At 67.6% G+C, this 56,732-nt stretch carries 47 protein-coding genes and 1 pseudogene (1 of these 48 cut by a window edge); 25 read left to right on the top strand and 23 right to left on the bottom strand.

Annotation, left to right across the window (positions count from 1 at the left end):
• Positions 1-178: 178 nt before the first annotated feature.
• The 3 genes from ACZ5V4_RS10930 to ACZ5V4_RS10920 are packed head-to-tail and all read left to right on the top strand — an operon-like array spanning position 179 to position 4,359.
• Positions 179-1,255, top strand: a complete 1,077-nt coding sequence (locus ACZ5V4_RS10930; RefSeq protein ID WP_464314888.1) for a glycosyltransferase family protein — start codon at positions 179-181, stop codon at positions 1,253-1,255.
• A 56-nt stretch (positions 1,256-1,311) separates the two neighbouring features.
• Positions 1,312-2,853 (top strand): radical SAM protein, encoded by a 1,542-nt coding sequence (locus tag ACZ5V4_RS10925; RefSeq protein WP_464314887.1) that lies wholly within the window; start codon positions 1,312-1,314, stop codon positions 2,851-2,853.
• Between the two features lie 57 nt (positions 2,854-2,910).
• Positions 2,911-4,359 carry an oligosaccharide flippase family protein gene (locus ACZ5V4_RS10920; RefSeq protein WP_464314886.1) on the top strand — a complete coding sequence of 483 codons (1,449 nt, stop codon included), beginning with the start codon at positions 2,911-2,913 and terminating at the stop codon, positions 4,357-4,359.
• A gap of 76 nt (positions 4,360-4,435) precedes the next feature.
• On the opposite strand, the gene ACZ5V4_RS10915 is transcribed toward ACZ5V4_RS10920, so the two are convergent.
• From ACZ5V4_RS10915 to ACZ5V4_RS10900, 4 genes are all read right to left on the bottom strand, one after another.
• The gene (locus tag ACZ5V4_RS10915; protein WP_464314885.1) at positions 4,436-5,608 is read right to left on the bottom strand and encodes a glycosyltransferase; all 1,173 of its coding nucleotides are present in this window, start codon (positions 5,606-5,608) and stop codon (positions 4,436-4,438) included.
• A gap of 33 nt (positions 5,609-5,641) precedes the next feature.
• Positions 5,642-6,058, bottom strand: a complete 417-nt coding sequence (locus ACZ5V4_RS10910; protein ID WP_464314884.1) for a hypothetical protein — start codon at positions 6,056-6,058, stop codon at positions 5,642-5,644.
• Between the two features lie 169 nt (positions 6,059-6,227).
• Positions 6,228-7,313 (bottom strand): glycosyltransferase, encoded by a 1,086-nt coding sequence (locus ACZ5V4_RS10905; RefSeq protein WP_464314883.1) that lies wholly within the window; start codon positions 7,311-7,313, stop codon positions 6,228-6,230.
• 139 nt (positions 7,314-7,452) lie between these two features.
• Positions 7,453-8,667 (bottom strand): radical SAM protein, encoded by a 1,215-nt coding sequence (locus tag ACZ5V4_RS10900; RefSeq protein WP_464314882.1) that lies wholly within the window; start codon positions 8,665-8,667, stop codon positions 7,453-7,455.
• 146 nt (positions 8,668-8,813) lie between these two features.
• Here ACZ5V4_RS10900 and ACZ5V4_RS10895 point away from each other — a divergent pair, with 146 nt between their 5' ends.
• From ACZ5V4_RS10895 to ACZ5V4_RS10880, 4 genes and pseudogenes are all read left to right on the top strand, one after another.
• Positions 8,814-10,019: a zinc-dependent alcohol dehydrogenase gene (locus ACZ5V4_RS10895; RefSeq protein ID WP_464314881.1), complete on the top strand. Its 1,206-nt coding sequence runs from the start codon at positions 8,814-8,816 to the stop codon at positions 10,017-10,019.
• Positions 10,020-10,630: 611 nt separating this feature from the next.
• Positions 10,631-10,954 (top strand): hypothetical protein, encoded by a 324-nt coding sequence (locus ACZ5V4_RS10890; RefSeq protein WP_464317857.1) that lies wholly within the window; start codon positions 10,631-10,633, stop codon positions 10,952-10,954.
• Positions 10,905-11,033: pseudogene (locus ACZ5V4_RS10885) on the top strand (helix-turn-helix domain-containing protein); the annotation flags it as partial. The gene ACZ5V4_RS10890 and the pseudogene ACZ5V4_RS10885, both read left to right, overlap by 50 nt.
• Before the next feature lie 78 nt (positions 11,034-11,111).
• A complete protein-coding gene (locus ACZ5V4_RS10880; RefSeq protein ID WP_464317856.1) occupies positions 11,112-11,351 on the top strand; it encodes a hypothetical protein in 240 nt (79 codons plus the stop codon).
• 48 nt (positions 11,352-11,399) lie between these two features.
• On the opposite strand, the gene ACZ5V4_RS10875 is transcribed toward ACZ5V4_RS10880, so the two are convergent.
• Positions 11,400-13,742, bottom strand: coding sequence for a methyl-accepting chemotaxis protein (locus tag ACZ5V4_RS10875; protein WP_464314880.1), 2,343 nt, complete (start codon positions 13,740-13,742; stop codon positions 11,400-11,402).
• 216 nt (positions 13,743-13,958) lie between these two features.
• Positions 13,959-14,765, bottom strand: a complete 807-nt coding sequence (locus ACZ5V4_RS10870) for a glycosyltransferase family 2 protein (RefSeq protein WP_464314879.1) — start codon at positions 14,763-14,765, stop codon at positions 13,959-13,961.
• A gap of 140 nt (positions 14,766-14,905) precedes the next feature.
• Between ACZ5V4_RS10870 and ACZ5V4_RS10865 the strand changes: the two genes are divergently transcribed.
• The 14 genes from ACZ5V4_RS10865 to asnB (ACZ5V4_RS10800) all read left to right on the top strand — a co-directional run bounded on the left by ACZ5V4_RS10865 (position 14,906) and on the right by asnB (ACZ5V4_RS10800) (position 32,093).
• Positions 14,906-16,519 (top strand): ArnT family glycosyltransferase, encoded by a 1,614-nt coding sequence (locus tag ACZ5V4_RS10865; protein ID WP_464314878.1) that lies wholly within the window; start codon positions 14,906-14,908, stop codon positions 16,517-16,519.
• Positions 16,509-16,961, top strand: coding sequence for a hypothetical protein (locus ACZ5V4_RS10860; RefSeq protein ID WP_464314877.1), 453 nt, complete (start codon positions 16,509-16,511; stop codon positions 16,959-16,961). The genes ACZ5V4_RS10865 and ACZ5V4_RS10860 overlap by 11 nt, the downstream gene beginning before the upstream one ends.
• The gene (locus tag ACZ5V4_RS10855; RefSeq protein ID WP_464314876.1) at positions 16,958-17,437 is read left to right on the top strand and encodes a hypothetical protein; all 480 of its coding nucleotides are present in this window, start codon (positions 16,958-16,960) and stop codon (positions 17,435-17,437) included. The genes ACZ5V4_RS10860 and ACZ5V4_RS10855 overlap by 4 nt, the downstream gene beginning before the upstream one ends.
• Positions 17,438-17,550: 113 nt before the next feature.
• Positions 17,551-18,840: an aminotransferase class I/II-fold pyridoxal phosphate-dependent enzyme gene (locus ACZ5V4_RS10850; protein ID WP_464314875.1), complete on the top strand. Its 1,290-nt coding sequence runs from the start codon at positions 17,551-17,553 to the stop codon at positions 18,838-18,840.
• A 58-nt stretch (positions 18,841-18,898) separates the two neighbouring features.
• Positions 18,899-20,149, top strand: a complete 1,251-nt coding sequence (locus tag ACZ5V4_RS10845) for an ABC transporter permease (protein WP_464314874.1) — start codon at positions 18,899-18,901, stop codon at positions 20,147-20,149.
• On the top strand, positions 20,142-20,828 hold the full coding sequence (locus ACZ5V4_RS10840) for an ABC transporter ATP-binding protein (RefSeq protein ID WP_464314873.1): 687 nt from the start codon (positions 20,142-20,144) through the stop codon (positions 20,826-20,828). The genes ACZ5V4_RS10845 and ACZ5V4_RS10840 overlap by 8 nt, the downstream gene beginning before the upstream one ends.
• Positions 20,829-20,840: 12 nt before the next feature.
• Positions 20,841-22,301 carry a TolC family protein gene (locus ACZ5V4_RS10835; protein WP_464314872.1) on the top strand — a complete coding sequence of 487 codons (1,461 nt, stop codon included), beginning with the start codon at positions 20,841-20,843 and terminating at the stop codon, positions 22,299-22,301.
• A gap of 4 nt (positions 22,302-22,305) precedes the next feature.
• Positions 22,306-23,247 (top strand): efflux RND transporter periplasmic adaptor subunit, encoded by a 942-nt coding sequence (locus tag ACZ5V4_RS10830; protein WP_464314871.1) that lies wholly within the window; start codon positions 22,306-22,308, stop codon positions 23,245-23,247.
• A gap of 1 nt (position 23,248) precedes the next feature.
• Positions 23,249-24,376: a hypothetical protein gene (locus tag ACZ5V4_RS10825; RefSeq protein ID WP_464314870.1), complete on the top strand. Its 1,128-nt coding sequence runs from the start codon at positions 23,249-23,251 to the stop codon at positions 24,374-24,376.
• On the top strand, positions 24,360-26,051 hold the full coding sequence (locus tag ACZ5V4_RS10820; protein WP_464314869.1) for a hypothetical protein: 1,692 nt from the start codon (positions 24,360-24,362) through the stop codon (positions 26,049-26,051). Before ACZ5V4_RS10825 ends, ACZ5V4_RS10820 begins: the two co-directional genes overlap by 17 nt.
• Before the next feature lie 66 nt (positions 26,052-26,117).
• Positions 26,118-27,086 (top strand): glycosyltransferase family 2 protein, encoded by a 969-nt coding sequence (locus tag ACZ5V4_RS10815; protein ID WP_464314868.1) that lies wholly within the window; start codon positions 26,118-26,120, stop codon positions 27,084-27,086.
• 7 nt (positions 27,087-27,093) lie between these two features.
• Positions 27,094-28,950 carry an asparagine synthase (glutamine-hydrolyzing) gene (gene asnB, locus ACZ5V4_RS10810; RefSeq protein ID WP_464314867.1) on the top strand — a complete coding sequence of 619 codons (1,857 nt, stop codon included), beginning with the start codon at positions 27,094-27,096 and terminating at the stop codon, positions 28,948-28,950.
• Complete coding sequence (locus ACZ5V4_RS10805; RefSeq protein ID WP_464317826.1) at positions 28,950-30,188, top strand: glycosyltransferase family 4 protein; 1,239 nt, start codon at positions 28,950-28,952, stop codon at positions 30,186-30,188. The genes asnB (ACZ5V4_RS10810) and ACZ5V4_RS10805 overlap by 1 nt, the downstream gene beginning before the upstream one ends.
• A 12-nt stretch (positions 30,189-30,200) precedes the next feature.
• Positions 30,201-32,093, top strand: a complete 1,893-nt coding sequence (gene asnB, locus ACZ5V4_RS10800; protein WP_464314866.1) for an asparagine synthase (glutamine-hydrolyzing) — start codon at positions 30,201-30,203, stop codon at positions 32,091-32,093.
• A gap of 60 nt (positions 32,094-32,153) precedes the next feature.
• Here the strand turns inward: asnB (ACZ5V4_RS10800) and ACZ5V4_RS10795 are convergent, their stop codons facing one another.
• Positions 32,154-32,930, bottom strand: coding sequence for a hypothetical protein (locus tag ACZ5V4_RS10795; RefSeq protein ID WP_464314865.1), 777 nt, complete (start codon positions 32,928-32,930; stop codon positions 32,154-32,156).
• Positions 32,931-33,079: 149 nt separating this feature from the next.
• Between ACZ5V4_RS10795 and ACZ5V4_RS10790 the strand changes: the two genes are divergently transcribed.
• Positions 33,080-35,428 carry an EAL domain-containing protein gene (locus ACZ5V4_RS10790; RefSeq protein WP_464314864.1) on the top strand — a complete coding sequence of 783 codons (2,349 nt, stop codon included), beginning with the start codon at positions 33,080-33,082 and terminating at the stop codon, positions 35,426-35,428.
• 33 nt (positions 35,429-35,461) lie between these two features.
• On the opposite strand, the gene ACZ5V4_RS10785 is transcribed toward ACZ5V4_RS10790, so the two are convergent.
• The 7 genes from ACZ5V4_RS10785 to ACZ5V4_RS10755 all read right to left on the bottom strand — a co-directional run bounded on the left by ACZ5V4_RS10785 (position 35,462) and on the right by ACZ5V4_RS10755 (position 42,482).
• Positions 35,462-36,655, bottom strand: coding sequence for a GAK system CofD-like protein (locus ACZ5V4_RS10785; RefSeq protein WP_464314863.1), 1,194 nt, complete (start codon positions 36,653-36,655; stop codon positions 35,462-35,464).
• A gap of 94 nt (positions 36,656-36,749) precedes the next feature.
• Positions 36,750-37,823, bottom strand: coding sequence for an HprK-related kinase B (locus tag ACZ5V4_RS10780; RefSeq protein WP_464314862.1), 1,074 nt, complete (start codon positions 37,821-37,823; stop codon positions 36,750-36,752).
• Entirely contained in the window at positions 37,820-38,695 is an 876-nt protein-coding gene (locus tag ACZ5V4_RS10775) for a GAK system ATP-grasp enzyme (protein ID WP_464314861.1), read from the bottom strand. The genes ACZ5V4_RS10780 and ACZ5V4_RS10775 overlap by 4 nt, the downstream gene beginning before the upstream one ends.
• A gap of 16 nt (positions 38,696-38,711) precedes the next feature.
• Positions 38,712-40,358 carry a PhoU domain-containing protein gene (locus ACZ5V4_RS10770; protein ID WP_464314860.1) on the bottom strand — a complete coding sequence of 549 codons (1,647 nt, stop codon included), beginning with the start codon at positions 40,356-40,358 and terminating at the stop codon, positions 38,712-38,714.
• A 3-nt stretch (positions 40,359-40,361) separates the two neighbouring features.
• Positions 40,362-40,673: an amphi-Trp domain-containing protein gene (locus tag ACZ5V4_RS10765; protein ID WP_464314859.1), complete on the bottom strand. Its 312-nt coding sequence runs from the start codon at positions 40,671-40,673 to the stop codon at positions 40,362-40,364.
• Between the two features lie 47 nt (positions 40,674-40,720).
• Positions 40,721-41,905: a hypothetical protein gene (locus tag ACZ5V4_RS10760; protein ID WP_464314858.1), complete on the bottom strand. Its 1,185-nt coding sequence runs from the start codon at positions 41,903-41,905 to the stop codon at positions 40,721-40,723.
• 10 nt (positions 41,906-41,915) lie between these two features.
• A complete protein-coding gene (locus ACZ5V4_RS10755) occupies positions 41,916-42,482 on the bottom strand; it encodes a GAK system XXXCH domain-containing protein (protein ID WP_464314857.1) in 567 nt (188 codons plus the stop codon).
• Between the two features lie 157 nt (positions 42,483-42,639).
• Between ACZ5V4_RS10755 and ACZ5V4_RS10750 the strand changes: the two genes are divergently transcribed.
• Positions 42,640-44,133: a GGDEF domain-containing protein gene (locus tag ACZ5V4_RS10750; protein ID WP_464314856.1), complete on the top strand. Its 1,494-nt coding sequence runs from the start codon at positions 42,640-42,642 to the stop codon at positions 44,131-44,133.
• Positions 44,134-44,247: 114 nt separating this feature from the next.
• Here ACZ5V4_RS10750 and ACZ5V4_RS10745 read toward each other — a convergent pair whose 3' ends face one another.
• On the bottom strand, positions 44,248-45,456 hold the full coding sequence (locus tag ACZ5V4_RS10745) for a PhoH family protein (protein WP_464314855.1): 1,209 nt from the start codon (positions 45,454-45,456) through the stop codon (positions 44,248-44,250).
• A 269-nt stretch (positions 45,457-45,725) separates the two neighbouring features.
• On the opposite strand from ACZ5V4_RS10745, the gene ACZ5V4_RS10740 reads away from it, so the two are divergent.
• Positions 45,726-48,242 carry a methyl-accepting chemotaxis protein gene (locus tag ACZ5V4_RS10740; protein WP_464314854.1) on the top strand — a complete coding sequence of 839 codons (2,517 nt, stop codon included), beginning with the start codon at positions 45,726-45,728 and terminating at the stop codon, positions 48,240-48,242.
• A gap of 151 nt (positions 48,243-48,393) precedes the next feature.
• Here ACZ5V4_RS10740 and pstA read toward each other — a convergent pair whose 3' ends face one another.
• The 5 genes from pstA to ACZ5V4_RS10715 all read right to left on the bottom strand — a co-directional run bounded on the left by pstA (position 48,394) and on the right by ACZ5V4_RS10715 (position 53,501).
• Positions 48,394-49,263, bottom strand: a complete 870-nt coding sequence (gene pstA / locus ACZ5V4_RS10735) for a phosphate ABC transporter permease PstA (protein ID WP_464314853.1) — start codon at positions 49,261-49,263, stop codon at positions 48,394-48,396.
• 12 nt (positions 49,264-49,275) lie between these two features.
• Complete coding sequence (gene pstC, locus ACZ5V4_RS10730; RefSeq protein WP_464314852.1) at positions 49,276-50,169, bottom strand: phosphate ABC transporter permease subunit PstC; 894 nt, start codon at positions 50,167-50,169, stop codon at positions 49,276-49,278.
• A gap of 61 nt (positions 50,170-50,230) precedes the next feature.
• Entirely contained in the window at positions 50,231-51,043 is an 813-nt protein-coding gene (locus ACZ5V4_RS10725) for a PstS family phosphate ABC transporter substrate-binding protein (RefSeq protein WP_464314851.1), read from the bottom strand.
• Between the two features lie 192 nt (positions 51,044-51,235).
• Complete coding sequence (gene gltA, locus ACZ5V4_RS10720) at positions 51,236-52,672, bottom strand: NADPH-dependent glutamate synthase (RefSeq protein WP_464314850.1); 1,437 nt, start codon at positions 52,670-52,672, stop codon at positions 51,236-51,238.
• Positions 52,656-53,501: a sulfide/dihydroorotate dehydrogenase-like FAD/NAD-binding protein gene (locus tag ACZ5V4_RS10715; RefSeq protein WP_464314849.1), complete on the bottom strand. Its 846-nt coding sequence runs from the start codon at positions 53,499-53,501 to the stop codon at positions 52,656-52,658. Before ACZ5V4_RS10715 ends, gltA begins: the two co-directional genes overlap by 17 nt.
• Positions 53,502-53,760: 259 nt before the next feature.
• Here ACZ5V4_RS10715 and ACZ5V4_RS10710 point away from each other — a divergent pair, with 259 nt between their 5' ends.
• Positions 53,761-54,156: a hypothetical protein gene (locus tag ACZ5V4_RS10710; RefSeq protein WP_464314848.1), complete on the top strand. Its 396-nt coding sequence runs from the start codon at positions 53,761-53,763 to the stop codon at positions 54,154-54,156.
• A 36-nt stretch (positions 54,157-54,192) separates the two neighbouring features.
• Here the strand turns inward: ACZ5V4_RS10710 and ACZ5V4_RS10705 are convergent, their stop codons facing one another.
• The 3 genes from ACZ5V4_RS10705 to ACZ5V4_RS10695 all read right to left on the bottom strand — a co-directional run.
• Entirely contained in the window at positions 54,193-55,026 is an 834-nt protein-coding gene (locus ACZ5V4_RS10705) for a radical SAM/SPASM domain-containing protein (RefSeq protein ID WP_464314847.1), read from the bottom strand.
• A 107-nt stretch (positions 55,027-55,133) separates the two neighbouring features.
• Entirely contained in the window at positions 55,134-56,417 is a 1,284-nt protein-coding gene (locus ACZ5V4_RS10700; protein WP_464314846.1) for an ABC transporter ATP-binding protein, read from the bottom strand.
• A gap of 1 nt (position 56,418) precedes the next feature.
• Positions 56,419-56,732 carry the end of an ABC transporter permease gene (locus ACZ5V4_RS10695; protein ID WP_464314845.1) on the bottom strand. It continues 490 nt past the right edge of the window, so the window shows 314 of its 804 coding nt (coding positions 491-804); its start codon lies off the right edge, out of view — the gene reads right to left on this strand; the stop codon is at positions 56,419-56,421.

Genomic DNA, 56,732 nt, shown 5'->3' with positions numbered 1-56,732 from the left:
TGCACCCGCCAGGGGGCGTGGCCCCCTGGACCCGCAAATGGGCTTCGCGTCGGTGACCGACGCGAAGCCATGGCGGGGTGCAGGGGGATCATCCCCCTGCCGGGTCAAGGGCGGAGCCCTTGCGGGGTGCGGGGCAGCGCCCCGCCGGACTCCCTTTTCCCTGGAGACGAAAAAGACCATGGCACGCATTCTCTACGGCGTTCACGGCTCCCAGCACGGCCACGCCATCCGCGCCCTCACGCTGGCCAGGCGCTTCCCCGAGCACGAGTTCCTCTTCGTCACCAGCGAGGAGGCCGCGGGCATCCTGCGCCGCCACTACCCGGTGGAGACCGCGCTCAACCCGGGCACGCGCTACAAGAACTACGCCCTGGACCTGCCCGCCACTGTGGCCCTGGCCGCGAAGACCTTCGCCAAGCGCGGCAGCGAACTTGCGCGCATGGGCAAGGTCATCGAGCGCTTCAAGCCCGACGTGTGCATCTCCGACTACGAGTATTTCGTGCCCATCGCGGCCAAACGCGCGGGCGTGCCCTGCCTGTCCATCGACCACCAGCACGTGATCACCCTCTGCGAGCACTCCCTGCCGCGCTCGGTCTGGTGGGACATGGCCTCCACGTCGTTCTCCGTGAACAACCTCTTCTCGGCCTCCTCGGCGCACCTGGTGATCAGCTTCTACCAGCCGCCCCTGAAGCCGGGGCACGGGCGGGCGATCTCCCCGCCCATCCACCGCGAAAAGGTCTTCGAGCACGAGGCCGAGGTGGGCGAACACATCCTGGTCTACCAGAGCTGCTCCATCTGCGACCGCTTCGTGCCCCTGCTCAAGACGCTCGGCAGGCCCGTCATCGTCTACGGCTACGGCCGCGACGCCGTGGACGGCAACCTGACCTTCAAGAGCTTCAGCGAGGACGGGTTGCTTGCCGACATGGCCTCCTGCAACTTCGTCATCTGCGGGGGCGGGCACACGCTCATGAGCGAGGCCCTGTACTACGGCAAGCCCATCATCTCCCTGCCCGTGAAGGGCGCGTTCGAACAGTGGCTGAACGCCTTCTACCTCCAGAAGCTGGGCTACGGCCTGCACCTGGACATGCACCACCTGGACGAGGCCGCCGTGGCCGGGTTCGAGTCCAAGGTGGAGGCCTGCCGGGAGCGCGTGCGCTCCGTGGACTTCCGGGGCAACGAGCACGCCTTCTCCCTGGTGAGCTCCTTCGTCGCCTCGGGCAGGCTGCCCGACGTTGCCAATGCGCACGGATTGCGCTAACACGCGCTCGATTGTTCCAGAATGACCCGTAATACCATCAGCACACGGACTCGCCAATGAACCCCAAGCGCCCGCTGACCCCCGAGTCGTACTACCGCCTCCCCTGGAACCTCGCGGACAACGCCATCACGTGGCTCGAGCCCACCACAAAGTGCAACCTCTACTGCGAGGGCTGCTACCGCGAGAACGACCCGAACGGACACCGGCCTCTGGAGGACGTGATCCGGGAGCTCGAGACCGTGCGCACCCTGCGCCGCACGGACGGCGTCTCCATCGCCGGAGGCGAGCCGCTCATCTACCCGCACATCGTGGAGCTGGTGCGCTACGTCTCCGCCCAAGGCTGGAAGCCCATCATCAACTCCAACGGCCACGCCCTGACCCCGGCGCTGGTGCGCGACCTGGCCAAGGCCGGGCTCGTGGGCTTCACCATGCACGTGGACTCCCACCAGAAGCGCCCCGGCTGGTCCGGCAAGACCGAGGCCGAGCTGTGCGAACTGCGCATGAAGCTCGCGGAGATGATCAAGGAGCACGGCGGCGGCAAGGTGGCCTGCGCCTTCAACGCCACCATCTACCGCGACACCCTGGACGACATCCCCATGCTCACGCGCTGGGCCCAGGAGAACATGGACAAGGTGCAGACCATGGTCTTCATCCTGTTCCGCTCCGTGAAGGCCCAGGCCGGGTTCGACGCCTACGTCCACGGCCGCAGGGTAGACACGCACGACCTAGTCTACCACCTGGACCACATGGAGGCCCACAAGGACATCGTGGCCCAGGAAGTGGCGGACAAGATCAGGGAGCTCGACCCCGAGTTCGAGCCCTGCGCCTTCCTGAACGGCACCGAGGACCCGCGCTCCATGAAGTGGCTGCTCACCCTCAAGGTGGGCTACCCGGACAAGACCCTGGGCTACCTGGACCCCAAGTTCGCGGAGATGGTCCAGAGCCTCCACCACCTCTTCTGGGACACCTACCTGGCCTACACCCGCCCGGGCGTGACCAGCACCGGCCAGGCCATGCTCCCCCTGGCCCTGGTGAACAAGAGCATCCGCAAGATCTTCTGGAAATGGCTCAAGGACCCGCAGCGCTGGACCGAGTGCCTGAACATCCAGTCCGTGATGATCATCCAGCCCTGCGACGTGTCCGAGGACGGCCGCCAGAACATGTGCGACGGCTGCCCGGACGCGATCCTGCACAAGGGCCGCATGGTCTGGAGTTGCCGCGTGGACGAACTGGAGAAGTACGGCACCTTCATCACCTGCGCCCCGCGCGGGGCCTGCTGCGGCGGGGGAGCCCCGGCGGGCGCGCCCGAAGCCCAGGCCGACCTGCCCGCCGAGGCTGCCGAGACCCTGCCTGCGCCCAAGCCCGAAGCGCCCCTGGCCGTGAAAGAGGCCGCCGCCGTCCCCGTGGTGAAAGAGGCCGCCCAGGCCCCCGCCGTAAAGGAGGCAGCCCCCGCCCCGGCACTCAAGCAGGAGGCGCCGGTGGCGGCGCCCGCGCCCGAGGCCAAGGCCCAGGCGCCGAAGGCGTCAGCGCCTACCGCCGCGAAGAAGCCCGCCGCCAAGGGCAAGTCGTCCAAGCCCAAGTCCAAGGGCAAGAAATAACCGAAGGGGCGGGCCTTGAGCCCGCCCCAACCTTTTACACGGGATGATCCCGCCCAGATGACCCAACCCACGACTTCCCCCCAGGCGGGCGCGGCCTCCCACGGCATCATCGGCAAGTTCCTGCACCTGGCGTCCGCCCAGACCATCCGGGACATCCTGCACACCTGCTTCTTCATCTACCTGGCCCGCATGGACCAGAGCCACTACGGCGAGTTCCAGCTGGCCTTCAACACGGCCATGATCGTCCTGTTCCTGGGCGAGTTCGGCCTGAACCAGCCGCTGGTCTCGGCGCTCTCCAAGAAGTACGGGCACAAGGGCGACGTGCTCATGCAGTACACCCTGATCAAGGGCATCATCCTGCTCACGGGGTGGCTCGGGGTCACGGCGTTCGTGTACCAGCAGGGCTACACCAGCGGGCTGACCAACCTGATCCAGGTGATCACCGCGGGCGTGGGCCTGGAGGCCCTCTCCAGCACGTTCTTCGTGGCCTGCCGAGTGCAGGGCCGCCAGGACCTGGAGGCGCGCATCAAGGCCCTGGGCGCGGTCTGCGGCTACGGCTGGGCCCTGGCCACGCTGGCCATGGGGCTCCAGCCGCACTGGATCGCGCTTTTCAAGCTCATCGAGAACGGCATCACCCTGGTGGGCGGGGCCTGGATCGCGGTGAACAAGACCGACGTCCAGGGGCTGACCTTCAAGGGCAAGGCCCTGGCGCGCACCTGGAACACGGCCAAGGGCGGGCTGGTGTTCGTGTTCATGGCCTTCTTCTCCATCCTCTACAACAAGGCCAACCTGTTCTTTTTGCAGAAGTTCTCCGGCCCTCACGCCGTGGCCCAGTACTCGGCCACCTGGGAGGTGGTGGACGCCATCCAGATACCCATCTCCAGCCTGCTGATGAAGAGCGTGCTCTTCCCGCTGTTCGTGGGCCTGTGGCGCCACGACAAGGAGGGCTTCGACCGGCTCAAGGACAACTCCGTGAAGTGGCTCCTGGGGGCCTCCATCCCGGTGATGTTCTTCCTCGCCGTGGAGTCCGACAGGATCATCGGGCTCATCTACGGCAAGGACTACCTGGGGGCCATGACGCTCCAGAAGTGGCTGGTGCCCGCCGTGGCCTTCAGCTTCATCCACAACCTGGCCGCCTACCTGATGATGAGCCAGCACCGCCAGAACGTGCTCTTCTGGATCTACGCGGGCGGCCTGGCCCTGAACGTCACCCTCTGCGCGGTGCTCATCCCGCGCGACCCGCTCATCGGCGCGGGCGTGGCCATCGTGGGCACCAAGGGCGTGGTGGCCCTGTGCTCCACGTTCTACTGCCAGCGCAGGATGCAGCTCATCAAGTGGCGGGCCGTGGCCCCGGTGCTCGCGGCCACGGCAGTGGGCGCGGCGCTCTATTTCGGGCTTCGCCTGACCGGGGTGCGCGAGCTGGCCGAGGCCGGGGGCCTCGCGCCGTTCGCCGCGCTCGGCTGGAAATGGTGGAAGGAGATGAAGGCCCAGGCCCGCCCGGCCTGACCCCGGAGCGCACCCCATCAACGAAAAAACCGCCGTTTCCGGCGGTTTTTTCGTTCGATCAAAAGGGCGATGCCCTTTAGCGGCGGATGATCTCGACCACGCGCCCGCCCCAAGTCACCCTGTAGGCGATGCCGCGCCAGCGCATGGTGAACGTGGTCCAGGTGCGCAGGTAGCACCAGCAGGTCATGAGCGGGGAGGCGAAGAAGCCCCTGGTCCAGTCCTTCACGGAGACGAACCTGGGCGACAGCGTGCGGAACACGAGCCCCACCCCGAAGAAAGCCCCGGCGTAGGCCGACGCGGCAACGATCCACCAGAACCCGGCTTGGCCGGTGAGCGCGCCCAGCACGCCAAGCCCCGCCATGACCGGCGGCGCGGCGAACAGGAAGGCCACCACCACGGCCCCGACCCACATCTCGGGCGTGCAGAACTTCAGATAGAGGAGCTGCCTGGTGAGCCAGTCCTCCCAGGAGGCCCAGGTGACGGCCTTGAGCGGCGTTTCCAGGCAGGCCTCGGCCACGGGCCAGGTGCGGATGCGCTTTTTCGCGAGAAGAGGCCCGAGGGAGAAGTCGTCCACGATGTTCGTCTCCCAGACCTTGGCCACCTCGTGCTCCTCGAAGGCCCGGCGCGTCACGGCCATGGCCCCGCCCCAGGGCTGGGTGATGGCCCGGATGGGCTGGAGGCTTTGCAGCACCAGGCAGACGTTCAGCATCCCCAGCGTGGGGACGCCGCCGTCCAGGGGCACGACGCGGTGGAACCCGCCGGAGATCACGGCCTTGCCCGAAGCCAGGGGCTCGACCAGAAGCCTGGCCAGGTCCGGCCTGGCCAGGTGCGTGGAGTCGCAGAACACGTACACGTCCGCCCAGTGGGCCACCGAGGCCACGCCGGCCAGCAGGTTGCGGTTCTTCTGCCCGCAGGCCACGGCCGAGCCGCCCAGCACGTGCGTGGCGTCCTCGCGCCCGGCCACCAGGGACCGGACCAGCTCCGTGGCCGGGTCGGATTCGTCTCGCGTGACCAGCACGTAGCGCAGGTTGGGGTAGTCCTGGGCGAGCAGGCTTTCGAGCCCCGCGCGCACGGCCGGGGTGTCGCCGGTGATGGGCACGATCATGGCCGCGCGCGGTTCGTTCTCGAGCCGCGCCGGGCCCCGGTAGGGGTTCTTGAGCCCGGCCAGCACGTGCCTGCGCCCGGCCAGGTGGAGGGCCAGCAGCATGAGGATCTCCCCCACGGCGGCCAGGATGAAAAGCGTCTTCACGAATGATCCTCTATGCGTCGCGCGGGCCCGGGCTCATTGCGACGGGGGAAAGCCGTCGGGCCACTTGAGCCCGCCCGGGGCCGTCTTGCCTTGGGCCACCCGTTCGGCCTGCATGGAGAACGAATGGCCCTTGTTCACGAAGTAGAACGTGCCGGAGACGGAATTCTCGCCAGTGAGCGTCCCGTCGAAATAGTTGCCGCTGCCGTGGGCGGCCCGGATGCGGCCGTCCTCCAGGACCACGCCGATCAGGTGGTAGGTGTTGCGCTCCCCCGAGGTGGTGGTCACGTAGGCCACCCCGTAGAGGTAGGTGCCGCGCTGCTCCAGGTGGCACTCCACCTTGTTGCCGAAGAAATCGGCGCGCCAGGCGCCGGTCATGTCCGAGTTGGCCAGGGCCGGCGAGGGGGCGAGCGCCGTGAGCGCCAGGAGGAGCGCCAGGGCGAAGGGTTTCATGTCTGCGGTACTCCGTCCGGAAGGGCAGGCCCGGCTGGGCCGCGCCCGTTTCGATGTCTGGCGCGCCGGGGCCGGACCGGCTGCGCGGTGAAGGGCTTATAGTACCTGTCGAATCGAAAGGGTAGTCTTTTCGGGGCGCTCTCCCCGGCCCGCCCCGGGCCCGGGGACTCTAGAAGCCGCGCTCCTCCAGGAGCCTTTCCAGAAGCTCCTCGTGGGCCGCGACCATGGCGTCCATGGAATAGACGTTCACGGCCCGCTCGCGCGCGGCCCCGGCCATGCGCAGCCGCTCGTCCTTGTCGGTCAGCAGCCGGACCAGACTCTCGGCCAGGGCGGGCGCGTCCCCGGCCGGGGTGAGGAGCCCGCTGCGGCCGTGCTCCACGGCCTCGGGAATGCCGCCCACGGCCGTGGCCGCCACGGGCGCGCCGCAGGCCATGCCCTCCAGGACCACGTTGGGCAGCCCCTCGCGCAGCGAGGACAGGGCCAACACCCTGGCCTGCCGGTAGAAGGGCAGCACGCTGGACCCGCCCGGGTAGACCCTGATGGAGCGCGCGCAGGCGAGCTTCCTGGCGGAGAACTCCACCCGGGCCTTGAGCGGGCCGTCGCCCACCAGCCACAGTTCCGCGTCCGGAACCTTGGGCAGGGCCAGGTCGAAGGCGCGCAAAAGCGTGGGGTGGTCCTTGTCCTGGGCGAAGCGGGCCACGCAGAGCACCACCTTGCGCACCGGGCCGAACCCGTCCGGGTCCGGGCTGAAGAAATCCGTGTCCACGCCGTTGGGGATCACCGTGACCTGGCCGTCCCGCCTGCCCAGACGCACAAGCGCGTCCTTCAAGGCGTGGGTGTTGGTCAGGTGGTGGTGGGCGAAACGGGCCAGGAAGCGCTCGTGCTGGCGGGCCACGTTGCCCCCGCCGCGCACCGTTGCCACCACCAGGGGGGCTCCGGCGAGTCTCGCGAACACCCGGCCCCAGATGTTGGGCACGGCGGTCAGCGGCATGACGATGTCCGGGCGCTCGGCCTTGAGCGCCGCGCGCAGGGCCAGGATGGCGGGCAGGCCCACCGACGGCTTGCCGGAAAGCCAGCGCATGGGGATGTCCGCCTCGCGGGCCTGGGGGGCGAAGTCCGCCCCGGAGGTGAGCATCCAGAACTCGGGCGCGAAGCGGGAGCGGTCGATGCGCCGGGCCAATTCCAGGGCGTGGCGCTGGGTGCCGCCGAAGAAGAGGTCCTGGAGGATCAGGACGAGGCGTCTTGGCTTTCGCATGAGGATCGAGTCTTGGCCGGGCCCGGGCGCGCGCCCCGGCAGTCCCGGGTCCGGTCTTGGAGCGGGCCGGGGGAGTCCGGGCCGCGGCGCGGCGGACACGAAAACGTCCGCCACGCATGGCCGCGCGCGGGCGCGCCCGTTAGTATCCCATCAGCCCGCAGCAGCGCGTGCACGCGGGCATGAGCCCCTTGGTGTTCAGGCTGGCGCGGAACTTCCTGTAGGCCTCGTTGTTCCAGATCTCCGTGATGGTCTGCTTCTTCACGTTGCCCACCACGTAGTCGTGGTAGTCGCGGCAGGGGGACATGTCGCCGTTGGAGTCGATCTCCACGGCCTGGTAGATGGAGATGCACTGGTTGTAGCCGTAGGTGGCGGAGTGGTCGGTGTAGTACTCGCGCAGGTTGTCCACGCCCGTGATGTTCGGAATGATGTTCACGGCCGGGGAGTTCCAGCCCTTGGAGCGCCTGAGCACTTCCTTGAGCTGCGAATCGAGCAGGGCGTGCTCCTTGATGGTCCAGTCGCCCACCCAGCCCCTGTGCAGCTTGGGCGCGAAACCGAAGCGGGACTGGAAGTCCTGCTCGTGGGCGTCCGCGCTTTTCTCGTCGATCCACCAGGAGAGGTAGAACACGAAGAGGTCCACCTTGTCCTTGAAGGTCTCGTAGATGTCCACCAGCCTGTGCACGTTGGCCTGGGAGATGGTGGTCAGCGAGGCGGTCAGGGGCAGCTTCTTGCCCTGGAGCTTCTTCTGCTCGTTCACGGCCTCCAGGGCGTCCAGGATGTCCTGGAAGTTGTTGCCCCCGCCGGCCGAGGGACGCGCGGCGTTGTGGGTGTCCGGGTCCGGGCCGTCGATGGACATCTGCAGGAGGAACATGGGCGCGGCCACCAGGCGCTCGGCGGCCTTGGCGATGCCCGTGGCGTTGGTGGCGATGGAGGTGGGCATGCGAAGCGCCGTGGCGTGCTCGATGATCTCCAGCCACCCTTTGTACATGGTGGGCTCGCCGCCCCAGAGGTAGACCGAGGGGAAATGGCCCTTGGAGGCCAGGTCGCCGAGCAGCAGGTGGTAGCGCTCGGGGCTCACCTCGGCCTTCTTGAGCTCCTTCAGGTCGGCGCAGTGCATGAAGCCCTGGTCGCCCCACTGGCCGCAGGTGTGGCAGCGCAGATTGCAGATGTCGGTGATGCGCACGGACACCTGCCTGATGGACCGGGCCACGCCCTCGTCCGCCTTGGGGTTCAGCCAGTTGAAGAGGAACTTCTCCTTCTCCAGGGCCACGAGCCGCGACGCGATCCAGGGATGGCGCGAAACGCGGGCGAAGTTCTTGAGGATGGTTCCCAGGGCTATGCTTGAGCGTTTGGACATGGTGCCTCGCTGGCCGAAAAATCGGCGAAGTGCGCAATGTAGGAATCCCGAGGGCTTTGTCAAGCCGCCGGGCGTGTGCTCTCTACCCGCCGCCCAGGAGGGAGTCAACCTTGACAGGCGCGCCCGGCTGCCCCACAACCCCGGGCATGAAAGCCCTCGTCTACCACCGCTCCATCCCCCGCTACCTGCTCTCGGCCTTTTTCGGCAAGCTCCAGCGCAGGCGCTTCCACCACCTGGTCACGCCCCTCAAGTACGAGGACGTGCCCTTCAAGCCCGCCCGGCCCGGCTGGGTGAGCATAAAGACGCTCCTGTGCGGCATCTGCGGCTCGGACATCAACCTGCTCAAGGGTGCGGAATCCATGCTGCTCGAGCCCTACGCCTCGCTCCCGGCCGTGATCGGCCACGAGGTGCTGGGCGTGGTGGAGTCCGCCCCGGCGGGGTCCGGCGTCGAGAAGGGCCAGCGCGTGGTGGTGGAGCCCGTGCTCGACTGCGCCTGCCGGGAGTTGCCCCCCTGCCGCTTCTGCGCCAAGGGCGAGTACAACCTGTGCGAGAACTTCCTGGACGGCGCATTGCCCCCGGGCTCGTTCCTGGGCTTCAACGCCGGGGCCTCGGGCGGCATGGCCGAGATGTGCTCGGCGCACCCCTCCAAGGTGCTGCCCGTGCCCGGGCACGTCAGCGACGAGGACGCGGTGCTGGTCGATTCCATGGCCTCGGTGATGCAGCCGGTGCTGGAGAACTGGCCGGAAGAAGGCGACACCGTGGTGGTCTGGGGCGCGGGGGTGCTCGGGCAGCACGCGGTGCGCTGCCTGCGGGCGCTCGGGTTCCCCGGGCGTTTGGTGGTCGTCGCCCGCCACGGCTTCCAGGCGGACCTGGCCCGCGCCGGGGGGGCTGACGAGGTGCTGCGCTCGCCCTCGCGCAAGGACCTGGCGAGGGCCTGCGGCGGGCGCTTCGTGCCCACCACCATGGGCGGGGGCAACGTGGAGGGAGGGGCGGACGTGGTCTTCGACTGCGTGGCCTCGAACACCACGTTCAAGGAATCGCTCCTCAATCTGCGCTCGCGCGGGCGCTACGTGATGATCGGCACCGCCGGGGAGCTCGGCCCCGTGGACGTCTCCAGTATCTGGTTCAGGCAGCTTGCCGTCACCGGGTCGGCCAGCTACTCCACGGCCCCGCGAAACGGCGAGCGCGTGCGCACCTACCAGCTCTGCCTGGACCTGCTGGCCTCGGGAACCTACCCCACGGCGGGGCTTCTCACCGGGCTTTTCCGGCTGGAAGAGTGGCGGACCGCCTTCCAGTCGAGCTTCGACAAGGCCGGAAGCGGCTCCATGAAGGCCGCCTTCGACATGCGCTGACAGTGGGGCGCTGCCCCACACCCCGGCAGGGCTCTGCCCTGCACCCGCAAGGGGCAGCGCCTGCCCCTTGACCCGGCGTCTGCTTCGCGGGCTTCACCATTGCCATGGACATGTCAGCCGCCCAAGTCCTCCCCGGGTTCCGACGTTGCGGCTTGGCCCTCCAGGGCCCTTTCGTACGATACCACGTCGCGAAAGAACGCGAAGACCTCCGAACAGGCCAGGTAGGCCGGGCAGACCTCGTCCTGGCGCCCGGGCGGGCAGACCCCGGCCGCATGGCTCCCGGGCCGTCCGCAAGCGCGCGGGTCGAGTCCCGGGGAAATATCCAGCCCCCTATCTTCCACTCCCATATAAAGATTCGCAAAGGGAATAACACGCCTTGCCGGACCGACTGGGAACTGCCTCAGGAGGCTGCCGGGACGAACCCGCCCCGGAACGGCTTTCCCATGACGGCGGCCGCCCTGCCGGGCTGCGCGGCCGGGGCGTGACGGCTAAAGAAAACCTGAAAAATGTCGAACTATTTCTGATTATTGCGTTGAAGGGCCGCCGCAGGGTCGCTGCAGGCCGACGGCAGCTGTTTTCCGTCCGGGACGGACGGCGGGCGCGCAAACGAGATGGAAGCACTCCTGGCGGGGACTGCGGAAAACCCACAAAAGCCGCCGTTCCTTTCCATCCGGAAAGGAACGGCGTTGACCCCTGAATACGGGACAAGTAGAATCATCTTACTGGATTTGTTGGCATCCACTGTCCGCGAGCATATTAAAATTATTTTTGGTACACAGTCAACCGTTATTGGAACGAAAGACCAAAAATTGTCCATAGACCGCCAGCAAGTCCTGGCAAACGCTCGCGGAGTGTCCAACGATCGAACACAAATCGGGGATTTCATTGGGCACGACAACCTCGACAGCGCAGCGGCTAAGGATCATCCGGGGTAACGTCTCGCGGGCTGAATTCGCGAAGCTGCTCGACGTCCACCCGAACACCCTCGGCCGGTACGAGCGAGGGCAGACTGAACCGGATTTCACGTTCGCGCGATCAATCTGTACCAAATTTGGTGTCGAACCGGGCTGGCTCCTGTTCGGGACCGGCCCCATGGCTTCCGCGCAAGCGGCTCCCCAGGCGTACCCGGACGGCACCGCGCCCCGGGGGTGCGGCCAGGCCCCGGCGCCGCACAGGGCCGAGCCCCTCAAGGACGAATTCTGGACGCTCTTGCGGGAGAACAGGGAGCTCAGGCAGGAGAACAGCGAGTTGAACAAGGCCCTGCGCGGGCTCCTGGCGGAGAACGCCGACCTGCGCGTGGCCCTGGCGCAGCACAGAAAGGTGGCGGGATGAGCCCGGGCCGGCCCTTCCCAGGAGGAGGGGCCGGCCGCGAGCCAAGCGTCAGGCCGCCAGCGCGGGGGGCTGGCCCGAGCCCATGCGGGCCACGAGGTCCTTGAGGTCCGAGACCTGGCGGGCGAGGTCCGACACGGCCTGGGCCGAATGGTTCATGCCCTGGGCCGTCTCCGAGGCGATGGCGTTGATCTCGTCCACGCCCCGGTTGATCTCCTCGGACGTGGCGGACTGCTCCTCGGCGGCCGTGGCGATGGAGGAGATGCGGTCCACGGCGTTGCCCGCGATGGCCAGTATCTCGCCCAGGGCCTCGCCCGCGCGCTGCCCCAGGCGGCTGGACTCCTCGATGGCCTCCACGGCGTGGTCCACGCCGGCCACGTTCTTCTCCACGCTGGAGGTGATTGCCTGGATGCCCGTGGTCACCTGCACCGTGGCGGACATGGTCCGCTCGGCCAGCTTGCGCACCTCGTCGGCCACCACGGCGAAGCCGCGCCCGGCGTCGCCCGCGCGGGCGGCCTCGATGGCCGCGTTCAGGGCCAGCAGGTTGGTCTGGTCGGCTATGTCCTGGATGACGTTGACGATGGAGGTGATCTCCGAGGCCTGGCGTCCCAGGGCGTTGATCTCCACGGACAGCTCGGCGGACATGGCGCGCACCCTGTCCATGGCCTGGGACACCTGGCGCACCACGGCCTCGCCCTGCCTGGACTTCTCCTGCACGTCCCTGGCCCCGTCCGCGGCCTCGGAGGCGTTTCTCGCCACCTCCAGCACCGTGGCGTTCATCTCCTCCATGGCCGCGGCCGTGGAGGCGGTGCGTTCGCGCTGGTTCTCGGCTCCGCGCGAAGCCTGCTCGATCTGGGCCGAGAGCTGCTCGGAGGCCGCGGCCACGTGCTGGGTGAAGGCGTCGATGTCCGAGGCGACGCCCAGGAGCACGCGCTGGTTTTCCTCGGCCTCGCGCCTGCCCCGGGCGATCTCGGTCATGTCCGTCCAGACCGAGCAGCCGCCGATGAGCTTGCCGTCCAGGTCGTAGAGCGGCACGGAGTCGATGCGCACGTGCAGCTGCCTGCCCGAGCGCGAAGCCACGTCGGTCAGCGCGCCGATGCTCGGGGTGCGGGTGGCGATCACGCGCTGGATCACGGCCTCGCGCGAGGGATCGCCGTAGATGAATTCGCCCGCCTTGCGGCCCTTCCAGCTCTCGGGCGTGCCGCCCGTCTCCAGGATGTCGATGAACTCCTGATTCACGCGCAGGATCAGTCCGTCCGGGTCGCAGATGACGTTGGGGGACTTAATGGACTGGAGCACGCCCTCGATGAAGCCGATCTTCTCCTTCACCGTGGCGGCCAGGCGCTTGACCGAGTCGGCGGTTTCGCCCAGGGCGTCCTTGGCCGAATAGTCGATGTCGATGTTGTAGTCGCCGCCAGCGATGCGCTCCGAGGCCCGGGCCAGCTCCCTGATGGGGGCCACCAGCACGCGGCGCACGGCCAGGAAGACGAACCCCGCCGCGATGAGCACCGAGAGCCCGAGCCCCAGGGCCGAGGCCTTGAGCATGGTGGCGTCCATGCCGCCCAGGGCCTCCTTCTTGGTCATGCCGAAGACCAGGCGCCAATCGAGCGGGGCGTACTCGATCACCGCCGCGATCTTGCCCTCGCCCTTGAATTCGTATTCGATGAGCTCGTCCCTGGCCGCCGCGATCCTGCGGCCGTAGTCCGCGCTCGCGGCCAGGTCCGTGCCCGCCATCGACGGGTCGGGATGCCAGACCACCACGCCCCTGGAGTCGGTGATGAAGGCGTAGCCCGCGCCGTCCACGTTCACGCCCTTCAGGTAGTCGATCATCTCCTGGGTGAGGATGCGCTTGCCCGTGAACACCGCGCCCACCACCTCGCCCCCGCGCTTCACGGGCCTGTACTCGACCATGCGCGCGAGCCCGCCGACCACGGCCGCGCCCGCGTAGCTCTTCCCGGCCCTCAGGGCGTCGAGCGCCGGGCCGGGGGCCAGGGTCGTGCCGCTTAAGCGCTTGCCGTTCTCCATCATGTTGGTGGAGATGCGCACGAAGTCCTTGCCGTCCAGGCAGAAGATGGTGGCGCTGGTGTCGTAGCGTTCGCGGATGCGGTCCACCAGGGAGAAATCCCTGTCGAAGTTCATGTTCAGCCGCTCGGGCCCCACCCAGTCCTCGAGCACGTCCAGCGACGCCCGCAGGCTCGCCCCCGTGGACTTGGCGTGCAGCGCGAGCGCCCCCCCCACACCGCGCACGGCCGACTGGGCCTGGGCGTAGCCCTGCTCCAGCGATTTCTGGTAGATTCCCCAGGCCGTGAGCCCGCCGGAGAACGCCACCGACGTAAACACGACACCAAGCACCACGACCATCAACTTCGTTTGCAGTTTCAGCACCTTGAACATCAGTACACCCTCCTCGGCCAAACGCTCGACCAGTTTCGCCCCGCGTCCGGGGCGCTCGCACAGCGCACGAATTCGCGGATGCAGTCACTACAGCGGCAGGGCCGGTTCGGCAAGCCGATTCGAGTCGCGCCCGCCAACTGGGACTGGACCACGAGCAAAAAAAAAGCCCCCGGGCGCTTTCACGTCCGGGGGCCGGGAAGACTCGGGAAATTCCGCCTACGGGTAGCAGGTGGAGGTCATGTCCCGGTAGTAGCTGGCTTCGGGGTCGTTCAGGCCCCGGCCGTTGGGATCGAATATCTTGTAGTCGCGCTTGCCCCATTTCTGCAGGCGGAACTGCATGGCGGTCTTCAGGCAGCCCAGCCCGTAGATGCAGCTGCGCTTGAAGTTGATGGAGCTGGCCTCCTCGAAGTACTTGGTGGGGCAGCTCACCTCGCCGATGCGGAACCCGAAGTAGATGGTCTGGGCGAGCATCTGGTTGTCGAAGACGAAGTCGTCGGAGTTCTCCCACAGGGGCAGCTTCTCGAGCACCTCGCGGGTGAAGGCGCGGTAGCCGGTGTGGTATTCGGAGAGCTTGGCGCTCATGAGCACGTTCTGGGCGAGGGTCAGGCCGCGGTTGGCCACGTACTTGTAGCCGGGCATGCCGCCCTTGAGCGCGGTGCCGCCCAGGATGCGCGAGGCCAGCACGGCGTCGTAGAGCCCGGAGGTGGCCAGGTTGGCCATGGCCGGGATGATCAGCGGAGTGTACTGGTAGTCGGGGTGGACCATGATGACCACGTCCGCGCCGAGCTTCAGGGCCTCGGCGTAGCAGGTCTTCTGGTTGCGGCCGTAGCCCCAGTTGCGCTCGTGCAGGAAGCACTTGATGCCGAGGGCCCGGGCGTGTTCGATGGTGTTGTCGCGGCTGGCGTCGTCCACGAGGATCACATCGTCCACTATCTCGCGAGGCACCTCGGAGAGGGTGCGCTCCAGAGTGGCGGCGGCGTTGTAGGCCGGCATGACCACCACCACTTTCTTGCCGTTCATCATCGGGGGATTCCTCCGGATAAGATCGATCGCGGATGGATCGGGAACGGGCGATTAATCCCCAAAGCCCATATCCTGTCAAGACCGAAAAAGCCCGCGCTTGTTTTTCGCGGCGATTGCGGTTAAAAAGCGCCGCCCAAACCATGCGTACCTCAACGAACACCTTCGTCACCGCCTGGCGCGACCCCGTTTTCCTGGCCATCCTGGCCCTGGGGGCGCTGCTCATTTTCTACAACCTCGGCCAGCGCCCGCTCTGGCAGGACGAGGCCGAGACCGCCAACCTGGCGCGAAACGTCCTGACCACGGGCCTGCCCTCCGTGACCGACGGCGTGAACGTGGTCTCCCAGGAGGAGCGCCGCGAGTTCGACTCGGACATGATCTGGCGCTGGTCCCCCTGGCTGCAGATCTACATGTCGGCGGCCGGGCAGCTGGTGGACGCGCAGTCCACCTTCTGGGCCAGGTTCCTCTTCGCGCTCACGGGCCTGGCCTGCATCGCGGCCACGTACATGCTCGTGCTCTCCCGCTTCGGGGACAAAAGCTGGGCCAGGCTCTCGGCGGCGCTCCTGACCGTCTACGTGCCCTTCCTGCTTTTCGCCAGGCAAGGCAGGTACTATTCGGCGGGCGGGCTCATGCTGCTCGTCATCCTCTGGGGCTTCCTGGGCGACTGGAAGCGCCGCTGGCCGCCGCTTCTGGCCATCGGGCTCGGCATGGGGCTTCTCTTCCACGCCAACTACCTGCTTCTTCTCTCCCTGGCCCCGCCGCTGCTCGTCGCCTCCATGCTCCTCTACCGCGAGCGCATGAGCGCGGGCCGCACGATCCTGGCCGTGGCCCTGGCCTCGGCCCTGGTGGTGCCCGGGATACTGCTCTACCGCATGGGCCGCCAGTCCACGCTCTTCAACATCATGCTCGTGCCCGAGAACCTGATGCTCTACTTCTCGGACTGGGTGATGTTCATGATCCCCCTGCCCGTGCTGGCCTGGCTGGCCTGGCGCTGGCGCGGGTTCTTCCTGGGGCGCGGGGGCCCGAGCGACCCCGGGGAGCGCTTCTGCCTGTTTTTGGCGCTGATCATGATCGGCAGCTTCGTGATCCTGGCGCTCTTCCCGCAGCGCTTCCACCGCTACATCGTGCACTTCTACCCGGCCTGTTCCATCTTCCTGGCCTGGGCCGGTCTCGCGCTCTGGCGCTTCTCCAAGCCCTCCGGGGCGCTCTTCTTGATCCTGGTGGGCCTGACCAACTGGCTCCACCTGATCCCCATGGAGCGCCTGAAGATCGTCAACAGGCCCTGGCAGAACGACCTGACCATGCTCACCAGCGTGAACGTGCCGCTCAAGCTGCACCTGGCCGAGATCTTCTGCGGCTACCCGGACGTGAACCAGGCCCTGATCGACTTCTTCAAGGCCAACGCCAAGCCCGGCCAGACCATCCTGGCCGAGTACGGGGACATGCCCCTGCAGTTCTACACCGGGCTCAGGGTGATCGGCGGGCTGCAGGGCCCCATCAGCCCCTCGGAAAAGCCCGACTGGGTGAGCGTGCGCCGCGAGGTGCGCGTGAACCGCGACGGCGTGCTCTTCGCCCCCAGGGCCTTCGTCCTGGCCCACCTGGACCTGGCCCGCGACTACGAGCGCATCGAGCTTTCCGCGCCCGACGAGACCTTCGGCAACCGCGCCGACCCCTACTTCCATTATTTCGTCCAGGCCTCCGAACCCCAGGCGAGGCTCGTGGTCTACAAGCGCAAGGGGGGGGCGAATGCGGATTGACCTCACCCGCCTGGTCAAGCTCGGCCTGTTCGCCTGCCTGGCGCTCACCTTCTACAAGGGCTTCATGAAGCTGCCCGAGGTCTACCCCGTGCTGGACCCGGACGGGTTCTACCGGGGGCAGCTCAATGACGGCGAGAACTCGCTCATCATGAAGGAGCGCCACTTCGACTTCAACTACCAGACCGGCAAGGCCCTGGACATCCGCCTGCGCGAAATGCGCGAGCGCGGCGAAACCCCGGCTCCGGACGCGCTTGTGAACATGGAACGCCTGGAGAACGCCGTGCTCAAGACCCAGGCCAAGGACGTGCGCAACGCCGACGCCTACGGCCTGGCCGAGGAGAAGCTGGCGCGCGCGTTCGGCCGAGAGGCCTCCAAATGGAGCCTGGGCTTCGGCTGCCCGCCCGGCGCGCCCGGCGGATCTCCCCAGGGGGTGGGGCGATGAAGCGCCTGCTCGCCGCCATCGCGGTGGTCCTGGCCCTGGCCGTGGGCGGCTTCGCCTTCTTCAACGGCTACGTCTACCCGCCCCACGGGCTGGAAAGCTTCTCCAGGGATCAGTACGCCGAGGCCTGGGAAAAGGCCGCCAAGGGCTTCTGCGCCTCGTCGGAGCTGACCTTCGAGCGGCCGGACTTCGTCAAGTACCGCGCCGTGGAGCACGGCAGGGAGGCCTACGCCTGGGGCGTGGCCCGCTGCCGCACGCGCGACGGCCGCGAGCGCCTGGCCTGGATATACCTCGAGTGGTCCACCAAGCGCGACCTCTGGACGCGCAACTACAGCCTCGTCCTTGCCGATGACGACGACGAGGTCTATTATACTCCTGCCTTCCCGGGGCAATGGGGACGCGCCAGCACCGCGCTGTCGAAGATCATGAAGGAAAACGCCCGGCACGTCAGGGAATACCTGGGCGCCCCGACCCATTGACGGCCGAAGGGTTGCAGGGGTGGGGCATTTGATGTAGAGCCCCGTTCCTAAAATGGCGTCAAAACGCCTCCCGAGCCTTTCCGGCAAAATCCATTTTCAAGGAACAACCGCAGATGAAATTGCACGAACGCTGCCAGAAAGTTTCCGGCATCACCCGCCACCTGCGTGACGCGGGCATATACCCCTACTTCCGTCCCATCAGCCGTTCCTGGGGCACGGAAGTGGAGTGCGCCGGCAAGCGACTGGTGATGATCGGCTGCAACGACTACCTCGGCCTGGCCCACGACCCCCGCGTCAAGGAAGCCTCGGCCCAGGCCATATACACCATGGGCACGGGCCCCGGCGGCTCGCGCTTCCTCTCCGGCAACATGGTCCTGCACCAGACCCTGGAGGAGCGCCTGGCCGCGTTCGTGGGCAAGAAGCGCGCCGTGCTGCACGTCACGGGCTTCTCCACCAACCTGGGGGCCCTGGGCTGCCTGCTCACGCCCAGCGACTACGTGCTGTGCGACCGCGAGAACCACGCCTCCATCTTCGCGGGCGTGGGCGGCACCAAGAAGATGGGCACCTTCGCCCACAACGACGCCGCCTCGGCCGCGCGCAAAATCGCCAGCGAGATGGCCAAGCCCGATTTCGACGGCCAGGTGCTGCTCATCACCGAGGGCATCTTCTCCATGTCCGGCGACGTTGCCGTCATGGACGAGCTCGCGGCGCTGAAGAAGCAGTTCCCGGACCTGCTCGTCTACCTGGACGACGCCCACGGCCTGGGCGTTCTCGGCGAGAGCGGGCGCGGCACGGCCAGCCACTTCGGCGTCACCCCCGAGTGCGACTTCATCATGGGCACCTTCTCCAAGGCGTTCGCCTCCATCGGCGGCTTCATCGCCTCGGACCACGTGGACGTGCTCGAGTACATCCAGCACCAGTCGCGCACGCAGATCTTCTCGGCGGCCCTGCCCGCCGCGTCCACCACGGCCGCGCTGACCTGCATCGACATCCTGGAGAAGGAGCCCGAGCGCGTGGAGCGCCTGCACGCCATCACGGCCCGCATGCGCGCCGCCTACAAGGAGATGGGGCTGCGCATCACCGAGTCGCTCTCGCCCATCATCCCCATCACCATCGGCTCCGACGAGAAGGCCTTCATGTTCGCCCAGGAGCTCTTCGACAGGGGAATCTTCGCGCTGCCCGCCATCTACCCGGCCGTGCCGCGCGGCCACGCCCTGATCCGCACCGCCTGCATGGCCACCCACGAGGACAGGCAGCTGGACTTCGTGCTGGACGTGATGGACGAGATGGCCCGCAAGTACCGCATCCGCGTGCAGGACCAGGACGACGAGTCCGCCCAGGACGGCGAGGCCCCCACGGCTTCCACCATCGCGGGCGCGCGCTCCAGCCAGTCGCTGCTGTAACGTTTCCGGGGCGCGGCGCGTCTAAACCTACCGGGGCGCACGCCCCGAGACTGGAAGAATGGCCAACAAGACACTGCAAGACCTTAGAGCCGCGGGCTTTCTCCCCCCCGAGAGGGGATCGAGGTTCCTCCGGTTCCGGGATCTTTTGCGCATCAGCTTCCGCGAGGTGCTGCGCAAGCGCAGGCGCTATATCGGCGTCATGGCCTCCATCGCCCTGGGCACGGCGGGCTTCATCACCATCGTGACCATGGGCCGCGACCTGAAGGCCAACTTCAACAACGACCTGGACCTCCTGGGCGGCGCGACCATCATCGCCGCCCACTTCGACCCCCAGATGTACGACCGCCAGGAGTGGTTCCGCGAGCGCACCATCGACGCCGTGGAGAAGATCCCCGGGGTCAAGGAGGTCACGAGGACCAGGCTGCGCGCGGGAGTGACCACCACCTACCAGGAGAAGGTCTACGGGTTCAACCTGGTGGGCGTGGACGTCAACTACTGGTCGCTCTTCTCCTTCAAGCCGCAAGCCGGCAGGCTCTTCGACGCCGAGGACGTGCGCCTGGGCAACAAGGTCTGCGTGCTCGGCCAGGACCTGGCCAGGACCATCTTCGGCTCGCCCGAGGCGGCCATCGGCCAGATCCTCAACCTGGACAACAACCTGTACCACGTGGTGGGCATCATCGGGGGCGTGCGCGCGGCGGACAAGACCCTCATGGCCTTCCTGCCCATCTCCACGGCGGCGTCGCGCATCCCGAACATCTCCGAGATCTCGAGCATCTACATCCGCTGCAACACCTGGGACGACGTGGCCCCCGTGGCCGCCGCCCTGGACACGACCATCAAGGGCCTGCAGACCGACAAGGGCCTTCGCGTGCAGGTGGGCTGGGAGCCGCTCAAGCAGGTGCAGCGGATGTTCTGGTGGGTGAGCCTGTTCATCTACGCCTCCATCGGCGCGACCCTGGTGCTCGGCGGCTTCGGCATCTGGAACATCATGATGGCGGCCGTCACGGCGCGCACCCGCGAGATAGGCCTGAAGAAGGCCATGGGCGCGGAAGACTCGGACATCCTCTGGCAGTTTCTCTTCGAGGCCCTCACGGTCACCTTCGGGTCCGCGCTTCTGGGCGTGGCCATGGGCCGCGCGGGCATCGAGTACATGAGCCGGATGCTCGGCTCGAGCCCCCCCGAGGGGCTTTTCGTCCTGTGCCTGCTGGCCGGCTTGGCCTTCGCCGCCGTGCTGGGCATAGGCGCGGGACTCTATCCCTCCGTCCGGGCCAGCCGGATGCAGGTCGTGGACGCCATGCGCTATGAATAGGGACGAACTCGTCATCGACATCCGCCACCTGACCAAGGACTACGTCTCTGGGTCGGAGAAGATCGCCGTGCTCAAGGACATCAACCTGGAGGTCAGGCGCGGCGAAATGGTGGCCATCATGGGGCCCTCCGGCTCCGGCAAATCCACCCTGCTCTTCATCCTGGGCATCTTCCAGCCGCCCTCGGGGGGGGTCTACAAGGTGGCCGGGGTGGACGTGATGTCGCTCTCGCGCGATGCCCAGGCGGTGTTTCGCCGCGAGAAGATGGGCTTCGTGTTCCAGAGCTGCGATTTGCTCGAGAATTCCACGGTGTACGAAAATTTGGAGTTGCCCCTGATCTATACCGGGGTTAAACGCCGGGAACGGGCGGACAAGATCATGGAAGCGTTGCAGCGCGTCAACCTGGAGCACCGGGTGCGCCAGCCCTCCAACAGGCTCTCGGGAGGCGAGCGCCAGCGCGTTTCCATCGCCAGGGCCCTGGTGAACGAGCCCGAGTTCATCCTCGCGGACGAGCCTACGGGCCAGCTCGACAAGGCCAACTCCGAGCGGGTCATGGACTATTTCGTCAAGATCACCGAGGAGGCCAGGGTGGCCATGGTCATCGTCACGCACGACGCCATGACCGCGGAGCGCTGCTCGCGCAGGAGCCTTCTTTCCGAGGGCGTGCTCAAGCCTTACTAAACCGGGGGAGACATGATTCATCGTTCGATCGGTTCGAGGACGCCGCATCCCGGCCTCACGCTCGCGCTCCTGCTCTTTTTCCTCCTGGCGGCCGCCCCCGGGGCCCGCTGCGCGGAAGGGACCGCCAAGCAGAAGGCCACCCCGGCCGAGACCGCCCGCAAGCCAGCCCCGGCCAAGACCGGCGAGGAAGGCGCCACCCCGCCGCCCCCCGGCGAGCGCATGACCAGCACCATCATCAAGGAGCCCGCCGACTTCAACGAGTGCGTGCGCGTGGCCCTGGTGCAGTCGCCCCTTCTGGTGAAGTCCGCCCTGGAGATCGAGACCAAGCGCCTGGACGCCCAGGACGCCTGGTCCACGTTCATCCCCACCATCAGCATCAACACCACCTACTGGTTCCGCATGCCCGTGAAGACCGACGGCTCCACGGACAAGCCCTACACCATCAGCTTCGCCACCAGCCAGTGGAACCCGATCCTCTCCGGCTTCGAGGTCAAGGCCCGCAACGAGATGACCAACATCGCCATCCTGGGCCACCTCAAGGTCATCGGCGCCGGGCTCAAGCGCCTGGGCACCAACTTCCTGAACCTCGCGGCCATGGACGCCCAGAAGGACCTCCTGGCCAAGAAGGCCGAGATGGCCAAGATGAGCCTCGACTTCCACAAGACCCGCCTGGGCATGGGCCAGGCCACCCAGATCGACGTGCGCATCGCCGAGACCAGAATCCGCATGGTCAAGGCCGAGGAGGAGAAGCTCGCGGCCCTGCGCAACACGGTCATGGACGACATCAAGTTCATCCTGGGCGTGCCCTTCACCCAGCAGCTCAAGCTGGACGTGGCCAAGGCCAAGCAGCAGATCCTCGGGAACTTCGCCCCGGCCGACGTCAGCGAGGACAAGGTCCGCGCCAACTCCTTCGACCTGCGCATGCAGGAGTACGAGAAGCGCCTGCAGCAAAAGAACATCGGGCTCTCCTACGTGAAGCTCCTCCCCTCGTTCGGCTTCACCTTCCAGACCGTGGACACCTTCAACAACTCCTCGGGCTACCGCGAGACCGGCTTCCCGTTCTACCCGGGCATCAACATCAGCCTGCCCCTGGACTACTGGACCAAGGGACGCGACATCGCCCGCCAGTACAAGAAGCTCGACCAGGTCAACGCCACCACCCGGGCCAAAGAGTTCGAGCTGATGGTCACGGTGCAGAAGGCCTTCTCCGACTACCAGACCCGCAACTCCGACCTGCACATGGCCTCCTCGCAGACCGAGCTGGCCAAGCTCAAGGACGAGCAGACCGAGTACCGCTACAAGAACGGCCAGGTGGATTTCGACGTGCTCGTGGCCGACCGCAACGAGTACATCGGCCTGCAGCAGAAGCAGCTCATGGAGCAGGTCAGCCGCGACGCATCGCTGCTCGAACTCAAGCACCTGAACGGCGACCTCCAGAGCCAGTACATCGACGTGGAAGCCTGGGAGAAATAGCCACATGAAAGCCCTCGTCCTCATGGCGGCCCTGGCCGCCTTCGCCCTGCCAGGCGGCGCCCAGGCGCAGACCGCCCCGGCCCCGCAGGTTCCGGCCCCGGCCGCCACGCCTTCCCCCTCGGCGCAGGAGATCATCTTCGCGGGCAAGCTCTACAGCCCCATGAAGCTGCCCGTGGCCCTGCCCTACACTTCGCAGATCATGACGCTGAGCGCCAAGATCGGCCAGAAGGTGCGCAAGGGCGAGGTCCTGGCCACCTTCGAGATCCCCGTGGAGACGCGCATGGCCGAGAAGCGCGGCCTGACGCTGGCCTCGGTCAAGGACCTGGAGCACCAGCTGGCCGCCAACGCCAGGGAGATCGACAAGCTCAAGGCCAAGAGGCAGGAGCTCGAGGTCATGGCCAAGCAGAACATGGCCACCTCCCAGGCCCTGAGCCTCAACGCCCAGGAGATGGACGTGCAGCAGAAGCTGCGCGCCGCCCTGCAGGAAAAGCTCGCCGTGGAAAGGGAGCAGGCCCAGCAGCGCCTGGAGCTGGCCCGCGAGCGCTTCGGCTCCAAGGCCGACTTCGGCAACCTGCCCAAGGACGGCATCGTCACCGCCCCGGCCGACGGCTACGTGCTCTGGGTCAACCCGGAGCTGCGCCCGGGCGTGAAGCTCTCCCGCGAGATCGAGCTCTTCCAGGTGGGCATCTTGGACCCGATCATCATCCGCGCCCAGGTGCACGAGATCGAGGCCCTGCGCCTGAACCTCGGGGACCAGGCCAAGGTGACCTTCGACTCCCTGCCCGGCAAGGAGTTCACCGCCACCGTGAGCCGCATCCCCTGGGCCCCGATCCCCACGGCGCTCCAGCAGCCCTCCTACTACGACATCGAACTCACCCTGCCCAACGCCGACTACCAGCTCAAGGAAGGCCTCAAGGCGCAGATGACCATCATCCCCAAGAAATAGCATGTCCCTGACCATCGTCCCCGTATCTCCGGAAAAGGGCCTGGACGCCTTCATCCAGGTCCAGTTCGACATCTACGAGGGGGACCCCCACTGGGTTCCTCCGGTGGTCCCCCACCTGCGCAAGCTCCTGGACCCCAAGACCGGCCCGTTCTTCGAGGTCGGCGAGGCCCAGTACTTCCTGGCGGTCAAGGACGGCAGGAACGTGGGGCGCATCAGCGCACACCTGAACTTCGCCTACGAGAAGCACCACGACACGCACACGGGCTTCTTCGGCTTCTTCGAGAGCATCGACGACCAGCAGGTGGCGGACGCCCTGTTCCAGGCGGCCTCGGCCTGGGTCAAGGCCAAGGGCAAGACGCGCATCCTGGGGCCGCTCTCCTTCGGCATCTACGACGAGGTGGGCCTGCTCATCGACGGCTACCACCAGCGTCCGGTGATGTTCCACTCCTACAACCACCCCTACTTCGAGAAGCTCGTGGAGGGGTTCGGCTTCAAGAAGTGCTTCGACTGGTTCGCCTACATCATCGACAAGCTCCCCGCGCCCCTGGAGGAGCTTATCAAGCGCCGCGACGAGATCCTGGCCGCGGCCGGGCTGACCATCACCCAGGGCAAGACCAGCGAGTTCATCACGCGCGCCCCCGAGGTGCTCGAGATGTTCAACACCCTCTGGGACAAGAACTGGGGGCACGTCCCGCTGACCGAGGCCCAGTTCAACGACGCCTTCATGCAGTTGAAGCCCATCCTGCGCCCGGAGCTGGTCAGCTTCATCGAGGAGAACGGCGAGATCCTGGCCTTCAGCGTGGTGGCCCCGGACATCAACCACACCCTGCACAAGACCGGCGGCAAGCTCGGCCTTCTGGGGATGCTGCGCCTCTACTGGGACTGCCGCGTGGCCCCGCTCAAGGCGGCCAGGGCGATCATCATGGGCGTCAAGAAGTCTCACCAGTGGCGCAAGCTCCACCACGCCCTGATACTCAACATCATGATCAACCTGGCCCGCTGGGAAAAGTCCGGCGGCTGGTGCGACTGCTCGCTGATCCCGGAATCGCTGGTCAAATGGAACAAGACCCTGCAGATGTTCGGCGGCAGGAAGTGGCGCACGTTCCGGCTCTATGACAGGGAGATCTGATCCGGGCGCCCCTGGCCCGGCCCAGGACGCCCGTTCCCCGCACGCGTGCGGCGCACCGGTCAGGCTCGCCCTGGCCGCGCTCGCGAGCGCCGCAGTGTTCGCCTTCGCCCACCACGCGGGCTTCGCCAACCCCTTCGCCGTCAACGACGACGTCCGCCAGCAGCTCTACTGGATGCAGCGCTGGCTGGACCCGGCGCTCTACCCGCCAAGCCTGCTCAACGACTACTCCGAGGCCTACGTGCCCTGGGGGATCAAGGCCCTCTACCGCCTGGGCGCGTTCTTCACGAACCCCCTGAACTTCAGCGTCTGGGTGGCGGGGCTGCTCTTCACGGCCCAGTGCCTGCTCCTGGGAGCCATGGCCTCGCGCACGGCCGGGCGGGCGGCCTTCGCGGCGGGCGTTGCCATGGGCTGGCTCCTTCCGTTTTTTCTCGAGAACATCTCCGGCGGGCTCTCCCGGGCCTTCGCGAGCCCGCTTTTGGCCGCGTTCTGCCTGTCCTGGCTTTCGGGCGGGCGCTTCATGGGCCTGGTGCTCGCCCTCCAGGCGCTCTTCATCCCCTACATCTTCCTGCCCTGCGCCGCCGCCCTGGCCCTGCGCCGGGGCGCGGACCTGATCCGGGGCCACGCCCCGTTCTGGCTTGAGGGCCGCAGGGCCTATGTCGTGTACGGCTGCTGCGCCGCAGCCGTGATCGGCTTCACCCTGGCCTACTCCGCCAAGGGCTTCGGCCCGCTGGTCAGCCTCGCCGAAACAGCCGGGCGCCCTGAATTCGGCCCCGACGGCCGCCTGGACCTGGTTCCCCTGCCGAATCCCTTCCTGGATTTCGTCTACTACCCCTTCGAGCGCATCGGCATGTTCAAGGAGTGGGGCCTGTTCGCGGGCATCGCGAGCCTTGTCCTCCTGGCTCCCGCGCTTTGGTACGGAGGCCGGGCCGTGGTTTGGCGCGGGCTTGGCCGGGCGCTTTCACCGCTCGGCTGGACGGCGGCGTCGTTCCTCGCGTTCTACGCGGTGTCGCGCGCGCTTGCCTTCAAGCTCTTCGTGCCGGACCGCTACGTGCAGTATCCCGTGAACCTCCTCTACGCCGTGCTCCTGGCCGCGTGCGCCACGGCCGCGCTGGCAAGGCTCGGCAGAGGCAGGCTTTTCGGGACCGGGGCCCTGGCCCTGGCCGCGCTCCTGGGCGCGCTCAGGCTGCACGACGTCGCCCTGTACGACTACTCCCCCCAGGCTCCGCTCTACGCCGCCGTGGAGGCGGCCACGCCAAAGGACGCCGTCCTGGCCGGGCACCCGGACACCATGGACAACGTGATGACCTTCGCCCGGCGCAACGCCCACGCCACCTTCGAGCTGGCCCACCCCTGGAGCCGGGGCTACTGGGAGCAGTACGGCAAGCGCCTGGACGCGTTCTTCGAGGCCTACTACGCCAAGGACCGGGAAGGGCTCGAACGCTTCGCGCGCGAGTCCGGAGCGGATTTCCTCCTGGTGGAGGCCTCGCGCTTCGAGCCGTCCTTCCTCTCGGGCAAGCCCTTCTTCGAGCCCTACGGGGCGCGCATCAGGCAGTCGGCGGCTGGCCAGGCTGGCTTCGCCGCCCTGGACGACCCGACGCTCGCCCGCGTCCCCCTGGTCCCCGGGGCCTTCCTCATCGACCTGCGCCCCCTGCGCCTGGGCCGGGACGGCCGTTGAAGCGGCCGCGCCCGTTCCGCCCAGGCTTGATGCCCCGGCAACTTCTGGTGTAGTGGCGGACCCAACATGAGTAAAAGAGCATCGCTTTCCATCATCATCCCGATGTACAACGAAGAGGGCAACGTGCTGCCTCTGCACGCCCGCCTCTCGGAAGTGCTGGGCGCCCTGGGGCACCCCTACGAGGTCATCCTGGTCAACGACGGCTCCACGGACGCCACGGCCGAGCAGTTGGAGGACGTGGCCCGCGTTGACGAGCACGTGAAGGTCATCCACCTGCGCCGCAACTTCGGCCAGACCCCGGCCATGATGGCGGGCATCGACGCTGCCAGCGGGGACATCCTCATCCCCATGGACGGCGACCTGCAGAACGACCCGGCGGACATCCCCAAGCTCCTGGCCAAGCTCGACGAGGGCTACGACGTGGTCTCGGGCTGGCGCAAGGACAGGCAGGACCACCCGCTCAAACGCAACCTGCCCAGCCGCGTGGCCAACTTCGTCATCTCGCGCATCTCCGGCGTGCACCTGCACGACTACGGCTGCTCGCTCAAGGCCTACCGCAAGGAGATCATCAAGGGCGTGAAGCTCTACGGCGAGATGCACCGCTTCGTGCCCATCTACGCCACCTGGCAGGGGGCCAAGGTCACGGAGGTGGGCGTCACGCACCACCCGCGCGTGCGCGGGGTCTCCAAGTACGGCATCGAGCGCACCATCAAGGTCATCCTGGACCTGATGGTGGTCAAGTTCCTGGACAAGTACGCCCAGAAGCCGATGTACCTTTTCGGCGGCGTGGGCCTCGGGTTCGTGGGCATGTCGTTCCTGCTGTTTCTGCTCATGCTCTACCACAAGCTGGTGAACAACAAGAGCTTCATCGAAACGCCGCTGCCCCTGGCCGTGACCATGTTCTTCCTCATGGGCTTCATGTCCATCTTCATGGGCCTCATCGCGGAAATCCTCATGCGCACCTACCACGAGTCGCAGGACAAGCCGACATACATCGTGGACAGGACCTGCAACTGCGACGACGACGGGGACTGACACCCGGATGTGCGGCATCTGCGGCTTCGCCGGGCCGGGAGGCGACGACGACCTCGCGGCCATGAACCGGCGCATGGCCCACCGGGGGCCGGACGGCGAGGGGGCCTACCACCACCCGGGGCAGGGCCTGCGCATGGCCCACCGCAGGCTGGCCATCGTGGACCTGGCCTCGGGCGCACAGCCCATGCGCACGGTTGACGGCGGGCTCTGCGTCACCTTCAACGGCGAGATCTACAACCACGCCGAGCTGCGCCGCGAACTCGAAGCCAGGGGCCACCGCTTCGCCACCAGCCACTGCGACACTGAAGTGCTCCTGCACGGCTGGCGCGAATGGGGCGAGGCCCTGCCCGAAAGGCTGAACGGCATGTGGGCCTTCGCCCTGCACGACGCGGCGCGCGGCCTGCTCTTCCTCTCGCGCGACCGCTTCGGCAAGAAGCCCCTCTACTACCACCTGCGCCCGGGCTTCTTCGCCTTCGCCTCCGAGCTCTCGGCGCTGGCGAAGCACCCGCTCACGCCCTCGAGCGTGGACGAACTCTCCCTGGCCAAGTACTTCGCCTACGGCTTCATCCCGGCCCCGCGCTCGCTCTATTCCGGCGTGTCCAAGCTGCCCGGCGGCTGGAACCTCACGGTCGACCTCGCTGATTTCTCCTCGAAGCCCTCGCGCTACTGGTCCTTCGCCATCGAACCCTTCGACTCGCTGCCGAAGAACCCCGAGGCCGCGTGGGGGGAGGAGCTGCGCGAGCTGATCGACCGGGCCGTGAAGCGCAGGCTCATGAGCGACGTGCCCCTGGGGGTGTTCCTCTCCGGCGGCATCGACTCTTCTGCGGTCACGGCCTTTGCCTCGCGCCACGTGGATGGCCTGAGCACCTTCTCCGTGGGCTTCACCGAGGCGAGCTTCGACGAATCGGAGTACAGCGCCCGGGCCGCCGCGCTCTTCCGAACCAGGCACCAACTCGACACCCTGAGCCTGGACAAGGCCCTCTCCATCCTGCCGGAACTGGCCGCGAACCTGGACGAGCCCATGGGCGACAGCTCGCTTCTGCCCACGTACCTGCTCTGCCGCGAGACGCGCAGGCACGTCACCGTGGCCCTCGGCGGCGACGGCGCGGACGAACTCTTCGCCGGCTACGACCCCTTCAAGGCCCTGGGCGCGGCCAAGGCCTACGCCGCGCTCTGCCCCAGGCCCGTGCACCGGGCGCTGGTGGCCCTGGCCGCGCGGCTGCCGGTCGGCCACTCCAACATGCATTTTTCCTTCAAGGTCAACCGCTTCCTCGCGGGGCTCTCCCACCCCATGCCCCTGTGGAACCCGGTCTGGCTCGGCCCGGCCGCCCCCGGGCTCCTGGGCGAGCTTCTCGGGCGGCGCATCGGCCCCGAGGAAATCTACTCCGAGGCCATAGAGGCCTGGGACGAGACGCCCGCAACGGAGCTCACGGACAAGACCCTGGAGTTCTACACGCGCTTCTACCTCCAGGACGCCATCCTGGCCAAGGTGGACCGCGCGAGCATGATGAACTCCCTGGAGGTCCGCGCGCCGTTCCTGGACATCGAGGTGGCCGATTTCGCCAGGCGCATCCCGCACCGCTTCAAGTTCAAAAACGGCAGGGGGAAATACATCCTCAAGAAGGCCCTTGAGCCCGTGCTGCCCGCCGACATCCTCGACCGGCGCAAGAAGGGCTTCGGCGCGCCGGTGGGGCTGTGGTTCAGCCTGGGCAGGCTCGGGATCGACCCGGCCGGGCTGCCCGGGTGCATCGACAGGGGCACTGTGGCGCGCCTGGAGGGCGAGCACAGGCGCGGGCTCGCGGACCACCGCCTGGCCCTGTGGAACCTGTGGGTGCTCTCGCGCCACCGTTCGGAGGCCGCGTGATGCGCGTGCTCATGATCAACTACGAGTACCCGCCCCTGGGCGGCGGCGCGGGCAACGCCACCGCGCACATCGCCAGGGAGATGGCCAGGCTCGGCGCCAAGGTCCTGGTGCTCACCTCGGCCTTCAAGGGGCTGCCCAAGGTGGAAACCGTGGGCGGGTTCACGATCCGGCGCATCCCCACGGTCAGGCGCTTCGAGGAGAAGTGCGCGGCTTGGGAGATGGCCGTGTTCATGGCCTCGGCCTGCGTGTTCGCCCCCCTGGCCGCACGCGCCTTCAAGCCGGGCGCGGCCCTGGCCTTCTTCGGCGTCCCCTGCGGCCCTGCCGCGTGGCTCCTCAAGGCCATGGGCTCCGTGCCCTACTGCGTTTCCCTGCGCGGGGGCGACGTGCCGGGCTTCCAGCCCTACGACCTAGCGCGCATGCACAAGCTCACGGGCCCCCTGATCCGCTTCCTGTGGCGCGGAGCCTGCGCCGTGGCGCCCAACAGCCAGGGGCTGGCCGCGCTTGCCCGGGCCTTCGAACCCGGGCTCGACTACCCGGTGATCCCCAACGGCGCGGACACCGAACTCTTCCGGCCGCGCAGGGGAGAACGCGAGCCCGGCCCGGCTAGGCTCTTCTTCCACGGCAGGCTCGTCCACCAGAAGGGCCTGGACGTGCTGCTGGAAGCCCTGGGCCACCTGCCTGCCGACGCACCCTTCGAGCTGCACCTGGCCGGTGACGGCCCCATGCGCGAGGGCCTGGAGCAGCGGGCGCGCTCGCTGGGGCTCTCCGGCAAGATGCGCTTCCGGGGCTGGATGCACCGCGAGGAGCTGGCCCGGGAGCTTTCCCGGATGGACCTCTACGTCTTCCCCTCGCGCGACGAGGGCATGCCCAACGCGGTGCTGGAGGCCATGGCCTCGGGCCTGCCCGTGGTGGCCACGCGCATCGCGGGCAGCGAGGAGCTGGTGCTGCCCGGGGAAACGGGCCTGCTCACGGCCCCGGAATCGGCCGTGGAGCTGGCCCGGGCCGTGGCGCTGCTTCTTGGAATTTACGATAAGTTACCGGAAAGCGTCCTTTCCGGATCAAGCAATGGAGCGGATTTTGACTTGTCCGCCCCGCGAGGGCCCGGGGAGGCCGCCGCGCTTCGCCAGCGCATGGGCGAGGCCGCGCGCACGCGCGTGCTGGCCAACTACTCCTGGTCCGCCACGGCGGCGCGCTACCTGGAGCTTCTTTCGCTCGCCCGCGCCAAGGCCGGGGCGTAGGGGACCACCATCATGTGCGGCATAGCCGGAATCATCGCGCCCACTGGGCAGGCCCCGGACCGCGAGACGCTCTCTCGCATGGCCCTGGCCATCGCCCACCGGGGGCCGGACGGCCAGGGCGTGGAGATGCGCGGCCGGGCCGGGCTCGCCCACCGCCGCCTGGCCATCATCGACCTAGCCACCGGCGACCAGCCCATGGGGGGCGAGGACGGGTCGGTGCGCATCGTCTTCAACGGCGAAATCTACAACCACCTGGAGCTTCGCCGCGAGCTCGAGACCAAGGGCCACGCCTTCGCCACCGCCTCGGACACCGAGGTTATCGTCCACGCCTACGAGCAGTACGGCCCGGCCTGCGTGGACAGGCTTCGCGGCATGTTCGCCTTCGCCATCTGGGACGAGAAGAACGAAACGCTCTTCGCCGCGCGCGACCGCCTGGGCAAGAAACCCTTCTATTACGCCCACCACGAGGGCCACTTCCTCTTCGCCTCGGAACCGGCGGCCCTGCTGGCCTTCCCCGGAATCTCCCGCGAGCCGGACCTGGAGGCCATCGGGCTCTACCTCACGCTCCAGTACGTGCCCGACCCCTTGAGCGCGTTTCGCGCCCTGCGCAAGCTGCCCGCCGCGCACACTCTCACGTACCGGGACGGCCGGGTGGAGACGCGTCGCTACTGGTCGCTACGCTTCGAGCCCAAGGCCACTGCCGGCGAGGAGGACCTCGCCCTGGAGCTTCGCGCGCTGCTCACGGACTGCACGCGCATGCGCCTGATGTCCGAGGTGCCGCTCGGCGCGCACCTCTCGGGCGGCATCGATTCGAGCATCGTAACCGCGCTCATGGCCGGGCTCTCGGACGCCCCGGTGAAGACCTTCTCCATCGGCTTCGCCGAGGAGGCCTTCTCGGAGTTGCACAAGGCCCGCGCCGTGGCCCAGCGCTACGGCACGGAGCACACGGAATTCATGGTGGAGTACGGCCACGTGCCCGACACCCTGGAGGCCGTGGTGGCCCATGCGGGCGAGCCCTTCGCGGACCCCTCCGCCCTGCCCTCGTGGTTTTTGGCCATGCAGACCCGCCAAAAGGTCACCGTGGCATTGAACGGCGACGGCGGGGACGAGCTCTTCGCGGGCTACCAGCGCTACTGGCTGGACCGGCTGGCCAGGCTCTATTGCGCGCTGCCGGGCTTCGTCACCGGGCGGCTGGTCCCGGCCCTGGCCGGGCTTCTGCCCTCGCGCGGGGACAAGCCCATCGAGAAGGACTGGACCGCGGCGCTTAAGCGCCTCTCCCAGGTGGCGGCAACGAGCCCCAAGGCCAGCATCGTGCGCTGGGGCTCTTACTTCGCGCCCGAGGCCGCGCGCGGGCTCTGGCGGGCCGGAGTGGCGCCCCAGGCCGACCCGGTGGGGCTCCTGGCCCGGGCCTTCGACGGCGCGGACGCCGTGAGCTTCCTGGACCGCACCCTGGCCGTGGACCTCGCCACCTACCTGCCCGGGGACCTGCTGGTGAAGGCCGACCGCATGGCCATGGCCCACGGCCTGGAGGGGCGTTCGCCGCTTCTGGACCACGTGCTGGCCGAGTGGGCCGCGCGCCTGCCCGTTGGCCTCAAGGTCAGGGGCCGCACGGGCAAGTACCTCCTTCGCAAGGCCTTCGCGGACCTTTTGCCCCCGGAGGTCACGGCCCAGGGCAAGCAGGGCTTCGGCGTGCCCGTGGGCAAGTGGCTGCGCGGCGGGCTCGCGGCGTGGAGCCGGGAGCTTCTGCTGGGGGGAATCGCGGCGAAGAGGTATTTCAGGCCTGAGGAAATCGCGAGGCTCCTGGACGAGCACGCGAAGGGACGCGAGGACCACGGCAAGCGCCTGTGGGCCCTGGCCGCGCTGGAGCTGTGGCTGCGCCGCTTCGCCCCGGGCGGGGACATCTGATCGCCAGGCCCGGGCCCGCCGCCTCCGGGCCGTCACTGCTAGCGCGGGAGCGGCGCCGCGCTAGCGCGCCGTGACGTAGCGCAGGGCGCGCAGGGCGTCCTCGCGCCGTGCGGAGAAGATGCGGTCCCCCAGCCGGTCCAGGGCGCGCTGCACGTCCTCCAGGGGCGGCGGGCTAGGCAACTCGGGCAGGGCCAGGGAAGAAAAATCCACCGGCTTGAAGGCCAGGTCCTTGTCGATGCGGCAGGCGTCCCCACCCGCCACGGCCCCGGCGATGTTCTCGCGCTCCATCTCCGCAGGGTCCAGGGACTTGCAGTAGGCCAGCACCGTGGACGGGCTCTGGGCGGTGTTCACGGCCTCCACTTCGGCGTTGATCTTGGCGGCCATGTCCTTCAGGTGCGCGAAGTTGGGCGTGAGCATCTTCTTGAGCGGGTTCTTCGGGTCCGGGGCGTAGGCTCCCTCGTTGTAGTCCAGGGTGGCCTGGCGCGCGGCCTCGTAGGCGTAGCGCAGGCTCTTGCGGTAGCGCCCGGCGTCGGTCAGGGCGAACACGGGCCGGAAGCGCCAGGGCTCGCCCACGGCGGCGGCCAGCCCGGGCAGTTGGGAGACGTCCAGGCCCAGGCCCGCGAAGAACGAAGTGGCCTCGTCCTCGTCCACCAGCAGCGAAAAAAGCGTGCCCCAGCGCCTGAGAGCCTTCACGGCGTTTGAGCGCACCTCCTCCGCGAGGCGCTGGAAACCCTCGAGCCTGGCCTCCATTTCCCTGCGCCGGGAAAAGAAGTTCTCGGCCATCTCGATCATGGTTTCGGTGTAGAAGTCGTCGAAGAAGTCCTTGCCGCCTGCCATGGGCCTCCCCTTTTCCCTGATGAACGCGTTCTACGGCCAGCGCGCGCCGTTTGCAACCCATGCGGCAAGCGCCCGGCGCGCATCGGTTTCTTCACCGCGATTTCACAGGCCCGCCACTCTCTGCGCCGCGTTAGGGATATTTCCCCAACATGCTCATCAGCATCACGGACCTGAAGCCCAGGATCGGCGGCCTGCTCTCGCGCTCCCAGCAACCGGCCAGGGCCTCCAGCACGCTGTGCGCGCTCGACGGGTCCAACCGTTCAGGCATCGAACGGCTGCGCGCGGGCGGGGGCACGGTCAGCCTTCTGCTGTTCGAGATACAGGATTTCTATATCTTCACCAAAATCTATGGCCCCGAGATCGCCGAGGCCCTGAGCCTGGCGGCCGAGCGCATCCTGCGCGAGCTTGCGCGCGAGAAGGTGCAGGGGTTGCCGCTGACGCTCATCGACCGCATCGACGGCGACAAGTTCCTGCTGGTGCTCGGCGCGCCAGGCCCCACGGCCACGGAGCACCTGCTGCACACGGGCTCCATCCTGCGCCTGAACCTGCGCGCCAGGCTCAAGCGCGAGGCCCTGAACCTCACGGGCCAGGACGTGGACATCGCCGTGGGCGCGGCCCAGCTGCCCTCGGGGTCGCGCGTGCGCCTGGAGCAGGCCCTGCACCAGGGCCTGGCCGACGCCCACAGGATGATCCGGGGCAGCCTGGACCCGGCCGGGGCCACGCTCCTCAAAGAGTTCCGTTCCATCGTGGACGCCCAGCGCGTGCGCAGCGTCTACCAGCCCATCGTGGACCTGCGCGGCGGCACCATCTTCGCCTGGGAGGCCCTGACGCGCGGCCCGGCCGGGAGCGCCTTCGAGAGCCCGGCCATGCTCTTCGGCTTCGCCGAGGAGCACGAGCAGGTCTTCGCCCTGGAGCGCGCCTGCCGCACGGCGGCCGTGAAGGGCTTCGGGGAGGACGCCAACGGCCGCAAGCTCTTCCTGAACGTGCACCCGCGCACCCTGGTGGACCCGTCCTTCAACCCGGGCGAGACGCTCAGGATGCTCGAATCGCTGGGGCTCGAACCCCACGACGTGGTGCTCGAGATCACGGAGCGCCACTCCACCAAGGACTTCTCGCTCTTCCACCGCACCCTGGACCACTACCGGGGCGAGGGCTACAAGGTGGCCGTGGACGACGTGGGCACGGGCTATTCCGGGCTGTGGTCCATCGCCGAGATCAGGCCGGACTTCATCAAGCTGGACATGTCGCTGATCCGGGGCATCGACGCCAACCCCGTGAAGCGCGCGCTCATCGAGACCTTCCTGACCTTCTCCGACAAGGTCGGCTGCAAGATCATCGCCGAGGGCATCGAGACCGCCACGGAGCTCTCCTCGCTGGTGTCCATGGGCGTGCACTACGGCCAGGGCTACTTCCTGGCCCGCCCGGCGGCCCCCAGGCCGGACATCGAGCCCGAGGCCGCCCAGATCATCCTGGGGCTGCGCAGGCGCACGGCAACGGAGCTCAAGTGCTCGAGCCCCATCGGCAGCCACGCGGACGGGGCCTTCCAGGTGCAGGCCTCCTCCAGCGTGGGCGACGTGAAGCGCTACTTCGAGCAGAACCCCGAGGTGAGCTCCGTGGCCGTGGTGGCCAACCGCCTGCCCGTGGGCCTGGTCACGCGCCACCGCATGGACCACGTGCTCTCCAGCCAGTACGGCCTGGCCCTCTACGCCAACCGGCCCGTGACCAGGATCATGGACAGCCAGCCGCTCATCGTGGACTGGAACACCCCCGTGGAGATGGTGGCCCAGGCCGCCATGAACCGCGAGGGCTACAAGGTCTACGACCACGTGCTCGTGACCCAGGGCGGCCTGCTGGCCGGGCTCGCCTCGGTGCAGAAGATCCTGGACGCCCTGGCCCAGGTGCAGATGGAGATGGCCAAGGGGGCCAACCCCCTCTCCGGGCTGCCGGGCAACGTGGCCATCGAGCGCGAGCTGGAGCTGCGCGTGGGCTCGGGCGAACCCGTGAGCTTCATTTACGCGGACCTGGACAACTTCAAGGTCTACAACGACTCCTACGGGTTCAAGGCCGGCGACGAGGTGATCCTGCTGGCCGCGCGCGTGCTGGCCTGGGCCGTGCGCAGGCACGGCTCGCCCGGGGACTTCCTGGGGCACGTGGGCGGGGACGACTTCGTGGTCTGCACCACGCCGGACAAGGCCGAGCGCGTCTGCAAGGCCGTGACCCGCTGCTTCGCGCGCATCGTGCGCCACTGCTACGACGAGGCGGACCGCGCGGCCGGGTTCATCGTGGGCAGGGCCCGCTCCGGCAGGGAGGGTCGCTTCCCGTTCGTGTCCATCTCCCTGGCCATCGTGGACTGCCACGGCAACTGCACCCTGGAGTCGGTCTCCCAGCGCTCGGCGGAAATGAAGAAATACGCCAAGAGCAGGCCCGGCAACGTCTGGGTGCGCGACAGGCGCGGCCCGGTGGGGCTTACGGCCTCCCCGCCCCTGAACGTGGCCTGAGCGCGCGGCCCGCCCCACCCGAAGATCCGGAAGCTACGCCAGGGAGAGGATGTTCTCGATCACGCGGCGCTCGTCGAAGAGCGGGGCTTTCTCAGGGCTCAGAAGGTCCGCCTCGATGACCGAGATGCCCATGGCCTCGATCTGCCTGAGCCCCAGCGGGGCTTGGTAGGGGTGGTTTCGGTCCAGGAGCACGAAGTTGAGGAGCCTCTCCACGGGCCTTGGCTTGGCGCAGCTGGCCCGTAGGTACTCGAGCAGCCTGCGCACGCTGTCGCCGAGCCCCAGGCCGTGCTGCTCCGGATCGCCGGCAGGGTTCGGCACGAAGACCTTGGGGCAGTCCGCCTTGGCCACGGCGTCTCCCACTCCCAGCGGCAGCAGGTTGGCCAAAAGGCTCGAGTAGAAGCTGCCCATGGGGTAGCAAATCAGCTCGGACGAGCGGATCAGCTCCTTGACCTTGCGCCTGGCCGCCACCTCCACGGGGGCGGTGTCCTGTTGGCTGCGGCTCAAGTACACCCGCTTCACCGGCGAGGCGATGGGCCCGGCCTCCTTGCCCGTGAGCAGGTGCTGCCCGGCGAGGGTCGTGCCGTCCTCAAGCTCCGCCACCAGGGTCAGGTCCTTGTTGATGATCGGGCGCACGGTGCCGCGCGCCTTGACCAGCATGGTGAACATGTAGATCACCGGGTCTATCTGGCGGTTGTAGTTGAAGAACCCGCCCGCCAGGATCAGGTTGCCGATGCTCGCGCCCTTGAGGTTGAAGTTCCGGCCTTCCATGGCCTGGCGGAAGAACTTCAGGTGCGAGCGGATGATCTTGCGCATGGGGTCGGGCACGGCGGCCACCAGCGGGTCGCGGCCCTCGATCATGTTCTCGAGGATGGCCAGGAGCTCTTCCTGGCCCGGTTCCTTGGGCAGGCGGTGGGCGAAGAGGGTGTAGATCTCGTGGTTGCCGTGCAGGGTGCGGTCGGCCAGGGCCATGAGCCGGTTGCGCAGGTCGCCCACGGCGAGCATGCCGAAGGTGTGGCGCAGCTTGGCCGAGGAGCCGCCCGAGTCGAAGGGCGTGATCAGGTGCACGGAGTTGTGGGTGTAGGCCACCAGCTCGCGCGAAAGGTCGCGCAGGGCCGTGCCGCCGCTGAAGAAGAGCGCCCTGGGGCCGAGCTCCGGGGCCTTGAGGTAGCGCGCGATCTTCACGGGATCGGGCAGCGTGACCGTATGCGAGATGGTGACTTTCTTCATGACCCTGCCATGCTGAAATACGCGAAGCCCGTAGCCGGGTCCAGGGGCAGGCCTCTCCCCCTGGCGGTGACCCCGGGGCGGCGCCCCCGGCCTCCTAGCCTTTCAAAAACTCCGCGAGCTCCCGCGCGGCCTTCTCGAAGTCGGTTCCGCCGGTGACCTCCAGCACGCTGCAGCCCGCCAGGCCCTCGACGTAGGCCTCCTCAGAGAAATCGGGCACGGGCATGCCGCTGCCCGAATCGTAGAAGAGCCCGGTGCTCTTCATGAACGCGGGCAAAAGGTCGCGGCGCGAGGCCAGGTCCACCCGGGCCACTTGGAGCCCGGCCCCGCCGCGCTTCCAGTTCAGGATGGCCAGGCCCTTCATGGGGGCCTCCAGCCTGAAGCGGCCCGGGCCGAAGCATTCGTCGATGTAGGCGTCGTACTTGTGCTCCAGGTTCCACAGCTCGGGCAGGGGCAGGTCCTGGAAGGCGGCGCGGTCCTCAAGGGACATCACCCCGGCCAGGCTCGGGTTGCCCAGCACGGTGCCCGGGTTCACGCGGGGCATCTTGGCCACGCCGCACATCATGAGCTTCCCGTCCGCGCGGCCGGTCATCACCCGGTCGTTGGAGACGAAATCGAGCCCCAGGTTCATCATGTGCAGGGCCAGGGTGGACTTGCCCATGCCCGAGAACCCGGCCAGGGCCAGGCCCGCCTCGCCCAGCGCCACGCCAGCGGCGTGGCCCAGCAGGCAGCCCTGGCCGAGCTTGTGCTCGATGAAGCGGTTGTTGATGAAGTTGACCACCTGGTTGGGGTTGTCCATGCAGGGGCCGAGCGCCACGTTGCGGCCCTTGCCGAAAAGAAAGAGCATCCCGGTCAGGCGCTTGCGCACGATACGCCCGTCCGGCAGGTCGGCCCACTCCTCCTTGATCTTGAACTTGCCCGCGTCCGGCTCCTTGACCGAGTAGGCCACGCCCAGGTCCTGCGGGTCGCACTCCACGGCGAAGACCTCGCACCGGGCCGGGCCGCCGGTTGCCGTGAAGTCGCGGAAGTAGCGCGCGAGCCACGCGGTCAGGCGCTCGTCGTTGGAGCGCACGTCGATGCGGAAGGAGCCGAAGGACAGCTCGAGCAGGTGGCCGCAGGGGGAGCGCTCCAGAAAGGGCGCGGCCAGGGCCGCAACGGTCTGAGCGGTCATGATATGCTCTCCAGCACGTGGGCGGCGTAGGCCTGGGCGGCGTCCACGCCGCAGGCGTCCAGGAGCCCCCGGAAGCCCCCGAAGGCCGAGACCTCGAAGACGATGGGGCCTGCGGCTGTCTCGGCCACGTCCACGCAGGTGAAGGCCATGTCGAAGATCGCCTGGGCCTTTTCGGCCAGGGCGATGATCTCGCCCGAGGGCTCGTGGGGCACGTACCTGCCGCCCGCGTTGGTGGTGGTGTTCCAGCTCGACCCGCCGGACTGGCGCGCGTAGGTGGCCAGGTAGTTTCCGCCGAGGAAGGTGACGCCCAGGTCCTTTTCCAGGGGCGGGAGCATCTTCTGCAGGTACATCACCTTGTTTCCGGCGGCCTGGAAGGCTTGGATGCGCGCGAGCGCCCCTGGCCCGGCCGTGATGACCTCCATGCCCCGGGCCTTGGTGGAGTACAGCGGCTTGAAAACGGCCTTGCCGAAGCGCTCCACGGCCTCGCGGGCCTCCCCGGGGTCCTCGGTGACCACGGTGGGCGGCATGGGCAGCCCTGCTGCGCGCAGGGCCACGGTACAGCTCAGGCGGTCGATGAGCTTCAGTATCGACGAGGGCTTGGAGAACACGGGCAGGCCCCGGAGCTCCAGGAACCTGAGCATCTCCAGGCGGTCCAGCACGTCCGGGGAGTACTGCGGGGCGATCTTCTTGACGATGAGCGCGTCGAGCTCCATGAGGTCGTACCCGCCGAAGCTGGCCGTGTCCTTTTCCAGGTCCAGCACGGCCTTCTCCAGGTCCACCAGCAGGCGGAAGCCCGTGAGCCGTTTGCATGCGTCGGCCAGAATCTCGGACGACCAGCCGTCCGGGATGCCGACCACACCGATCCTTTTCATGCGCTGCTCCAGTTGTTCAGTAGATGAGCACGTCCGGCGGGAGGAAGTACTCCTCCCAGGGCCGGCCGGCCTTTTGGTGCGCGTCCAGGCCGCGCATCAGGTAGACGCCCCGGTGGAACATCTCCCGCGAGAAGCGGTGGTTGAACTCGAACCGGCTGGAGGTGACGAAGGACCGGGCCAGCCCCAGCCCCAGGCGAACATCGAAGGTGACGTCGCCGTTCTCGGCCGCGAAATCGCGCGAGAAGGCGAGGAACGAGTGCATGACGCGCTCCAGGCGCGAGCGCAGGAGCATGTCCAGCACGGGCATGCGGAAGTTGGAGAGCAGGAACACGGACACGTCCTGCACGTAGTCGCAGTCGCGCGAGCGGTGCAGGTCGATGTAGTGGATACGCTGTTCCTCGTGGCTATAGACGATGTTGTTGATGTTGAAGTCGCCGTGGATGAAGACGCTGAAGGGGGCCTCCAGCCCGGCCTCGATCGCGCTCGCGCGCTCCAGAAGCTCCTCGAAGGAGGCGGTCTTCACGCCCGCTACGTCCATGGCCGGGAACTGGAACGAGGGGTGCATCCTGAAGACGTCGTCCAGGCGCTGGGTGAGCTGCTTCAGGTAGCCCGCGCGCACGGGCGAGTCGCGGCGCGTCTCGGTCCAGAGGTGGCGCACGGTCTGCTCCAGGATGAACACTGCGTTGGCCGCGATGTCCGGGGCCGCGGTGAGCACCACCTCCTGGAAGGTGCAGCCGCCCAGGTACTCCATGAGCATGCTGGCCGAGTCGTTGTCCGTGTGGAAAGCCTGGACCTTGGGCGGCAGGCCCGGCATCACGGCCTCCCAGCGGGCGATGCTCTCGGCCTCGTTGCTCAGTTTCCCGGCGTTGCCCTCCTTGAAGAGCACGCCGCTCGAGCGCGCGCCCTTGCGCCCGGCCTCCATCTTGCCGATTCGGCAGCCCGAGCGCGTGCCCCAGATGGACTGGAACTCGCCGTCGGTGATGGGCACTTCCTGGCCGAGTTCGGTCAAGGTCTCCTTGAGGGCCTCGTACTGGTGGATCTTGAACTTCTCGCCCACGGCCGCGAAGATGATGGCCTCGCCGATGTTCAGGATGGTGTCGCCCATGCGCTCCAGGTAGCGGAAGATGTTGTGGGCGGTGATGCAGTTCTCCGGGGACTCGCCCCGGCGCAGGTCGGCCAGGACCATGTCGAAGTTGGCCTTGAACAGGGCGTCCAGGGTCACCTCGGCGCGGCAGATCCTGAAGGCCAGGGTGATGTCCTGGCTGTAGAGGGCCTTGACCACCAGACGCAGGGCCTTGATGATCTCCACGAAAAAGGCGTTGTAGTCGTAGCGTTTGATGAAGTTCGGGTCGCGCAGGTACTGCGACTGCATCACGATGTTCACGGCGTGGTCGGCCAGGCGCTCCAGGTTGGCCGTGATGATGTTCACGGCCCGGGCCAGGTCGATGGCGCGCTTGTCGCCCCCGAAGCCCGTGTGGATGCGCGAGAAGCACTTGTTCTCGATGACGCTTTTCAGGTTGTCGATGTAGTCGTCGCGGCTTTCGATCTTGGCCACGAGGTTCGGGTCGGGGTTTTCGAGCACCTTGAGGGTGTTCTCCACCTGCTTGGTCACCTCGAGGACCATGAAGCGGAAATTCTCCTCCACGCCTTCGAGAAAACGCATGGGCTAGCCCTCTCCCCCCGGTGTGATGGTGAAGACGTCGTTCTCCTGCTCCCTGGTCTCCACGTTTTCGCGCCAGGAGAACTTGAGGTTGAGCTTCATGCGCCCTTCCTTGGCCTTGGCCTCCACCACGAAGCCGATGAGCCCCGAGGGGTGGAGCTCAAGCTCCAGATCCTTGCGGGAGAACCGCATCCGGCCCTGGGCGAAGCCCTCGGTAAGGGCGCGCAGGTACTGCTCCAGGGTCTTGGCGTCCTGCACGGACTCGTAGCTGAACTTGCCCTCGGTGGCGGGCTGGTCCTTCATTTCCGGCTTGTCCATGGGATGATGCTCCTAAGTCCTGCTTGGCCCGGGCGGGCCGTCGGGCTTTACGCCGGATGATCCAGCCTGGCCCGGTATTCGTCCATGACGGTCTTGCGGCTCACCCCTGCCATGATGAGCCCCTTGGAGATGCCCAGGTCGTCCCAGGCGGGCTGAAGGCCCACCTCGCGAGCGGCCTTTTCCGCGTCCTGCTCGCCCGGAAGCTTGAGCTTCTCGCTCATGTGGCAGTCGTCGCCCATGAAGATGAGCATGGGCCGGTCGCGGTGGTAGCCGCGCCTGTTCTGGTCCAGCACCACGTTGATGAGGAACTCGGTGTACTGCTGCGACTGGGGGTTCCAGACCTCGATGCCGTCCACGTCGTAGTTGCGCAAAAGTATCGGCCAGAACTGCTCGGGGTGGGGGATGACCACGCCCGCGCCCAGGGAGCGGGCCTCCTCGATGACCTCCGAGGCCCTGTAGAAGTAGGTCAGGGAGAACTGGTCCTTGACGAGCTCCTTCACGGCCTTGGCGTAGACCTGCACCTTGTTGATGAAGCGGGCGTCGAAGAATTCGCGCAGGCAGTCCAGGTAGTTGCGCACGAGCTTGTTCTTGATGGCGTCCTGGGGCGTGCGGCTCTCGTTCTGCACAAGAAGCCTCTTGAGCCTGCACGCGTGGATGGCCGTGAACTCCACCACCTCCTCGTCGGACCCGGCCTTGGCCGCGGCCTCGTGGCGGCGGTCGCTCCACTCGGGCTCGCACAGGGCGTCCAGGTACTCGAAGAGCTGCGAGGAGCGGTACTTGAACGTGTGCTTGAGCATGTTCGAGAGCACTCCGGCCTTGTCCAGGCGGTCGGCGCGCAGGTGCATGAGCAGCTGCACCTTGCGGTTGAAGCCGTGGGAGTAGCAGTCCACCTCCACTCCCGCGTAATCGCCCCAGGTGAGGATCTGGTTGTGCTGGGTGGGGATGATCAGTTCGTCCTTGCGCCCCGGGTACATGGCCTCCAGGCGCTCCCTGATCATGTCCATGGGCACGTGCTCGGGGTGCCAGTGCACGGCCAGGACGTACTCCTGCCTGCGGAAGACGGAGCGGGGGTTGCGCACGGCCTGAGCCTGCTCCGGGGTGATGCCCGCGCAGGTCAGGGCCAGGAAGGTCTCGAGGTCCCAGTCGGTGATGTCGCGGGGAATGGCCTTCAGGTCGATCTCGGCGCAGGCCTTGGCGCCTGGGCGCAGGATTTCCATGGGTTTCGAAGGCATGGCTGAGCTCCTAGGCGTAACGGGAGTGGCAGTCCCGCTTGAGCTGGCTGAGCTCCTGGTGAAGGGCCTTGAGGGGTTCCAGATCCTTGGCGGCCAGGGCGGCAGCGAAGGCCTCGATCTTCTCGAGGTAGGCGGCGTAGAACTCGTCGCCCTTGCCCGGGTAGCTGACCATGAGCCTGGAGTCGGCCACGAAGCTCGCGGCCTCCAGCTCCGGGGGCAGCTGGTTCGCGGCCAGGGCCTCGCCGATGGCCCTGAAAGTCTGTTTCATGTGTTTTTTCAGCGACTTGTACTTTGGAAGCGCGCCCTCGCCGTATTCCTCGTCGTCGTGCTCCTCGTCTTCGGCCAGGGGGTCCAGCCCGGCGGGCCGGGGGAACTTCACGCCGACCTTGACCGCGAACCCGCCGCCGTAGGCCTGCCTCACCGAGACCTTCAGGCTCCTGAAGCCCTCCAGGGCCACGGGCCCGGCCTGCGAGGGCAGCTCGCAGGAGTCCACCGCGTCGGCCAGCTCGCGCAGCCACGCCGACAGCGCGGTGCGCTCTATGATCGACTCCGACTTGTATTTGTTCGCCGAGCTCATGCTTTCATCCTCCCGGGAGAGATAGAAGAGAACATTGAGGTAACACCTTCCCGCCGGGAGGCAAATCCCCTTTACGCCCGCAGAGTGACGAACCGGTTACCGCCCCGCGCGCATGAGGCAAAAAATACCCGGCATCAAACTTGCTTATTTTCCGGTGATGAAAACCAGAGCACCCAGATCCACCCCGCGCAAGAGCGCAAGGCGTCCCCGCCCGGTGTGGCTGGTGGGCCTGGCCGGTCCTCCGGCCAAGCGCATCCGCCAGGCCGTGGGCGACGCCCAGGAAGTGGCGCGCTTCGATCTTCGGGACCTGCCCGGGCAGTCCGAGCACGACAGGGCCGACCCCCTGGCCGTGTTCATCGACGTGCCCAGCTGGCGGGCGCTGGAGGGCTCCGTGCCCCCGTGGCTGGCCAAGGCGCGCAAGGTGCTGGTCACGGCGGCTTTGGGCGAGGCCCCGCCCGCCGAGGTGCTCGCCGGGGGGTTCCTGGCCTGCCTGTCCCCGCCGCTCTCCAAGGCCAGGGTCAACGCGGCCCTGGGCACGGCCCGCGAATCCGCCACCTTCGCCGAGGAGATCGCGCGCATCCTGGCCGAGGCCCAGCGCGAGCACGAGCAGATGGTGCGCGAGAACGGCCGCCTGGCCTTCTTCCAGCACGTGCTGGCCCGGGGCATGTCCACCCTGGAGATGGCGCCCATGCTCTCCAACCTGCGCGAGGACCTGGGCCTGGCCTTCCCCGTGTCCGAAGTGCTGGGCGTGTTCTGGAACGGCTCCCCCGAGGCCGAGATTTTCCTGCCCGAATCCCTGGAGGGAAGCGCCAGGGCCGCGCGCGTGGACTACCTGCTGGACCTGGCGGCCAGGCTGCGCGGGCAGGGCTCGCGCTCCTACCGCGACCACGGCGTGCCCGGGGACGGCGCTGCCGCTCCAGCCGAGCCCGGCCGGGCGCTCCTGGTGCCCCTGCGCCTGGACGGCCAGGCCTTCGGGTGCCTAAGCGTGCTCATCCACCGCGACCTGGGCAGGCACGAGCAGGAGATGGCCCGCGAGGCCGTGCTCCAGCTCGCGCCGTGCCTCAAGAACGCGCTCGAATACCTGCGCCTGAAGCGCCGCGCGGACCGCGACGGCCTCACCGGGCTCTACAACCGCCGGAGCCTTGACGCCCGCCTGGACCACGAGCTGAAGCGGCACATGCGCCACAAGGAAGGCTTCGCGCTGCTCATGGCGGACCTGGACCACTTCAAGAAGGTCAACGACACCCACGGCCACCTGGCAGGCGACGCGGCGCTCAGGCACGCCGCCCAGGCGCTGGAATCCGGGCTTCGCTCCACGGACTTCCTGGCGCGCTACGGCGGCGAGGAGTTCGCCATGATCCTGCCGCACACGGGCCAGTCCCAGGCCTGGATGCTGGCGGAGCGGCTCAGGCGGCGGCTCGGCTCCTCGGAGCTCCGCTACGCCGGGCGAGTCATCCCGCTGACCGTCTCCATCGGCGTGGCCGCGTTCGTCCCGGGCCAGGCCGCCACCCCGGCGAGCCTTCTGGCCCAGGCCGACCAGGCCCTGTACGCCGCCAAGCACGCCGGGCGAAACCGCGTGGCCATCGCCTCCGGCCGCGAGAGCGCCCACGACGCCGGGCTCGAGGCCCCCCGCGGGCTCCTGGCCGGCTGAGGCCCGGCCCCCGGATCAAGGCCCCCGCCGCCGTCGCGAAGCCCACGGCCGGGCTCCGGAGGGAGGCTTCTCCCTCCGGCCGCGGAGGCATCTTAGATTCTTATCTCCCCGCCCTTACAGCTTGCTTTTCAGCACCATGTCCGTGATGGGGCCGCGCGAGCGGTCGCCCTTGAGCACGATGTGCCCGTAGTTGGGGAATCCCTTGAACTTCCTGACGATCCAGTTGAGCCCGTTGTTGGCCTCGTTGAGGTAGGGGTTGTCCACCTGGGAGGTGTCGCCCAGGCACACGCATTTCACGCCCTCGCCCATGCGCGTGAGCAGCGCGCGCACCTCGGTGCGCGAGAGGTTCTGGGCCTCGTCGATGATCACGAAGGCGTTCTCGATGTTCATGCCGCGCACGTAGTTGAGCGGCAGCACCTCGAACTTCTTCACGTTGACGCGCAGGGTCTCGTCGTTGGGGTTGACGAAGACCTTGTTGGCCGGGCGCTGGCGGTGCAGCTTGACCAACAGGTCGAAGATGTACTTGACGTAGGGCTCCATCTTCTCGGCGATGTCGCCGGGCAGGTAGCCGAGCTTGGCCCCGATCTCGATGGTGGGCTTCACCACGTAGATCTTGTCGTGGAGCTTGCGCTCGAGCACCATGTACAGGGCCGTGGCCAGGGCCAGGTAGGTCTTGCCGAACCCGGCCTCGCTCTGGATGGAGACCAGGTCCACGTGCTCGGAGACGATGAGCTCCAGGGCCAGGTTCTGATAGACCGTGCGGGGCTTCAGGTTCCAGACGTCGTTGACGTAGCCGATGGTCTTCTCGCCGTCGGGGCCGAGCATCACGGGCTTGCCGTCGCGCCAGAGGAAGCTGTTCGGCGGGGCCTCGCCGTCCTCGTCCACGAAACCGGTGTAGCGCTGCGACTCGGACTCGAAGGGCTTGGAGTCGCGCAGCTCCTCGCTCTTGATGTTCCTGAGCGAGGCCTGGAGCTGGAGGAGCCGGTCGTTGGTGACGAGGATGGGGTCCTGGATGTCGGTGGCGGACTCGATCTCGCGCAGGATGAAGTTGTCGACGATGTTGGTGAAGGGGGAGTCGGAGACGCCGTTTCTGATGAAGGTGATCTTGTCGCGGTTCTCGATGAGGTTCGAGATGACCTTGGAGACGATGTGGCGAAGCTTGGGCGTGTTCTTGAGCGTCTCCAGCTCCATGAGCACGTGGTAGGGGATGAAGATGTTGTTTTCGTTGCCGTTTCTTAGCGCGAGCACCGAGTTGGGGTTTTCGATGAGGACGTTGGTGTCGATGACGTAGTTCTTTCGTTTGCTCGATCCTTCAAGGGTCATTGGGCCTTCCTTTAGGGTCGTTCTGGCCGCCGCGCGCGGCGTCAAGAAGCTATCCCCATCGTATGACGAAACCATGACCGGGTTGCGGCGCGTGTGACGGCGCGTTGCGCGCCCCGCCCGCATGTTCGAATCGAATCGCTCTCTCCTCCTCTTTCCGGTGTCCCCGGCGCCCAAGCGATAACACGCCCATCACGGGATTGTCACGTTTCGCGCACCTGGCCGCAACCCGGAGGCGCTATCGGCTCCTTGTCTTTCCCAAGGAGTACCCCATGAAAATCGAACTCAGCCTGCGCTCGAAACTGATCGCCTTCTGCCTGGTGATAGGCATCCTGCCCCTGGCCGTGATGGGCGTGTACAGCGTGCGCCAGGCCTCGGGCAGCTTCTCGCAGCAGGCCTTCGGCCAGCTCGAATCCGTGCGCGACTCCAGGCGCCAGGCCCTTGCGCAACTGGTGGAAAAGTGGATGGCCGAGGTGCGCATCTACGCCTCGGTGAAGGAGGTCTACAACAGCATCGCCATGCTGCGCGACGTGTTCATGGGCAAGTCCAGGCCCGGGGTGCGCAACGACGTGAAGGACCCGGAATACGTGGAGATGCTCCAGTTCGTGTCGCCCGCGTTCCAGCCCTTCGTGAAGGTGCTGGGCTACGAGGACGCCATCCTCGCGGACGACTACGGCCGGGTGATCTATTCGGCCAAGAGAGGCCTGGAGCTCGGCGAGGACCTGGCCGCCGGGCCGCTCAAGGATTCGGGCCTCGGCCGCGCCTGGGCCAGGGCCGTGAAGGGCGCCACCGTGTTCGAGGACTTCGCGCCCTACGCGCCCCTGTCAGGCGCTCCGGCGGCCTTCGTGGCCAGCCCGGTGCGCAACCACGTGGGCGGCGTGGACGGCGTGGCCATCCTGCGCCTGACGCCCCAGGACCTGGCCCCGATCCTGACCTCCGGCGCGGACAAGGAGGGCTCCGGGGAGAGCTTCCTGGTGGGCTCGGACAGGCTCATGCGCTCGGATAGCCGCGTCCGGCCCGAGACCCACAGCGTGGCCGCATCCTTCGCCAACCCCAAGGAGGGACGGATGGACATCCCGGCCGTGGCCCGGGCCCTGGCCGGGCACACGGGCAGCGCGCTCACCGAGGACGCGGCGGGCAGGCCCGTGCTGGCCGCCTTCGCGCCGGTCAAGGCCGGAGACACCACCTGGGCGCTGGTCACGGTGGTGGACGAGTCCGAGGCCTTCGCGGCCGTGAGCATGCTCACGCGCGCGAGCCTGGTGCTGGGCGCGGTGACTGCGGCGGTCATCCTCTTGTGCTCGGTGGCCTTCCTGCGCCGGGAGATCGTCAAGCCCATCGACAGCCTGCGCGCCTTCCTGGACCAGGTGGCCGAAGGCGACCTGAACGCAAGGCTCGAGGGGCGCTTCAAGGCCGAAATGGCCGTTCTCAGCACGGGGCTCTCGCGCATGGTCGGGGAGCTCAAGAACAAGCTCGGCTTCGCCCAGGGCATCCTCGAGGGCATGACCGTGCCCTGCCTGGTCACGGGCACGGACGGCCGGGTCAGCTTCGTCAACGACCCGCTCCTGGACCTGCTTGAAATGGACGGACCGCGCGAGCGCCACCTGGGCGTCGAGGCCTCCGCCTTCTTCAGGGGCAACGAGGCCCTGGCCGAGGCCCCGGCGCGTTGCGCCGACGGCAGCACCCTGGCCCGCAACCTCGAGGCGCCCGGGTGCGGGGCGCGCGGCCGGGCCTTCACCGTGCGCCAGGACGCCGCGCCCCTGCGCGACCTGGACGGCGCGACGCTCGGCGTCTTCACCCTCTTCACCGACCTGACCGAGGTCCGCCACCAGGAGGCCCTGATCCGGGGCCAGCACGAGCAGATCATCCGCGTGGCCGAACAGGCCAACCTGATCGCCCTGCACGTGTCCCAGGGGTCGGAGGAGCTTTCCGGACAGGTGGAGAGCATCCGCGAGGGCGCGTTGCACCAGACCGCCAGGCTCTCCGAGACCTCGCAGGCCATGGAGGAGATGAACGCCACCCTGGGCGAGGTGGCCCGGGTGGCGGGCGAGGCCGCAGCCAGCTCGGACGCGGCGCAGTCCCAGGCGCGCGAGGGCTCGAAAGTGGTGGACCAGTGCATCGAATCCATCGGCAAGGTCTACGCGCTCTCGCGCGATCACCAGCAGGGCATGCACGGCCTCGGCGGCAAGGCCACGGCCATCGGGCGCATCATCGGCGTCATCGAGGACATAGCGGACCAGACCAACCTCCTGGCCCTGAACGCGGCCATCGAGGCCGCCCGCGCGGGCGACGCCGGGCGCGGCTTCGCCGTGGTGGCCGACGAGGTGCGCAAACTGGCCGAAAAGACCATGCAGGCCACGCGCGAGGTCTCCCAGAGCGTGGACGACATCCAGCGGGGCACCCGCGAGAACATCGACGGCACCGAACGCTCCTTCGAGGCCATCGGCCACGCCAACGAACTGGTGAAGCGCTCCGGCGAGGCGCTTGCGCGCATCGTCGAGTTCACGGCGGCCACGGCCGACCAAGTACGCGTGATCGCCTCGGCCGCAGAGGAGCAGTCCGCCGCGCACCAGCAGGTGAACGCGGCCGTGGGCGAGGTAAGCGAGATCGCCCGCGAAACGTCGCACGGGGTGGACCAGACCGCCGAGGCCATCTCCTACCTGGCCTCGCAGTCAAGCGAGCTCAAGCAGCTGATCGACTCCATGGCCTCGGACGAGACGAAGGCTCTGGCCTGCGAGGGGCCTGTGCAACTGGCCGGACGCGGCGTGTTCGCGCCGAGGCTGCCGATGTAGGAGCAAGACGAGGGCTCCGCCCTCGACCCGTATATGGCTCCGCCCTGGACCCGGCGATGGCTTCGCGCCTTTCACCGGCAATACCGAAGGCCCCCTGATCCGTGCATGCACGGATCAGGGGGCCTTCGACGTGGACGGGTGAGCCTGCGGCCTAGTGCTTCTTCTGGAGCCTGGCGCGCAGCAGGATGGCCACCAGGTTCATGCCGAGCACCAGGGCGATGAGCACCAGGGCGGTGCCGTACTGCAACGGCCTCGTCTTCTCGATCTCGGTGCCTGCCGTGGCCAGCACGTAGATGTGGTACGGCAGGGCCATGACGTCGGAAAAGATGGATTTGGGCAGCTTGGGCGCGAAGAACACCGAGGCCGTGAACATGATGGCCGCTGTCTCTCCTGCCGCGCGAGAAAGCCCGAGGATCGCGCCCGTGAGCATGCCCGGCAGGGCCGCCGGGAGCACCACCAGGCGGATGGTCTGCCATTTGGTGGCCCCGAGGCCCAAGGAAGCCTCGCGATAGGTGTTGGGCACGGACTTGAGCGCCTCCTCGGCCGTGCCGATGATCACGGGCAGGATCAGGATGGTCAGGGTGAGCACGCCGGAGATGATGCTCACGCCCATGCCGAAGAAGGTGACGAAGAAGGCCAGGCCGAAGAGGCCGAAGACCACGGAGGGCACGCCCGCCAGGTTGGCGATGCCCAGGCGTATGAGCCGCACGGTCTTGCCGGGCTTGGCGTACTCGTTGAGGTAGATGGCCGAGCACACGCCCAGGGGGAAGGCGACCACCATGGAGCCCAGGGAGAGGAGCACGGTACCCACGATGCAGGGCATGATGCCGCCCGCGGTCATGGAGTCGCGCGGCGGCTGGGTCAAAAACTCCCAGCTGATGGCGGGCAGGCCGTTGTAGAAGAGAAACAGGCAGATCACGCCGAGGGCGGCGGCGTTCACCAGGGACGCGCCCCTGAACACGGTCCACATCACGCTCTGGGTCCGCCTGCGGCGTCTGAGGAGCTTTTCGTCGATACGCATGGCCCGTGTCTCCTAGAGGGTGGCCGCGCCGACCTGCTTGTGCTTCTCGGCGATGTGCTGGGCGATGATGTTGAAGACCAGGGTGAACAGGAAGAGCACCACGCCGATGGCGAAGAGCGCGTGGTAGTGGTCCGAGCGGAAGGGGGCCTCGGCCATTTCCGCCGCGATGGAGGACGGCATGGGCCGCACGGGCGAGAAGATCGACGTGGGGATCATGGCCGCGCCGCCCGCCACCATGAGCACGACCATGGTCTCGCCAATGGCCCGGGACATGCCGAGGATCACGGCCGTGGACACGCCCGAGAGCGAGGCGGGCAGGATGACCCTGCGGATGGTGTCCCAGTGGGTGGCGCCCAGCGCCAGAGAGGCCTCCTTGAGCTCGCGGGGCACGGCGTAGATGGCGTCCTCGGACACGGAGCAGATGGTGGGCACGGACATGAACGCGAGCATCAGGCTGGCGTTGAAGAGGTTGAGGCCCGTGGCCAGGTCGAAGGTGTCCAGCAGGAAGGGGGCCACCACCACCATGCCGAAGAAGCCGATGACCACCGAGGGCAGCGCGGCCAAAAGCTCGACCACGGGCTTGAACACGCCGCGCGTCCTGGGCCCGGCGATCTCGGCCAGGTACACGGCGGTCATGACGCCGAGCGGGATGGCGATCACGGAGGAGAGGAGCGTCACGGCCACGGAGGCGACGATGAGCGGGAAGATTCCGAACTCGGGCGGGTCGAAGGTGGGGTACCAGAAGCTCCCAAAGAGGAAGTCCTTCACGGACACGTGCCGGAAGATGGGCGCGCCCTCCAGGAAAAGGTAGATCATGATCAGGCTCAGCGACACGATGGACGTGAGCGCCGTCATGAGAAAGAAAAAGCGGATCAGGTCGTCCTTGAGTTTTCGGCTCATGGCCACGGCAGGCTCCTGAAAACGGGCCCCCTCCGGTGGGAGGGGGCCCGCGTGGTGAGGCGTGATGCTATTTCTTCACCGGGAAGTAGCCGACTTCGGCGATGATCTTCTGGCCGTTGGCCGGGGCCATGATGTAGTCCACGAACTTCTTCACCTCGGCCGAGGCGGAGTCGGGCACGATGATGAACAGGGGGCGCGACACGGGGTAGGTCTTGTCGGCCACGGTCTTCTCGCTGCCGGCCACGCCGCCCACCTTCAGGGCCTTCACGCTGCTGTTCACGTAGGCGTAGCCGTCGTAGGCGATGGCGTTCTTGTTCTTGCTCACGACCTGGAGCACCGCGCCGGAGGAAGCCTGGAGCAGGGCGGCCGGGGTGACCTTCTCGCCCTTCATGATCAGTTCCTGCCAGGCCTCGTAGGTGCCGGAGGAGGTGTCGCGGGAGATGACCACGATCTCGCGGTCCTCGCCGCCCACTTCCTTCCAGTTCTTGATCTTGCCCGCGAAGATGCCCTGGAGCTGGGCGGCGGTCAGGTCGGTCACGGGGTTGGCCGGGTTGACGATGGGGGCCAGGGCGTCCATGGCGATCTCCATGGGCTTCACGGGGCGGCCCTTCTCCTTGGCTGCGGCGAGTTCCTTGTCCTTCATCTCGCGCGAGGACATGGCCACGTCGGTGGTGCCGTCGATGATGGCCTTGATGCCGTTGCCGGAGCCGCCGCCGGACACGGTGATGCTCACGCCCGGGGTGGCCTTCATGTAGGCCTCGACGATCTTCTGCATGGCCGGGAGCACGGTGGTGGAGCCGTCGATGCGGATGCTGGTGTCGGCGAAGGCCCAGCTGGCGGTCAGCATGAGAGCGAGGAAAAACGCGCTGATTTTTTTCATTTTCAAGCCTCCAAGGGGGTTTCGTGGATGCGCCGGGCTTGCCTGCCGGCAGCATGCGGACCCTAGGAGTCACATATTACATTCCTGTGACGGGCGACAAGAGAATCTGTGACACGTGAAACAGAAAGCGGCCCCAGCACTTGGAAACCAAGGGCTGGGGCCGATTGTCCGTTTGTGGCGCGTTTTGCGCGATCAGTTTCCGGGCGCCTGGGCTTCACCGCCGAGGAGCCGCCCGGCGATCTCCTTGGCCGCGCGCCTGCCCGCGCCCATGGCCAGGATCACCGTGGCCGCGCCCGTGACGATGTCGCCGCCCGCGAACACGTTCGGGATGCTGGTCTCGCCCGTGGCCTCGTTCACGGCGATGTAGCCCCGGCGGTTGCGGTCGAGCCCGGGAGTGGCCTCCAGGAGCAGGGGGTTGGGCCCGGTGCCCACGGCGATCACGGCCAGGTCGCAGGGGATGTCGAAGTATTCGCCCGTGCAGTTCGGCGCGCAGCGGCCCTTTTCGTCGGGCTCGCCAAGCTTCATGCGCTCCAGGCGCACGCCGGTGAGCCTGCCGGTCTCGTCGCCCGTGAATTCCACGGGGTTGGTCAGCACCTCCAGGTGCAGGCCCTCCTCGATGGCGTGCTCGAGCTCTTCCAGGCGGCAGGGCATCTCGTTCTTGGTGCGCCGGTAGACCAGGCTGACCTTCTCGGCGCCCATGCGCATGGCGGTGCGCGCAGCGTCCATGGCCACGTTGCCGCCGCCCACCACGGCCACGTGCCTGCCCGGGAAGGGCGGGGTGTCGTACTCGGGGAAGGCGTAGGCCCGGCCGAGGTTGGTCCGGGAGAGGTATTCGTTGGCCGAGAACACGCCGGAGAGGTCCTCGCCGGGCACGTTCAGGAAGCGCGGCAGGCCAGCTCCCACGCCGATGAACACGGCCTTGAAGCCGTCGGCGAAGAGGTCCTCGATGGTCACGGTGCGCCCGCCAACCCAGTTGAGGTGGAACTCCACGCCGTTTTCGGTCATGGCCTGCACCTCGCGCCTGACGATCTCCTTGGGCAGGCGGAACTCGGGGATGCCGTAGACGAGCACCCCGCCCGGCTCGTGCAGGGCCTCGAACACGTGCACCTTGATCCCCAGGGTGGAGAGGTACCCGGCCACGGTCAGGCTGGCCGGACCCGCGCCGATGCAGGCGACCTTCAGGTCCTCGCGGATCATGGGGCAGGCCTTGGTGCCGGTGAGTTGCTCGCAGGCGCTCAGGGCCGCATACTCGTCGGCCGCGAAGCGCTCCAGGCGGCCGATGCACACGGCCTGGCCCTTCTTGGCCAGCACGCACGCGCCCTCGCACTGCACCTCCTGGGGGCAGACCCGGCCGCACACGGCGGGCAGCGAGTTGGTGACGCGGATGGCGCGGTAGGCCCCTTCCACGTCGCCCTCGGCCAGGCGGGCGATGAAGGCCTTGATGGGCACCTCCACGGGGCAACCGGCCTCGCACAGGGGCTTCTTGCACTGCAGGCAGCGCGCGGCCTCCTGCCTGGCCTGCTCCATGGCGTAGCCCAGGGCCACCTCGGTGAAGTTGCGCACCCGCTCGGCCGCGGGCTGCTCGGGCATGGGCGTGCGGGGCCTGAGCTTGCTAGCCTTCCTGTCCATGACGCCTCCTGAACTCGGCCCAGGAGATCTCCTCCTGGGGCTTGAAAGCCACGAGGCGCTGGCGCATGCGCGCGAAATCGACCTGGTGCCCGTCGAACTCGGGGCCGTCCACGCAGGCGAACTTCACCTCGCCGCCCACGGTGACGCGGCAGGCTCCGCACATGCCGATGCCGTCGATCATGATCGAGTTCAGGCTCACGGTGGTCTTCACGCCGTAGGGGCGGGTCAGGTTGGCCACGGCCTCCATCATGGGCACGGGGCCCACGGCCACCACCTCGCCCACGGGCTCGCCCCGGTCCAGCACCTGGCGCAGCCCGTCGGTGACGAAGCCCTTCATGCCGCAGGAGCCGTCGTTGGTGGTCACCACCACCTCGTCGGCGAACATGGAGAGCTCCTCCTTGAAGAGCAGCAGGTCCTCGCAGCGCGAACCGATCACGGCGACCACCTTGTTGCCAGCGGCCTTGTGGCCCTTGGCGATGTGGTGCATGGCCGCGATGCCCGTGCCGCCGCCCACGCAGACCACCGTGCCGCAGGGCTCGATGTGCGTGGGCTTGCCCAGGGGGCCGCAGAGGTCGAGGATGGAGTCGCCCTCCTCCAGGGTTTCGAGCTCGGCCGTGGACTTGCCCACCACCAGGTAGACGATGGTGATGGTCCCGGCCTCGGGGTCGGTGTCGGCAATGGTCAGGGGGATGCGCTCGCCCTTTTCGGACACGCGCAGGATGACGAAGTTGCCGGGCTTGGCCTTTCGCGCGACGTGGGAGGCGTCGAGCGTCAGTTCGCTTGTCTGGCCCGGTATGAGCCTTCTTTTCTTGAGAATCTTGGCGGGCATCTGTCCTCCGGGAAGAATGGGGAATGGCTGGCAGGCGTATCAACCGTGGATTGTAGCCGCACGGGGCGTTTCCGGCAAGTGGGCAGAATGTTCCCGGCACGGGATTCGCATGAGGAATGGATTTGCCCTTCCTCTTGCCAATTCCCCGCCGCTGGCTTATTTTTTTCGCACCCCACACGGTTTCCATGGACGGGAACCGCGCTCCGCGCGCGTAACGGCAAGGCAGCCGCACCGGGCCCCCGGCCCAGGAGAGACGTCCATGGAAGCATCCCCCGCCATCGGGCAGGCTTCCCGCGAACAGGCTTTCGAGGCCCTCAAGGCACGTGTCGTCACGCGCTCCTTCGGCATCCGCATCGGCGGGTTCGGGCTGGACTACACCTCCAAAAAGGTGACGGTGGACCCGGACGAGAAGGCGAAGCAGAGCGGCCGCGACACGCGCGGCCAGGAATTCGCCACGGAGATGGACCGCGAGCGGCTGCGCCAGATGCTTTACGACACGCCGTGGAGCGGTTCGGCCCAGGCCGGGCAGTCCTCCCAGGCGTCCAGCCACCCGGACCCGGCCTGGCGGCGCGGCCTCACGGCCTACGCCAGGGCCAGGGACATGCTGCGCGCCGACGCGGCCAGGGCCTCTGGAACCACGCTGGCCGTGGCTTGAGGCGGCCCTGTCCCGCTGACGCCCCCGGTGCCTTCTTCACCCCTGCCTGGCGCAGGGGACTTCCATGAGCTTTTCCATCCTGGTGTAGAACATGTTGGCGCTCACGGCCTTGCAGCGCGAGCAGTACGGGTGCCTGTCGCGCCGGGCCTGGATCTCCTCGAGCGAATCCTCCAGGACGTCGCCGACCACGAATCCGTCCGTGAACGTGGCGCAGCACAGCGACACGCGCCCGTGAACGTCGACCGAGAGCGACTGCTCCTGCAGCGCGCAGAACGTCTCGCGCACGGCGGGCGGGACTTGCGGCAGGCGAAACGGCGAATAGATCAGGTTGTCCAGGACGTGGCGCTCCTCCGGGGTGGCCTCGTAGCCGCCCCCGACCAGGTCCAGGAGCTTTTCCACCGGCGCGAAAAAGGCGGGGTAAGCCAGGAATTCCGCGCCCAGACCGGCCGCGTATTCCCGCACAGCCTCCGACTCCTGGGCGTTGTTGCGGTACTGGTGATACAAGACGACCAGGCGGGTGTCCGAGCCTGTCCTGCGCAGTTCGGCGGCGACAGCCTCCAGGTTCCGCTTCACCACTTCGATGCGCCCGCCCCGGTGGAATCCGCCGTAGGTTTCCTGGGTCCAGCCGGACAGCGAGGCGAACACGGTGCTCGGAGCCGCCGCCACGAGCCCGGGGATGTCGCGCCCGGCGTTCAGGTTGCTGCTCACGTCGCACATGAGCCCGAGTTCCTTGACGCGGGCGACCAGGCCGGGCAGCTCCGGGTGGAGCAGCGGCTCGGCCCAGTTGTAGAGCGCCACGCGCTCCACCGTGCACTGGCTCGAGATCGCGGAGAGTATCCGGTGCAGCTTTTCCGGCTCGATGAATTTCAACTTCCTGTCGTCAGTGGAAGCGGCATACCTGGGATCACCACGCGGGCAACTCGGACAACGCAGGTTGCACCTGTTCACCACGTCAATATATACGGTATATGGCCGTTTCATGATTCCCTGCTGAAATCGGACTCGAAACTCATCTGGATGTTTATCTTCAGCGCGGACGTGATATCGAAGCATATCGCGTTTTCAATGAAGTCGCTCATGACCCAGTTGCCGTCCTCGCCCAGGTACCCGGCGCTCGGCGAGATGCTGTAGCTCTGGGGATACAGGAGCGGCACCTTCACGGACACCCGGAACGTCGCCGTTTCCCCGGGCTCCAAGCTGCCCAGTTCCTGCCCGGTGCAGATGTTGTCGGAGCTGGCGACGTCCACGCCCAGCCGGTTGCGGACGAGATAGCCCACGGCCAGGGGCGCGCCGCTTGGGGCCGAGTTGTTCCTGACGGCCACGCGCAGCACGGCCCAGCTGTCGTTGGGCAGCGAGTCCGCAGGCTTTTCGTGGGCGTCGCAAAGCTCCAGGCCGACGATGGAGACCTTCTGGTCCCCGGCGCGCCGGTCGACCTTGGGCATGGGCAGGGGCTGGCGCGCTTCCTCCGGCTTCCCCCCGGCGGCGCCCGGCGAGGCCTGGCCCCGGGCTCCGGCGCGGCCCGGCTCCACGCCGTGGACCTCCATGGTGTACGCCTCGGTCACTGAGAGCGCGTCCCCGAGCATCCGTATCCTGCCGCGCTCGAGCCACAGCGCCCGGCCGCACAACTGCCTGACCATGGACGCGTCGTGGGTGACCAGGATGATCGTCGCGCCCCGCTTCTGCATGTCCCGGAAGCGCACCATGCAGCGCTGCACGAAGGCGGCGTCCCCCACGGCCAGGGCCTCGTCCACGATGAAGACGTCCGGCTCCACGGCGGTGTTCACGGCGAAGGCCAGGCGGGCGAACATGCCGCTGGAATAGAGCTTGGCGGGCTGGTGGATGAAGTCCCCGATGTCGGCGAAGTCCACGATCCGCTCGAGCTTGGCCTCCATCTCCCTGCGGGTGAAGCCCATGATCGTGCCGCTGAAGAAGATGTTCTCGATCCCGGTCATCTCCGGGTTGAACCCCGCCCCCAGTTCCAGGAGCGCGGCCACCCGCCCCGCGACGCTCAGCCTGCCGGACGTGGGCGTGAGCGTGCCCGTGAGGATCTTGAGCAGCGTGGACTTGCCCGAGCCGTTCTTGCCCACGATGCCGAAAGTTTCGCCCGCCCGGATCGTGAGGCTCACGCCGTCCAGGGCGCGAAACGGGGTGTGGTAGCGCCTGCGCAGCGGGTGGAAGGACTCCTTGATCCTGTCCGAGGGCCGCGCGTACAGGCGGTAGACCTTGACCAGGTCCTCGGCGACGACGGCGTATCCGCTCATCTCAGATCACGTCCGCGAAGTGCGGCCGCAGGCGCATGAAGGTGTAGGCCCCGAGAAGGAGCACGCACCCGGTCACGCTCCAGTAGTAGGCCATCATGGCCGGGTCGTCCCAGAACCACCCGTGGGAGATGAAGCTGTCGCGGTAGCCCTCCACGATGTAGCAGACCGGGTTCAGGCGGATGAAGCCCCGGAAGCGTTCCGGAAGCATCTCCGGGGACCACAGGATGGGCGTCAGCCAGAACAGCAGCTGCAAAACCAGGCTCAGGGCCTGGCCCAGGTCGCGGATGAAGACCGTGAGCGACGAGGTGAGCCAGG

Source organism: Fundidesulfovibrio sp. YSD1 (assembly GCF_055397115.1).
Note: the sequence above shows the minus strand (reverse complement) of the source record. Positions and strands in the feature narration are given on the sequence as shown.

Bases quoted from the DNA above. Each gene is read 5' to 3' on its own strand.
- ACZ5V4_RS10870 (WP_464314879.1), bottom strand. From the start codon at position 14,765: ATGATGAACGGCAAGAAAGTGGTGGTGGTCATGCCGGCCTACAACGCC.
- ACZ5V4_RS10820 (WP_464314869.1), top strand. From the start codon at position 24,360: ATGACAGGGAGATCTGATCCGGGCGCCCCTGGCCCGGCCCAGGACGCC.
- ACZ5V4_RS10790 (WP_464314864.1), top strand. From the start codon at position 33,080: ATGCTCATCAGCATCACGGACCTGAAGCCCAGGATCGGCGGCCTGCTC.
- ACZ5V4_RS10700 (WP_464314846.1), bottom strand. From the start codon at position 56,417: ATGAGCGGATACGCCGTCGTCGCCGAGGACCTGGTCAAGGTCTACCGC.
- ACZ5V4_RS10875 (WP_464314880.1), bottom strand. From the start codon at position 13,742: ATGTTCAAGGTGCTGAAACTGCAAACGAAGTTGATGGTCGTGGTGCTT.
- ACZ5V4_RS10840 (WP_464314873.1), top strand. From the start codon at position 20,142: ATGAATAGGGACGAACTCGTCATCGACATCCGCCACCTGACCAAGGAC.
- ACZ5V4_RS10880 (WP_464317856.1), top strand. From the start codon at position 11,112: ATGGCTTCCGCGCAAGCGGCTCCCCAGGCGTACCCGGACGGCACCGCG.
- ACZ5V4_RS10815 (WP_464314868.1), top strand. From the start codon at position 26,118: ATGAGTAAAAGAGCATCGCTTTCCATCATCATCCCGATGTACAACGAA.
- ACZ5V4_RS10825 (WP_464314870.1), top strand. From the start codon at position 23,249: ATGTCCCTGACCATCGTCCCCGTATCTCCGGAAAAGGGCCTGGACGCC.
- ACZ5V4_RS10835 (WP_464314872.1), top strand. From the start codon at position 20,841: ATGATTCATCGTTCGATCGGTTCGAGGACGCCGCATCCCGGCCTCACG.
- ACZ5V4_RS10895 (WP_464314881.1), top strand. From the start codon at position 8,814: ATGAAAGCCCTCGTCTACCACCGCTCCATCCCCCGCTACCTGCTCTCG.
- ACZ5V4_RS10910 (WP_464314884.1), bottom strand. From the start codon at position 6,058: ATGAAACCCTTCGCCCTGGCGCTCCTCCTGGCGCTCACGGCGCTCGCC.
- ACZ5V4_RS10830 (WP_464314871.1), top strand. From the start codon at position 22,306: ATGAAAGCCCTCGTCCTCATGGCGGCCCTGGCCGCCTTCGCCCTGCCA.
- ACZ5V4_RS10930 (WP_464314888.1), top strand. From the start codon at position 179: ATGGCACGCATTCTCTACGGCGTTCACGGCTCCCAGCACGGCCACGCC.
- ACZ5V4_RS10715 (WP_464314849.1), bottom strand. From the start codon at position 53,501: ATGCCCGCCAAGATTCTCAAGAAAAGAAGGCTCATACCGGGCCAGACA.
- ACZ5V4_RS10805 (WP_464317826.1), top strand. From the start codon at position 28,950: ATGCGCGTGCTCATGATCAACTACGAGTACCCGCCCCTGGGCGGCGGC.
- gltA (WP_464314850.1), bottom strand. From the start codon at position 52,672: ATGGACAGGAAGGCTAGCAAGCTCAGGCCCCGCACGCCCATGCCCGAG.
- ACZ5V4_RS10775 (WP_464314861.1), bottom strand. From the start codon at position 38,695: ATGAAAAGGATCGGTGTGGTCGGCATCCCGGACGGCTGGTCGTCCGAG.
- ACZ5V4_RS10845 (WP_464314874.1), top strand. From the start codon at position 18,899: ATGGCCAACAAGACACTGCAAGACCTTAGAGCCGCGGGCTTTCTCCCC.
- ACZ5V4_RS10905 (WP_464314883.1), bottom strand. From the start codon at position 7,313: ATGCGAAAGCCAAGACGCCTCGTCCTGATCCTCCAGGACCTCTTCTTC.
- ACZ5V4_RS10740 (WP_464314854.1), top strand. From the start codon at position 45,726: ATGAAAATCGAACTCAGCCTGCGCTCGAAACTGATCGCCTTCTGCCTG.
- ACZ5V4_RS10865 (WP_464314878.1), top strand. From the start codon at position 14,906: ATGCGTACCTCAACGAACACCTTCGTCACCGCCTGGCGCGACCCCGTT.
- asnB (WP_464314866.1), top strand. From the start codon at position 30,201: ATGTGCGGCATAGCCGGAATCATCGCGCCCACTGGGCAGGCCCCGGAC.
- pstA (WP_464314853.1), bottom strand. From the start codon at position 49,263: ATGCGTATCGACGAAAAGCTCCTCAGACGCCGCAGGCGGACCCAGAGC.
- ACZ5V4_RS10760 (WP_464314858.1), bottom strand. From the start codon at position 41,905: ATGCCTTCGAAACCCATGGAAATCCTGCGCCCAGGCGCCAAGGCCTGC.
- ACZ5V4_RS10755 (WP_464314857.1), bottom strand. From the start codon at position 42,482: ATGAGCTCGGCGAACAAATACAAGTCGGAGTCGATCATAGAGCGCACC.
- ACZ5V4_RS10900 (WP_464314882.1), bottom strand. From the start codon at position 8,667: ATGTCCAAACGCTCAAGCATAGCCCTGGGAACCATCCTCAAGAACTTC.
- ACZ5V4_RS10860 (WP_464314877.1), top strand. From the start codon at position 16,509: ATGCGGATTGACCTCACCCGCCTGGTCAAGCTCGGCCTGTTCGCCTGC.
- ACZ5V4_RS10750 (WP_464314856.1), top strand. From the start codon at position 42,640: ATGAAAACCAGAGCACCCAGATCCACCCCGCGCAAGAGCGCAAGGCGT.
- ACZ5V4_RS10795 (WP_464314865.1), bottom strand. From the start codon at position 32,930: ATGGCAGGCGGCAAGGACTTCTTCGACGACTTCTACACCGAAACCATG.
- ACZ5V4_RS10855 (WP_464314876.1), top strand. From the start codon at position 16,958: ATGAAGCGCCTGCTCGCCGCCATCGCGGTGGTCCTGGCCCTGGCCGTG.
- ACZ5V4_RS10785 (WP_464314863.1), bottom strand. From the start codon at position 36,655: ATGAAGAAAGTCACCATCTCGCATACGGTCACGCTGCCCGATCCCGTG.
- asnB (WP_464314867.1), top strand. From the start codon at position 27,094: ATGTGCGGCATCTGCGGCTTCGCCGGGCCGGGAGGCGACGACGACCTC.
- ACZ5V4_RS10890 (WP_464317857.1), top strand. From the start codon at position 10,631: ATGGAAGCACTCCTGGCGGGGACTGCGGAAAACCCACAAAAGCCGCCG.
- ACZ5V4_RS10925 (WP_464314887.1), top strand. From the start codon at position 1,312: ATGAACCCCAAGCGCCCGCTGACCCCCGAGTCGTACTACCGCCTCCCC.
- ACZ5V4_RS10765 (WP_464314859.1), bottom strand. From the start codon at position 40,673: ATGGACAAGCCGGAAATGAAGGACCAGCCCGCCACCGAGGGCAAGTTC.
- ACZ5V4_RS10770 (WP_464314860.1), bottom strand. From the start codon at position 40,358: ATGCGTTTTCTCGAAGGCGTGGAGGAGAATTTCCGCTTCATGGTCCTC.
- ACZ5V4_RS10710 (WP_464314848.1), top strand. From the start codon at position 53,761: ATGGAAGCATCCCCCGCCATCGGGCAGGCTTCCCGCGAACAGGCTTTC.
- ACZ5V4_RS10850 (WP_464314875.1), top strand. From the start codon at position 17,551: ATGAAATTGCACGAACGCTGCCAGAAAGTTTCCGGCATCACCCGCCAC.
- ACZ5V4_RS10780 (WP_464314862.1), bottom strand. From the start codon at position 37,823: ATGACCGCTCAGACCGTTGCGGCCCTGGCCGCGCCCTTTCTGGAGCGC.
- ACZ5V4_RS10745 (WP_464314855.1), bottom strand. From the start codon at position 45,456: ATGACCCTTGAAGGATCGAGCAAACGAAAGAACTACGTCATCGACACC.
- ACZ5V4_RS10920 (WP_464314886.1), top strand. From the start codon at position 2,911: ATGACCCAACCCACGACTTCCCCCCAGGCGGGCGCGGCCTCCCACGGC.
- ACZ5V4_RS10725 (WP_464314851.1), bottom strand. From the start codon at position 51,043: ATGAAAAAAATCAGCGCGTTTTTCCTCGCTCTCATGCTGACCGCCAGC.